Genomic DNA, 52,534 nt, shown 5'->3' on the forward strand with positions numbered 1-52,534 from the left:
CTTGCCGCCGTGAACAGCGCCGCCACGCCGGCCGGCATGGCCCCCGCGCGGATGCGGCGCAGGCCCTGAGCCACCAGGCGGCGGTTGTTGGCGTCCAGGCGCACCACGTCGGCCACGGTGCCCAGTGCGACGAGCGTGAGCAGCGGATCGAGCTTGGGCTGGCTGGTGGTGTCGAACACGCCCCGCTTGCGCAGCTCCGAGCGCAGTTCCATGAGCACGTAGAACATCACGCCCACGCCGGCCAGGGACTTGCTCTCGAAGCTGCAGCCGGGCTGGTTGGGGTTGACCATGGCGTCGGCCGCTGGCAGCTCGGGTCCGGGCAGATGGTGGTCGGTGACCAGCACCAGGAGGCCCAGGGCCTTGGCCTCGGCCACGCCCTCGACGCTGGCGATGCCGTTGTCCACGGTGATCAGCACGTCGGCGCCGCGCTCCTTCACGCGGCGCGCAATCGGTGGCGTCAGGCCGTAGCCGTCGGTCACGCGGTCGGGCACCAGGTAGTCCACATGCTTTGCGCCCAGCAGGCGCAGGCCGCGCACGGCCACGGCGCAGGCGGTGGCGCCATCGCAGTCGTAGTCGGCCACCACGCACAGGCGCAGGTCCCGGGCCATGGCATCGGCCAGCAGGCGGGCGGCGTCCCCGATGCCCTTGAGCCCGGCGGGCGGCAGCAGGCGGGCCAGCCCGTCGTCGAGTTCGTCCTTGTCGCGCACGCCGCGCGCAGCGTACAGGCGCGCGAGCAGTGGGTGCACGCCGGCCTGCTCCAGCGCCCAGGCGGCACGTGGGGGAATGTCTCTGGCCGTGATTTTCATAATTGGGATGCCACCTGGGCAAAGCGGGTGGGCTGGAAGTAGGCCTTCATGCGCTGCACCAGGCCGCGTGGGGCGCTGTGGAACGCCAGGGCGGCACGCTCGCCGCACAGGGTGAGGCGCACGGCGCCGCCCTGCTCGGCCTGGCGCAGCAATGCGGCCACGGGGCCTGCGTCCAGCGCCGTCCAGGCAGCCGCCCAGGCGCGCCAGTCCTCGCGCAGCGCCGCGTCGCGCAAGGCCAGCGGCATCGAGGGCGCCGGCCCGGTGGCCGTGGCGGGCAGGGCGCCTGCGCCATGCACCCAGAAGGAGTTGACCGTGGGCAGGCCGCGCTCGGCCCGCGCGTCGTTGAAGGCATGGGTATAGAGCAGCATCTGCATCTCGCTGTGCAGGCGGTGCAGGGTGCGGGCCCGGGCGGCATCGGGCATCCAGGCGCGCACGTCGCGCAGCAGCACGCGGTCGAGCGACGCCGTGGCCAGGTCGGCGAACAAAGGGCCTTGGGCGAGCCAGCGCGTGGGCTGGTCGTAGTGCAGGTGGATGCCGTCCTCGGCGAACCAGGGCGAGACGATGGCCAGCAGGGCGCGCGAGGACGCTTCATCGAGGCCCAGGGCCTCGGGGTCGCGCAGGGTCACGTGGTCGGTGGTCACCTGCCACTGGCAGGGGGCCACGAAGGCCCAGGCCTGGCCGTCCGCGGGCTGGCCCTGCTGCTGGCGGTACCAGGCGGCCCAGGGCGTGCGCCCGTCGTCCGGGGGCAGGCCCAGGGCCTGGGCCAGGGCGCGCTCGTGGGGTGCGGAGAAGCTGGTTTCCTCTGCGGTGCTGGAGCCAGCGGGATCGGCTGCGAGCCGCGCCAGCAGGCGATCGAGGTGCGGCAGGGGCAGGCTGGCCAGCGTTTGCCGGCACCCCTCGGAGGCGCTGGCAGCGTAGGGGATGAGCAAATGGGGGATGTCCGACATCCCTCTATTGTCCGGGATGCCACAATCGCCTGCGCCGAGTCCGGTCCTCCTTCCGGGCCCAGCCCCTTTTTCAACATGCAACTTCCCTACGAACTGGCCCTGGGCCTGCGCTACACCCGCTCGGGCCGGGCCACGCGGCGCAACGGCTTCATTTCCTTCATCTCCGGTGCGTCCATGCTCGGCATCGCCCTGGGCGTGGCGGCGTTGATCGTGGTGCTCAGCGTCATGAACGGCTTCCAGAAGGAAGTGCGCGAGCGCATGCTGGGCGTGGTGGCCCACATCGAGGTCTTCGCCCCCCAGGGCGCGGCCATGCCGGATGCAGCCCGCACCATCGCCGAGGTGCGCCAGAACCCGGCCGTCACCGGCGCCGCCCCCTATGTGGCCGCCCAGGCCCTGATCGCCCATGGCGACGACATGAAGGGGGCCCTGGTGCGCGGCATCGATCCGGCCCTGGAAGGCTCGGTGACCTCGCTGGCGGCATCGAACGCCGAGGTGCTGGCCACCCTGGTGCCCGGGCAGTTCCGCGTGGTGCTGGGCAGTGAGCTGGCCAAATCGCTCGGGGTGAAGGCGGGCGACGCCGCGACCCTGGTGGTGCCTGCCGGCCAGGGCGGCAGCCAGAGCGGCCCGCGCTACCAGCCGCTCACCGTGGCCGGCACGGTGGATTCGGGGCATTTCCAGTACGACTCCACCCTGGTCTGGATGCACCAGGCCGACGCCATGGCCACCTTCGGCCTGCGCGGGCCCACGGGCATCGGCCTCAAGCTGCAGGACCTGGAGCAGGCCAATGCCGTCGCCTACCAGCTGGCGCGCAGCGTGAGCGGCGACCTGCTGCTGCGCGACTGGACGCAGCAGAACCGCACCTGGTTTGAGGCCGTGCGCCTGCAAAAGCGCATGATGTTCATCATCCTGGCGCTGATCGTCGCCGTGGCGGCCTTCAACCTCGTCTCCACGCTGGTGATGACGGTCAACGACAAGCGCGCCGACATCGCCATCCTGCGCACGCTGGGCGCCAGCCCGAAAAGCATCATGGGCGTCTTCGTGGTGCAGGGCGCCATGGTGGGGGTGATCGGCACGCTGGCCGGCCTGGCCCTGGGCCTGTCCATCGCCTACAACATCGACGTCATCGTGCCGGCCATCGAGAAGGCGCTGGGCGCCACCTTCCTGCCCAAGGACATCTACCTCATCGACCGCATGCCCAGCGAGCCGCAGGGCGCCGACATCGTGCCCATCGCCCTCATCTCGCTGGCGCTGGCCTTCGTGGCCACCCTGTACCCGAGCTGGCGCGCCAGCCGCGTGAACCCCGCAGAAGCGCTGCGCTATGAATGACGGCGGCCTGACCTAGCTATGCAAATCCCCTACGAACTCGCCCTGGGCTGGCGCTACACCCGCGCAGGGCGTGCCACGCGTCGCGATGGCTTCATCTCGTTCATCTCGGGCGTGTCCATGCTGGGCATCGCCCTCGGTGTGGCGGCGCTGATCATTGTGCTCTCGGTGATGAACGGCTTCCAGCGCGAGGTGCGCGACCGCATGCTCAGCGTGGTCTCGCACATCGAGATCCTGGCGCCCCAGGGCGCGCCGCTGCCGGACGTGGCCACCACCCTGGCCGAGGTCAGGCGCAACCCGAACGTGACGGGCGCCGCGCCCTTCGTCGCCGCCCAGGCGCTGCTCTCGCGCGGTCAGGACATGCGCGGCGCGCTGGTGCGCGGCATCGACCCGGCGCTCGAAAGCTCGGTGACGGACCTGGCCGCGGGCAACGAGAAGACGCTCAAGCTCCTGGTGCCCGGCGAGTTCCGCGTGGTGCTGGGTGGCGAACTGGCCCGGGCCATGGGCGTGCGTGCGGGCGATACCGTGACGCTGATCGCGCCCGCAGGCCAGGTCACCCCGGCCGGCGTGGTGCCGCGCCTCAAGCAGATGACGGTGGCCGGCACCTTCGACTCGGGCCATTACGAATACGACGCGGCCCTGGTGTTGCTGCACCACGAGGACGCCCAGCGCATCTTCCGCCTCGAATCCCCCACGGGCATCCGCCTCAAGCTCAAGGACGTGCACCAGGCGCGCGCCGTGGCGGCCGAGCTGGCCGGCAGCGTGAGCGGCGGCCTGGTGGTGCGCGACTGGACGCAGCAGAACCGCACCTGGTTCGCCGCCGTGCAGCTCGAAAAACGCATGATGTTCATCATCCTCACCCTGATCGTGGCGGTGGCGGCCTTCAACCTCGTCTCCACCCTGGTGATGACGGTGACCGACAAGCGCGCCGACATCGCCATCCTGCGCACCCTGGGCGCCAGCCCGAAGAGCATCATGGGCGTCTTCGTGGTGCAGGGCGCCATGGTGGGCGTGATCGGCACGCTGGCCGGCCTGGCCCTGGGCCTGGTCATCGCCTTCCACATCGATGTGATCGTGCCGGCCATCGAGCACGCGCTCAACGCGAGCTTTCTGCCCAAGGACATCTACCTCATCAGCAAGATGCCGAGCGATCCGCAGAGCTCGGACATCGTCCCCATCGCCCTGATTTCCCTGGTGCTGGCCTTCGTGGCCACCCTGTACCCCAGCTGGCGCGCCAGCCGTGTGAACCCCGCCGAGGCGCTTCGCTATGAATAAGAACATCGCTCCATCCGCCACATCCCTGCCCGCCGCACCGCCCGCGCGGGGCGAGGTGGTGCTGCAGGCCCAGGGCCTGACCAAGCGCTTCACCGAAGGCCGGCTCGACGTGACCGTGCTGCACGGCGTGGACCTGCAGGTGCATGCGGGCGAGACCCTGGCCATCGTCGGTGCCTCGGGCTCGGGCAAGAGCACCCTGCTGCACCTGCTGGGTGGCCTGGATGCTCCCACGGCCGGCTCTGTGCGCCTCAAGGGCCACCAGCTGTCGTCGCTGTCGCCCGAGCAGCAGGGCCAGTTGCGCAACCAGCACCTGGGCTTCATCTACCAGTTCCACCACCTGCTGCCCGAATTCACCGCGCTGGACAACGTGGCCATGCCGCTGCGCATCCGCCGCCTGCCCCAGGAGCAGTGCCATGAGGAGGCTGCGCGCGTGCTCACCTCGGTGGGCCTCAAGGAGCGCCTGCACCACCGCCCCGCCGAGCTGTCGGGCGGCGAGCGCCAGCGCGTGGCCATTGCCCGCGCCCTGGTCACGCGCCCGGCCTGCGTGCTGGCCGACGAGCCCACGGGCAACCTGGACCGCAACACCGCCGACGGCGTCTTCGCGCTCATGCTGCAGCTGGCGCGCGAGCAGGGCACGGCCTTCGTGATGGTCACGCACGACGAATCGCTGGCCGCGCGCTGCGACCGGGTGGTGCACCTGGTGCTGGGCAAGCTCGGCTGAGGCAAGTGCCCGCCCGGTGGTGGCCGGCGGGGTGCGGGAACTGCTGGTGACCATCGCATCGCCCTGCGGTGCCATGGAAGGGTTCGCTTTGGCGCGATCCCGTCTTAAGATGCTCGCAGTTGGCTTCAGGAGATTCGCCCGATGACGGTTCCGGCATCCATACCCTCCGATGAAGTGCGCAGGCTGGAGGCTTTGCGCGCCCTCATGGTGCTGGACTCCCCTGCCGAGCCTTTGTTCGACTCCATCGCCCGCATGGCGGCCGATGTCTGCGGCGTGCCGATCGCGCTCATCAGCCTGGTCGATGCCGAGCGCCAGTGGTTCAAGGCGAGCGTCGGCCTGCCCGGTGTCAACGAGACGCCGCGCGACGTGGCCTTCTGCGCCCATGCCATCCTGTCGGATGAGCTCATGGAGGTGCACGACGCCACGCAGGACGCCCGCTTCGCGCGCAATCCCCTGGTCACCGAGGCGCCCGACATCCGCTTCTATGCCGGCGCGCCCCTGGTGGCCGGCGATGGCGGCGACCGCGTGGGCACGCTGTGCGTCATCGACCGTCAGGCGCGCGAGCTCACGCCGCAGCAGCGGGCCACGCTGCGATCGCTCTCGGCCATGGTGTCGCAGGCGCTGGACATGCGCCGCGACCTGATCGCGCGCGCCTTCTCGGTGCGCCAGGAGTACGAGAAAGCCCTGTCCGAAAGCGAGCTGCGCTACCGCACCATGGTCGAGGCGCAGACCGAGATGGTGTCGCTGGCCTGGCCGCATGGCGAGGTGTTCTACGTCAACCCGGCTTACGCCCGCCATTTCGGCCTCGCGCCACGCGACATGGTGGGCAAGGACCTGTTCTCGTATGTCGATCCGACCGACCGGGAGGCGGTGCGCTCGTGCATTGCCGAGGTCTTTCGCACCGAGGGCACGACCCAGGGCGAGAACCGCATGCTCAGCGCCGACGGGGTCGAGCGCTGGATGGCCTGGACCAACAGCTTCCTGCGCGACAGCGAGCACCGGCCCTACCTGCACTCGGTGGGGCGCGACATCACGGCCCAGAAGACGGCCGAACGGGCGCTGCTGGCCAGCCAGCAATTGCTGGAGCGCACGGGCCATGTGGCCCGCGTGGGCGGCTGGGAGCTCGACCTGCGCAGCCGCCGCGTCTCCTGGTCTGCCGAGACGCGGCGCATCCACGAGGTGCCCGCGGACTTCACGCCCAGTGTGGACAACGCCCTCGATTTCTACACGCCCGATGCGCAGCGCACCATGTCGACCGCCGTGCGCCAGGCCACGATGACGGGGGCTTCGTGGGACCTGGAGGTGCCCCTGGTGACGGCCACCGGGCGCCGCATCTGGGTGCGCTCGGTCGGTGAGGCCGAGTATGAAGGCAGCGCCGTGGTGCGCCTGTTCGGCGCGTTCCAGGACGTGACCGAGCGCCGGCGCATGGCGCAGCAGCTGGCCAACAGCGAGCGCTTCGTGCGCCTGGTCACCGACGGCCTGCCGATCCGCATCGGCTACGTGGACCGGGAGCTGCGCTTTCGCTTTGCCAACCAGGCGCAATGCCAGCGCTTTGGCCTGGACCGCGAGGAAGTCATCGGCCGCACGCGCGAAGAACTGCTCGGGGAACCCGCATCGCCCGAATCGGTGCAGCGGGTTCAGCGGGTGCTGTCGGGCACCGCACAGAGCTACGAGCGCGATGAAGTGCGCGAGGGTGTCGTGTACCGCATCGAGAGCCAGCTGGTGCCCGACATCTCCGACGATGGCCGGGTGCGGGGCTTCTTTTCCACGGGTGTGGACATCACCCAGCGCGCAGCGGCCGAGCGTGGCCTGCGCGTGCTCACGGCCATCCTCGAGCACACCTCCGATTTCGTGGTGCAGACCGACCTCAAGGGCCGGGTCACCTACATGAACCCCGCGGCGCGGCGGGCGCTGGGCTTTGCACCCGACGAGGATGTGGGCGCCCACATGTTCACGGAGTTCAACACCCCCGAGACCAATGCGCTGTACGTGCAGGCCATCCTCCCGGCCGTCCGGGCCCACGGCATGTGGGTCGGTGAGACCACGGTGTACGCGGCCCGGCAGCGCGTGGTGCCGGTGAGCCACATGGTCATCGCCCACCGCGATGGGGAGGGGCGCATCCAGCACTTCTCGGCCATCATGCGCGACATCTCCGAGGCGGCGCAGGCGCGCGCGGCCCTGCTCAAGCAGACGGCCACCCTGCGCTCCATCACCGAGGCGCTGCCCTCGCTGGTGGCGGTGGTCGGGCCGGACGAGCGCTACCAGTTCGTCAACAGCGCCTTCGAGCGCTGGCACCGCGTGCCGCGCGAGCAGATCCTGGGCCGCAGCATGGAGGAATTCCTGGGTGCGGCAGAGTACGCGCGCACCCGGCCCCTGGTGCAGAAGGTGCTCGGTGGCGAGACCCTGACCTTCGACCAGGACCATCCCCAGCGCGTGCCGGCCAGCCACGTCACCATTCACTTCATCCCGCTGTGGTCCGAGCCGGGCGCGGTCGATGGCTTCGTCTCCATGGCGCAGGACGTCACCAGCTACCACCAGGAGGCCGGCCGGCTGCTGGAACTGGCGCAGCACGACCCGCTCACCGGCCTGCTCAACCGGGCGGGCCTGCAGGCCTACGTGGGCCAGAAGGATCTGGCGGCGGAAGGCGCGCAACTGGCCTTGCTCTACATCGACCTGGACCACTTCAAGCCAGTGAACGACGAGCACGGCCATCCCGTCGGGGACCTGCTGCTGCAGGCCTTTGCCCAGCGCCTGCTGGCCCTGGTGCGGCCCAGCGACGCGGTGGCCCGGCTGGGCGGTGACGAGTTTGCCGTGGTGCTGGCCGGCGTGCGCGAGCCGGCCCATGCCGAGGCCGTGGCCGGCAAGATCCTGGAGGCGGCGCACGCGCCGTTCGAGATCGGTGACCTGCGCCTTTTGGTGGGCGCCAGTGCGGGATTGGCGCTGGGCACGGACGCCGCCAGGGGCTGGGCCGATCTCATGGCCCGCGCCGATGAAAAGCTCTACCTGGCCAAGCGGTCCGGCCGGGGCCAGTTCCAGGGCGGATGATGCCCTACATCACCCGCCCGTACCACCAGACCGACAGGCCGGCCGCGAGCAGCGCCAGTGCTGCCCCGACCAGCGCGAACAGCGCCGAGATCTCGGTTTCCTTCTTCTCCACCGTGAGGCGCGAGCTCAGCGTCTCGTAGACCTTCTTGAGGTCGGCCGCCGTGGCGGCGTGGAAGTATTCGGCCGCGGTGCGGGTGGCAACGGCCTTCAGGGTCTCCTCGTCCAGGCGCACGCGCATGGACCAGCCCTCGAAGCCGATGGTCTCGCCCTGCAGCGTGCCCACGCCCACGGTGTAGACGCGCACGCCGCGGTCGGCAGCCCACTTTGCGGCCTCGAGCGGGTCCACACCGGTGGTGCGCTGCCCGTCGGTCAGCATGATGATGGCGGCCGAGTTGTAGGAGCCCGGCGCCACCGGCGTGAAAGGCTTGGCGGGGTCCTGCTTGTTGAGCTCGTCCAGGGGGCGCGGCTTCATCGCCTGGCGCCCGCCCAGGGCCGAGATGTCGATGCCGGCATCGGGGAAGATGGTGGCCAGCGACAGCATGATGCCGTTGCCCGTGGCCGTGCCGCGCTGCAGCTGGAAGCTGTCGATGGCCTTGACCAGGTCCTCGCGGCTCTGCGTGGGCAGTTGCGCCAGCTGGGCGCTGCCGGCAAAGGCCACGATGCCCACGCGCACATGGCGCGGCAGCTCGGCGATGAAGGCCTTGGCCGCGTCCTGCGCGGCGGTGATGCGGTCGGGCTGCACGTCGGTGGCGCGCATGCTGCCCGAGACGTCCATGGCCAGCATGATGGTCTGGTCCTGCGAGGGCAGGGTGATCACCGCCAGCGGCCGGGCCGCTGCCAGCAGCAGGGCCACCAGCGCCAGCAGGAAAAGAAAGGGCGGGATGTGCCGGCGCAGGTGCTGGGCCGGGCCCATGGCCTCGCGCACCAGCGCCAGGCTGGAGTAGCTCAGCGCCGTTTTCTTGCGCCGGTGCAGCAGCCACCAGTACAGCAGTACCAGGAGCGGCACGACCAGCAGCAGCCAGAGCAGGGTGGGCCAGAGAAAGACCATGGTGGCGTGTCCTGTGGTTGTCAGGCGGCGGCCTGCGGGGCCGTCCATTGGAACGAGGGGTGCGTGGCCGGGCGCACGCGGTGCTGGCGCAGGTCCATGAAGCGCAGCAGCGCATCCACCAGATCATCGTCGGTGCGCAGTTCCAGCGTGTCGGCCCCGGCCTTGGCCAGGCCTTCGCGCAGCACGGCTTCGCGCTGGGCCGCCAGGCGCGCGAAGCGGTGGCGGAAACCGCTGTCGTGCGTGTCCACCTGTAGTTGCTCGCCGCTCTCGGCATCGCGCAGGGTCACCAGGCCCACGTCGGGCAGCTCCAGCTCCAGCGGGTCGAGCAGGCGCACGCTCACCACATCGTGCCGGCGGGCCAGCTGGGCCAGCGGTTTTTCCCAGCCGGGGGCGCTGATGAAGTCCGACACCACGAACACCGTGGAGCGCCGGCGCAAGGTGCCCAAGGCGCCTTGCAGCAGCAGGTGCAGCTCGGTGCTGCCCGATTGCAGCCTGGGGGCCGGCTGAAGCAACTGGTGCACCAGGTGCAGCACATGGGCGCGGCTGCTGCGCGGGGGCAGTACTGTGTCCACGGCCCGTGCGGGCGCGCCGCCGGCGCCGTAGAGCATGGCACCCACGCGGTTGCCGTGGCGCGTGAGCAGGCGCGAGAGCACGGCCACGAAGCCGGTCAGGATGTCGCGCTTGGCATTGCCCTGGGGCCCGAAGTTGACCGAGGGGCTCAGGTCCAGCAGGAACCAGGCCGACATCTCGCGGTCCTCGGTGTACACGCGCACATGTGGCAGGTTCAGCCGGGCCGTCACGTTCCAGTCGATGTGGCGCACGTCGTCGTGCGGCTGGTACTCGCGCAGGTCCGCCAGGTCCAGCCCGGCCCCGCGCATCAGCGTGCGGTAGTCGCCCTGCAGCAGCCCGTCGAGCCGGCGGATGACGCTCCACTCCAGCTGCCGCAGCAGGCGGTCGGCCTGGCCGGGCAGGGTGGGGAGCGTGCGCGGCGGCGCGGCTCCGGTGTCAGGCGGCTTTTTGCTCATGGTGCAATGGCTTGGCAGGGGCGGGCACCTTGGCCATGATGCGCGCGATCAGCGCGTCGGCATCCATGCCTTCGGCCAGGGCTTCGTAGGACAGGGACAGCCGGTGGCGCAGCACGTCGGCCGCCAGGTCGGTCATGTCCTCAGGCAGCACGTAGCTGCGACCGCGCAACATGGCCAGGGCCTGGGCGCCTTCGGCCAGGCAGATGGTGGCGCGCGGGCTGGCGCCGCAGGCAATGAAGGCGGCCAGGTCCTTGAGGTCGTGGCGCGCCGGTGCGCGCGTGGCGGCCACCAGCTTCACGGCGTACTGCAGCAGCGAGGGGTCGACGTAGACCTCGCGGCACTCGGCCTGCAGCGTGGCCAGCTGGGCCGTGGTGGCCACGGGCAGCACCTGCACGGGCTTGTCCAGCGCGCGCTGGGCGATCACGAATTCCTCTTCCTCGGTGGGGTAGTCGATCAGCACCTTCATCATGAAGCGGTCCACCTGGGCCTCGGGCAGGGCGTAGGTGCCCTCGGTCTCGATCGGGTTCTGCGTGGCCATCACCAGGAAGGGCGAGGGCACCTTGTGGGTCTCGCCGGCGATGGTGACTTGGCGCTCCTGCATCACCTCGAGCAGGGCACTCTGCACCTTGGCGGGCGCGCGGTTGATCTCGTCGGCCAGCAGCAGGTGGGTGAACACCGGGCCCAGCGAGGTGCTGAATTCGCCCGTCTTCTGGTTGTACATGCGCGTGCCGATCAGGTCGGCGGGCACCAGGTCGGGCGTGAACTGGATGCGCTTGAAGCTGCCCTGGATGGTGCTCGCCAGGGTCTTCACCGTGAGCGTCTTGGCCAGGCCCGGAACGCCCTCGACCAGCAGGTGGCCCTGGGCCAGCATGGCCACCATCACGCGTTCCAGGAAGCGGTCCTGCCCCACCACGACGCGCTTGACTTCGTAGAGCACCTGCTCCATCAGCGTGGCGGTGGCGGCATTCGAGGCAGAGGGCAGCGGGGTCGATTCCATGGGACTCCTTGCGATGGGTGAAAGTACGGCTCAGAAAGGCGACATGCCCACGGCCGAGGCCGCGTTCTCGATGGGCACGGCAAAGCCGATGCCGATGAAGGTGCGTGCCGGCGTGGGGTTGAGGATGGCGGTGACGATGCCCACCACCTCGCCGTCCATGGTGACCAGCGGGCCGCCCGAGTTGCCGGGGTTGGCCGCTGCGTCGAACTGGATCAGGTTGCCGAGCTCGCGCTTGCCCTCGGGCGAGGTGAACTGGCGCCCCAGGCCCGAAATCACGCCCGCCGAGGCCGAGGGCCCGATGCCGAAGGGAAATCCCACCACGGCAACCTGGTCACCCGGGCGCAGGTCGTTGGTGGAGCGCAGGGAGGCCGCCTCCAGGTCGTCGGGCACCTTGTGGGCCTGGAGCACGGCCAGGTCGTTCTCGGGCTGCACGCCGGTGATGGTGGCCGTGGTCTGCAGCCCGTCGTGGAAGGTCAGCTGGATGCGGTCGGACCCCTGCACCACGTGCAGGTTGGTGAGGATGACGCCCTTGTCGACGATCACCACGCCCGTGCCGACGCCGCGCTCGACCTCGTCCTTGCCGTTCTTGCTGCGCCCGAAGCCCACCACGCGCACCACCGAGGGGGCGATGGTCTCCACGGCGCGGGCCGCTGCCGAGGGCAGGGTGGTGGTTTCCAGCGTGCGCAGCACCGCCTTGTCGATGTCTTCCTGGGTGAGCTTGCGGGGCACGGTGCGCTGGCTCTGCCAGACGCTGGTGAGCAGCAGGGCGGCCAGCAGCAGCACGGCCGCCCACAGGGCGTAGAGGTTGCGGCGCGACAGGGTGACCGCCTGGGGCCTGCCAGCGGGCTGGCCGGGGGCGGGCGCCGCAGCAGAAGCCGCCGGCTCGGGCACAGCGCTGCTCGGGGCCGCGGCCCCGGAAGGGCGGCGGGCGGGGCGGGAGCTGCTGTAGACAGTGGGTCTGGGCATCCTGTCACCTTCCGGTACACCTGGGCGCGGTGCATGGTTTCACAGTAGCACGGATCGCGCCCTTGTGCATCCCCCGGGGTTTCATGGTGCATCATGTTTCCATGAGCTTCTGGATAGATACCCATTGCCACCTCGATGCCCCCGAGCTGGCGCCCGATGTGGATGCCGTGCGTGCACGGGCCCGTGCGGCGGGCGTGGCGCACTGCGTACTGCCGGCGGTGCAGCGCTCCAACTGGGACGATGTGCGCACGCTCGCGCACCAGCATGGGGACAGCTATGCCCTGGGAATCCACCCCCTGTGCACCGGCAGTGCCGCGGATGAAGACCTGGAATGGCTGGCGCAGGCGTTGGCGCAGCATCGGAACGACCCGCGCCTGGTCGCCGTGGGCGAGATCGGGCTGGATTACTTCGTGCCGGGGCTCGACCCGGACCGGCAGGAGCACTTCTACCGCGAGCAGCTCAAGCTGGCGCGGCGTTTCGAACTGCCCGTGATCCTGCACGTGCGCCGCTCGGCCGATCGGCTGCTCAAGGGCCTGCGCGAGGTGAAGGGCCTGTCGGGCATCGCCCACGCCTTCAATGGCAGCGCGCAGCAGGCCCAGGCCTTCTTGGACCTGGGGTTCAAGCTGGGGTTTGGCGGAGCGGTCACCTATGACCGGGCCCTGCAGCTGCGCCGCCTGGCCACCGAGTTGCCGCTCGGCTGCCTGGTGATGGAGACCGATTCCCCCGACATCCCGCCGCACTGGCTCTACACCACCGCTGCCGAGCGCGAGGCAGGCCGGCCCCAGGGGCGCAACACCCCGGGCGAGCTGCCGCGCATCGGCGAGGAGGTGGCCGAACTGCGCGGCATGCCGGTGCAGGCGCTGGCCGAGGCCTCCACCGCCAACGCGCTGGCGGCCCTGCCGCGCCTGGCGCCCCTGCTCCAAGGCCGGCCGCAAGCGTCACCGTCTTTTACCGATTCTTGACAGTCGGTTGGGGTTTTTAGCTATATATTTGATAGTGATCGGATGCCTGTGCATCCGGCCTTCCACGCCGCATGCCTTCCACCTCCACCACGTTGCCGCCCAACGATGCCGCCCCCCGCCTGGCCGGACTGCCCGCCGTGGTATCCGCCAGCACCGTCGTGCTGGTGCTGGGCAGCTTCCCCGGCGCGGCCTCGCTGCGTGCGCAGCAGTACTATGGGCACCCGCAGAACCACTTCTGGCGCATCCTGCAGGCCCTCTGGCCGCAGCACCCCCTGCCGGGGCCTGCTGGGCCTGCCAGCTATGCCGAGCGCTGCGAATGGCTGCTGGCGCGGGGCCTGGGTTTGTGGGACGTGTATGCCAGCTGCGAGCGCGAGGGCAGCCTGGACGCCGACATCCGCCATGCCGTGGTGAACGATTTTGCTGCGCTGCGCGATGTGGCGCCGCGCCTGGCCGCCATCGCCCACAATGGGGGCGAAAGCTACAAGCACGCAGCGCGCACCGCGGCCCTGGGCGTGCCGGTGCACAAACTGCCCTCCACCAGCCCGGCCAACGCCTCCTGGAGCTTTGAGCGCAAACTGAACGCGTGGGCCGAACTGATGGCCCGCTACCGACTGACCTGAATGACCCGCAAGAAGACCAGCACCGCCGAACTGCCCGAAGTCAGCGTCTCCGACGATGGCGAAGTGCGCCACCTGCACCTGGGCACGCCCTGGATCCAGGGCTCCATGCGCGTGGACGAACCGTTCGCGCTGGAGCTCGAATACGTGCAGCGCATGATGGCCTGGCTGCTCTTCGTCGAGCCCGCCTCGGTGAGCAAGCGCCACGCCATGCAGTTGGGCCTGGGGGCGGGCGCCATCACCAAGTTCTGCCACAAGAAGCTGCGCCTGTGCGCCACGGCCATCGAGCTCAACCCGCAGGTGGTGGCCGTGTGCCGCCAGTGGTTCAAGCTGCCGCCCGACGGCCCCAAGCTGCGCGTGGTGCTGGCCGATGCGGCCAGGGAGATCCAGAACCCCATGTGGCTGGGCACCGTCGATGCGCTCGCCGTGGACCTGTACGACCACGACGCGGCCGCGCCCGTGCTCGACAGCCCCGACTTCTACGCCGACTGCCGGGCCCTGCTGTCCGAGGATGGCAGCATGACCGTGAACCTGTTCGGCCGCTCCTCCAGCTACGAGAAGAGCCTCCAAAGCATGGCCAGCGCCTTTGGCGAGGACGCGCTGTGGGCCTTCAAGCCCACGCGCGAAGGCAATACCGTGGTGCTGGCCCAGCGCACGCCCACCCGCCCCAAGCGCGCCGAACTGGCCGCCCGGGCCGAGGCCATCCAGGCCCGCTGGGACCTGCCCACGGCGAAGTGGATGCGCGTTTTCAAGCCGGTGGCCTGAACATGCGGGTCCCCATTTATTCGTCCTGCCCCGTCCATCCCCTCTGAGAGGCCCGCAGACATGAGCACCACCCTCACCCCTCCCGTCCCCGCTGCCAAGGCGGCCATCAAACCGGTCAACCACATCGGGCCCGTGGACTGGCGCCGCATGGTCGAGTGGCTGAGCGCCGACGGCGTGATCTCCCTGGAGGAGGCGCAGCGCACCATTGCCCGCTGCTCTCAGGCCGAAAGCTCGCAGCCGGCCCTGGTCCGCCTGGCCGCGGTGGCCATGACGCGCGCCTCCGATGGCAAGCCACTGGACATCGAGCTGCTCACCGAGTACCTGGCGCAGCGCTCCGGCCTGCCGTACATGCGCATCGACCCGCTCAGGGTCGACGTGGGCCGCGTGGCCGACACCATGAGCGCCACCTATGCCGAGCGCCACAAGGTGCTGCCCGTGCAGGTGACGGCCAAGGAGGTGGTGGTGGCCACGGCCGAGCCCTTCGTCGACGACTGGGTGGCCGAGGTCGAGCGCCAGGCGCGCCGCACGGTGCGCCGCGTGGTGGCCAACCCGCAGGACATCCACCGTTTCACGGCCGAGTTCTTCGCCCTCGCCAAATCCGTGCGCGCGGCGCAGAAGGCCGGGGGCGCATCGGGCGGCAGCAGCTTCGAACAACTGGTCGAGCTCGGGCGCAGCAACAAGCAGCTCGACGCCAACGACCAGGGTGTGGTCAAGGTGGTGGACTGGCTCTGGCAATACGCCTTCGACCAGCGTGCGAGCGACATCCACCTGGAGCCGCGGCGCGAGCAGGGCGTGATCCGCTTTCGCATCGACGGCGTGCTGCACCCGGTCTACCAGATGCCCATGGGCGTGCACAACGCGATGATCTCGCGCATCAAGCTGCTCGGGCGCATCGACGTGGTGGAAAAGCGCCGCCCGCAGGACGGCCGCATCAAGACCCGCAACCAGCGCGGCGACGAGGTCGAAATGCGCCTGTCCACGCTGCCCACCGCATTCGGCGAGAAGATGGTGATGCGCATCTTCGATCCTGACAACACCGTCAAGGACCTCGATGCGCTGGGCTTTGCGCAGCACGACGCGACGCGCTGGGAGACACTGGTCAAGCGCCCGCACGGCATCATCCTGGTGACCGGGCCCACGGGCTCGGGCAAGACCACCACGCTGTATTCCACGCTCAAGCGTGTGGCCACCGAAGAGGTCAACGTGAGCACGGTGGAGGACCCGATCGAAATGATCGAGCCGAGCTTCAACCAGACGCAAGTGCAGCCGCAGCTCGACTTCAACTTCGCCGAGGGCCTGCGCGCGCTGATGCGCCAGGACCCGGACATCATCATGGTCGGCGAAATCCGCGACCTGGAGACGGCCGAGATGGCCATCCAGGCGGCGCTCACGGGCCACCTGGTGTTCTCCACGCTGCACACCAACGACGCGCCCTCGGCCATCACCCGCATGATGGAGCTCGGGGTGCCGTCCTACCTCATCAACGCCACGCTGCTGGGCGTGCTCGCGCAGCGCCTGGTGCGCACCTTTTGCAAGCAGTGCAAGCAAAAGGACGAGTCGGCCGACCGCGAGGCGCTCAGCGCCTTCATCAAGCCCTGGAAGCTCAGTGGCGCCTACCAGCCCTACAAGGCCGTGGGCTGCGTGGACTGCCGCATGACCGGTTTCCAGGGCCGCATGGGGCTCTATGAACTGCTCACCGTGAGCGAGGCACTCAAGGACAAGATCACCACCGCGCCATCGATGGAGGCGCTGCGCCGGCAGGCCATCGCCGACGGCATGCGGCCCCTGCGCCTGGCCGGTGCGCTGCGCGTGGCCGAGGGCGTCACCACCCTCGAAGAGGTGATGTCCGCAACGCCGCCCATGGACTGATTTGCATGCTGCGTACATAGGGAAAACGCGCAGTCCCGAGTGTTACCGGGTGTAGGTGGAATCCACATCCGGCGAGCCTCCTGTTGCCAGCACAATCGCACGGTTGTGAAATCCGCATAGGAGACAAATCGTGCAAATCAAAAGTCAGAAAGACTTTTTTTCCGGCCTCATGTTCATGGGTATCGGGGTCGCGTTTGCGTGGGGAGCCACCACGTACAACGTCGGCAACGGCGCCCGCATGGGCCCCGGCTACTTCCCCCTGCTGCTCGGCATCCTGCTGGCCATCATCGGTTCCGTGATCACCTTCAAGGCCACCACGGTCGAGACGGTGGACGGTGACAAGATCGGCAAGTGGGCCTGGAAGCCGCTGTTCTTCATCCTGGCTGCCAACTTCACCTTCGGCATCCTGCTGGGCGGCCTGCCCAGCCTGGGGATCCCGGCGATGGGCCTGATCGTCGGCATCTATGCGCTGACCTTCATCTCCAGCCTGGCCGGCAACGAGTTCAAGGCGCGCGACGTGTTCGTGCTCGCCACCGTGCTGGCCGTGGGCAGCTACGTGGCATTCGTCTGGGCGCTGAAGCTTCAGTTCCCGGTGTGGCCCAGTTTCATTTCCGGTTAAGCCAGGAGCATCCACACCATGGAATTGATCAACAACCTGTCGCTGGGCTTCGGCGTAGCGTTCACGTTCCAGAACCTCATCTATTGCTTCATCGGCTGCCTGTTGGGCACGCTGATCGGCGTGCTGCCTGGCATCGGCCCTGTGGCCACCATCGCCATGCTGCTGCCCGCCACTTATGCACTGCCTCCCGTGGCAGCGCTGATCATGCTGGCCGGTATCTACTACGGTGCGCAGTACGGTGGTTCCACCACCGCCATCCTGGTCAACCTGCCCGGTGAATCGTCCTCGGTGGTGACCGTGATCGATGGCTACCAGATGGCGCGCAAGGGTCGAGCGGGGCCGGCGCTGGCGGCGGCCGGGCTGGGTTCGTTCTTTGCCGGCTGCGTGGGTACGCTGATCCTGGCGGCCTTCGCGCCTCCGCTGACCGAAGTGGCCTTCAAGTTCGGTCCTGCCGAATACTTCTCGCTGATGGTGCTGGGCCTGATCGGTGCCGTGGTGCTGGCCTCGGGTTCGCTGCTCAAGGCCGTGGCCATGATCGTGCTGGGCCTGCTGATGGGCCTGGTGGGTACCGACGTGAACTCGGGCGTCGCCCGCTTCAGCTTCGACATCCCGGAACTGACCGACGGCATCGGCTTCGTGACCATCGCCATGGGCGTGTTCGGCTACGGTGAAATCATTGCCAACCTGGCGCGCCCCGATGACGACCGTGAGGTGTTCACCGCCAAGGTCGAGGGCCTGTTCCCCACCAAGGAAGACTTCAAGCGCATGATCCCCGCCGTGCTGCGTGGTACGTTCCTGGGTGCTGCCCTCGGTATCCTGCCTGGCGGTGGCGCCCTGCTGGCTGCCTTCGCCGCCTACACGATCGAGAAGAAGACCAAGCTCAAGCCCGGCGAAGTACCGTTCGGCCAAGGCAACATCCGCGGTGTGGCAGCTCCTGAGTCGGCCAACAATGCCGGTTCGCAGACTTCCTTCATCCCGCTGCTGACGCTGGGTATCCCTCCCAACGCCGTGATGGCGCTGATGGTCGGTGCCATGACCATCCACAACATCCAGCCTGGTCCCCAGGTGATGACCAGCAACCCCGAGCTGTTCTGGGGCCTGATCGCCTCGATGTGGATCGGCAATGCGATGCTGGTGATCCTGAACCTGCCGCTGATCGGCATCTGGATCAAGCTGCTCACGGTGCCCTACCGCTGGCTGTACCCTTCCATCGTGCTGTTCTGCGCGGTCGGTGTGTACTCGACCAATAACAACACCTTCGACATCTGGATGGTCGGCATCTTCGGCCTGGTGGGCTACATCTTCCACAAGCTGGGCACGGAACCCGCACCGCTGCTGCTGGGCTTCATCCTGGGCCCGATGATGGAAGAGAACCTGCGCCGTGCCCTGCTGCTGTCGCGCGGCGACTGGAGCGTGTTCGTCACGCGTCCGCTGTCGGCCGGCCTGCTGGCGGCTGCCGCCCTGCTGCTGGTGATCGTGCTGCTGCCTGCCGTGAAGAACAAGCGCGAAGAGGCCTTCGTCGAGGAGTGATGTCCCCGGCCTGCTTCGACAGCCAACGCAACGGCGCCTTCGGGCGCCGTTGTTTTTTGGCGAGTCCACCCCATGGGGTCCGGGGCACCCCGTGGACAATGGCGTGAACACCTTCCCAGAGCCCTGCATGCCTGCCCCTACCAGCCTCCAGCAGCACCCGCACCGGGCTCTGCTGCACAACGAGATCCATGCCCGCCCGCCCGAGGCCATGGCGGCGCCGCTGGCGATTGCCCACATCGTGATGCTGGCCGACGCTGCCGGGCGCGAAGCCAGCCGGGCCCATGTGGCCGCGCTGCTGCGCAACCACCATCTGGCCCTGCCCGATGCGCACACCACCCACCTGCGCATGGACCTGGGTGCGTTTCGCATGCGCTGGGAAATGCACACGGAGTTCGTCACCTGGACCTTCATGGTGCCGGCGCAGGTGGACGCCTTCGGCGACCGCGACCCCGTGGGCGCCACCGAGGCCGTGCCCCACGAATGGCTGGCGGCCCTGCCCGGCCACTGCCTGTGCAGCCTGAACCTGTGGGTGCTGCCCACGCACACCTTCGGCTCGGGCTCGCTGGTCAAGCATGTGCTGCACGAGGACACGCTGGTCGCCTCCACCGTGGCCGATGGCCATGGCGAGGTGTACACCGACTTTGCGATCCACGCGGACGGCTTCTCGCGCATGGTGCTGCTGGCCGGCGGCATGACGCCGCGCCGCCTGGGCCGGCTGGTGCAGCGCCTGCTGGAGATCGAGACCTACCGCATGGCCGCGCTGCTGGGCCTGCCCGCTGCACGCGAGGCCGCCAGCGTGCTGGCCTTTGCCGAGCGCGAGCTGGCCGAGCTGGCCGATGCCATCCGCACCGCCAACCGCGATGCCGAGCCCGCGCTGCTCGATCGCCTGACGCGGCTGGCCGGCCAGGTGGAGAGCCAGTACGCGGCCACGCATTCGCGGTTTTCGGCCAGCAGCGCCTACTTCGAGTTGCTGGACAAGCGCATCCAGGACGTGGCCGAGTCGCGCCTGGCGGGCATGCAGACCATCCGCGAGTTCATGGACCGGCGCCTGACCCCCGCCCGCAGCACCTGCGAGTGGGCCGCCCGCCGCCAGGACGCGCTGTCGCAGCGCGTCTCGCGCATGAGCAACCTGCTGCGCACGCGCGTGGAGATCGAGCAGCAGCAAAGCAGCCAGGCCCTGCTGGCCACCATGAACCACCGCCAGGACCTGCAGCTCAAGATGCAGTCCACCGTGGAAGGCCTGTCGGTGGCGGCCATCACCTACTACATCGTGGGCTTGGTGAGCTATCTGGCCAAGGGCGCGCAGAAGATCGGCTGGCCGCTGTCGGCCGAGACCACGGCGGCCCTGGCGATCCCGCTGGTGGCCGTGGGCGTGTGGTGGTCGCTGCGCCGGCTGCACCACACCATCTTTCGCAAGCACTGATCCCGGAGCCTGCCCGGCGGTGGGCCATCGCCGATGGCGCTGGCCCACGCACGCAGGGCCGATGGCGCGGTTATTGCTCCCGTGCCACACTGGCGGGCTGCTCGAAGGCGCCTGCAGACCGCAGGCGCCCGACCGTTGACGCGAGAGAAGCCTTTGTCGAACCCCCAGCCCCCCTCGGCCGCCAAGGCCGGCAGCCAACACCTTGCCTCGGGCTTCCTGCTGGCCCTGTTCGGCTCGATCGCCTTCAGCGGCAAGGCCATCATCGTCAAGCTGGCCTACCGCCACGGGGTGGATGCGGTCACGCTGATCATGTACCGCATGCTGTTCGCGCTGCCCATCTTCGCCGCGATGGGCTGGTGGGCCAGCCGCGGCAAGCCGCCGCTCTCGGGCAAGGACTGGCTGGGCATCGTCGGCCTGGGCATCACCGGCTACTACCTGGCCAGCTTCCTGGACTTCGCCGGGCTGGCCTACATCAGCGCCAGCCTGGAGCGCCTCATCCTGTACCTCAACCCCACGCTGGTGATGATGCTCGGCTGGCTGCTGTACCGCCGCGGCATCCGCTGGGGCCAGGCCCTGGGCATGCTCGTGAGCTATTGCGGCGTGGTGCTGGTCTTCGGCCACGAGGCCAACCTGCAGGGCAGCAACACGGCCCTGGGCGCGCTGCTGGTGTTCCTGAGTGCGGTGAGCTATGCCATCTACCTGGTCTACAGCGGCGAGATGGTCCAGCGCATCGGCGCGCAGCGGCTGGTGGGCCTGGCGACCACCGTGGCCTGCCTGTGCTGCCTGCTGCAGTTCGTGGTGCTGCGGCCGCTCTCCGCCGCCGTGGTCGCGCCCGAGGTGGTCTGGCTGTCGGTGCTCAATGCCACGCTGTGCACGGCGGTGCCGGTGCTCATGGTGATGATGGCCATCGAGCGCATCGGCGCCGGCATGGCCGCGCAGATCGGCATGGTGGGGCCGCTGTCCACCATCCTCATGGGCATCTGGATCCTCGGGGAGCCCTTCACGGTGTGGGTGGCCTGCGGCACGGCGCTGGTGGTCGCGGGCATCTTCGTCTTCACCCGTCCGGCCCGCAGGCCCGCGTCCTGAGCGCACGGTGCGGGCAGTTGCCCCGCGGCGGGCAGGGCTGCCCAAGTCCACTTATGATTTGGTGAACGGGGTGCGGTGTGCACTTCCCGATGAATCACGGAGTTGGACATGGATCTGGGTATTGCAGGCAAGTGGGCGTTGGTGTGTGGTGCGAGCAAGGGCCTGGGCTTTGGCTGCGCCCAGGCGCTGCTGAACGAGGGCGTGCACGTCGTCATCAATGCCCGCAATGCCGATGTGCTGGCCCAGGCCGCATCGCGCCTGCAGGCGCAGGGTGCGGCCGGCAAGGTGCAGGTGCTGGCCGTGGCAGCCGACATCACCACGCCCGAGGGCCGCGCCGCGGTGTTCTCGGCGGCCGGCGGCCCCGGGCAGGGCTTCGACATCGTGGTCACGAATGCCGGTGGACCGCCTCCCGGCGACTTCCGCAACTGGGACCGCGACGCCTGGATCAAGGCCGTGGATGCCAACATGCTCACTCCCATCGAGCTCATCAAGGCCACGGTGGACGGCATGGCCGGGCGCGGCTTTGGCCGCATCGTCAACATCACCTCCAGCGCCGTGAAGGCGCCCATCGACATCCTGGGCCTGTCCAACGGCGCGCGCAGCGGGCTCACGGGCTTTGTGGCCGGTGTCGCGCGCAGCAAGCTCGCGTCAGGCGGCGTGACCATCAACAACCTGCTGCCGGGCAAGTTCGACACCGACCGGCTCGCCACCACCATCGGCACCGCGGCGGCCAAGTCGGGCACCAGCGTGGAAGAGTTCCGCCGGGTGCAGCAGGCCCAGATCCCGGCGGGCCGCTACGGCACGGCCGAAGAGTTCGGCGCCATCTGTGCCTTCCTGTGCAGCGTGCAGGCCGGCTACATGACGGGCCAGAACGTGCTGGCCGACGGGGGGGCCTACCAGGGCACGTTCTGAGGGCCGTGCGGCACGGCTGCCTGGTGCGGTGCCAGGGCCTGGCGGCGCCTTGATGTCCGTCAAGGCATGTGGAAAGAGGGGCACCCCAGGTGTTGCAAGGGGTGCTTTTCCGCGTGTTTTCCCGGTATCCAGCCGGGGTTGCGAAGGCACAATGGGCTGATGGACCTGCCGGGGTCCGTTGTGTTTTGCGCACATTTTTCCCATACTTTGGGAATCTAGGACGAACAATAAGGCCGGAGATACCATCGCCATGAACCTGTCCCGTGTCCTGACGAGCCGATTCGCCACGCTGGCCCTGCTGGTTGCCGGAGTGTGGGCGTGCGGCAACGGTGCGGCCTGGGCCCAGGCCGCCGGGGCCGGGCCGGGCGCCAAGGCCCCAGCGCCGTACAAGCTGCGCATCGTCGGGGGGCTGGCCGGCATCAACCAGTACACACGCCAGGAGGAGCCTTTCTGGAGCAAGGAGCTGGCGCGCCTGAGCGGCGGCAAGTTCGATGCCGAGATCGTGCCCTTCGACCGTGCCGGCGTGCCCGGTGGCGAGATGCTGCGCCTGCTGCAGCTCGGGGTGGTGCCCTTCGGCACCACGCTCATGAGCTCCTTCTCGGCCCAGTACCCGGAGTACACGGCGCCCGACCTCGCGGGGCTCAACCCCGACATCGCCACCCTCAAGAGCACGGTGGCGGCGTTTCGCCCCTACCTGGAAAAGGCCCTGCGCGACCAGCACGGAGTCGAGGCCCTGGCCATCTACGTCTACCCGGCCCAGGTGGTCTTCTGCAAGAAGCCCTTGCGCAACCTGGCCGATCTGTCGGGCCGGCGCACCCGGGTCTCCTCGTCGAGCCAGGCCGATTTCGTCGGGGCGCTGGGCGGCATTCCCGTGCTCACGGGCTTTGCGCAGATCGTGACCAGCCTGTCGGCCGGCAACACCGAGTGCGCGATCACCGGCACGATGTCGGGCAACACCCTGGGCCTGCACACCATGACCTCCCACCTGCATGCGCTGCCGGTGAACTGGGGCCTGGCCGTGTTTGCCGCCAACCAGGCCGCTTGGGAGGCCCTGCCACCCGACCTGCGGGCACTGCTGCGCCGCGAGCTGCCCCGGCTGGAAGCCGGCATCTGGGAGGAGGCCGAGCGCGAGACCGCCGATGGCATGGCCTGCAACCGCGGGGCTGCCAACTGCTCCGGTGGGCGCAAGGGCAACATGGTCGTCGTGCCGGTCTCGGAGCAGGACGAGAAGAGCCGCCGCGAGATCCTGGCCTCCACGGTGCTGCCACGCTGGGTGCAGCGCTGCGGCCCGCGCTGCGCCGATATCTGGAACCGAACCATCGGGCCCGTGCGTGGCCTGGCCGCGGCGCCTGGCAAATGAACCCATCCTCGCCTGCCCGCATCAAGATCTACGTCTCGGGGGCGGTTGCCTTCTTCCTCGCGTCGGTGGCACTGGTGGCGGCCACGCTGGTCTGGAATGCGCGCCAGGTGGCGCTGGCCGACAGCGCCACGCAGGCCACGCGTTTCGTGGCCGGTGCCGAGGCGGCGCTCAACCGCTCGCTGCTGTCGGTGGACGTGCTGCTGGCCAGCATGGACGAACTGCTGGGCCTGTCGACCGCCATGGTGGAGTGGATCGACTCCGACGGCGCCAGCCAGCGCCTGCGCAGCTCGGCCCGCCAGAACCTCATGGTGCGCTACGTGGCGCTGGTGGATGCCCAGGGCAAGGTGGTCGCGTCCTCCGACGCGGCAGGCAGCCGGCTGGCGCTGGACCTGCCGGCGGGTTTCCTCGACGAGGTGCTGAACCAGTCGGTCTCGACCCTCATGGTCAGCCAGCCGGTGGTGAGCTTTGCCAGTGCCGAGAAGGTGTTGTACTTTGCGCGCCACCTCAAGATGGCCGACAGCTCGCGCGTGGTGGCGCTGGCCGAACTGCCCGTGGCCTCGCTCAGCTCGGTGCTGGTGCAGGGCGTGGACATCAGCGGCCTGCAGGTCACGCTGGAGCGCGCGGGCGGGCAGATGCTGCTGAGCGTGCCGGGCCGCGAGGACGTCGTCACCCACACCCTGTCCCCCCCGCTCGATACCCTGGACGAAAGCGGCCCGCACTGGCGCGCCCCGGCGCGCCTGAGCGGCGAGGTCGCGCTGGTGGTGTACCGCCCCATCCTGTACCAGGACCTGCGCATCTCGGCCAGCATCCCGCAGCGCGATGCCCTGGCCTCCTGGCGCACCGAGCGCAATGCCGTGGGCCTCACCGCGCTGGCCTTCCTGGCCATGATCCTGGCGGCCGGGGTGTTCGCGCTGCGCTACATCGACCGCATGATGCAGGCCCGCCTGGCCATTGCCCAGAGCAAGGCCACGCTGGACCAGGCGCTCGAATCCATGGTCAGCGGCTTCGTGCTGCTCGATGGCCTGCAGCGCGTGGTGCAATGGAACCGGCGCTTCGAAGAGATCTTTCCCTGGCTCCAGCCCATCCTGGCGCCCCAGGTGCCGTTTCGCAGGGTGCTCGAGGAAAAGGCCCGGCACCACCTGCCGCACGCCTCCGATTCGGAGCGTGCCCTGTGGATCGAGCACCGCCTGGCGCTGCAACTGCAGCCCCAGGGGCCGCACGAGCAGTCCCTGCCCGATGGCCGCGTGATCCAGATCACCGAGCGGGTGACACCGGAATCGGGGCTGGTGATCACCTACCACGACGTGACCGAGCTGCGCCAGGCCAGTGCCGAGATCGAGAGCCTGGCCTTCTTCGACCCGCTGACCAACCTGCCCAACCGGCGCCTGCTCATGGACCGCATGCAGCAGGCCACGGCCGCCAGCGTGCGCAGCGGCCAGCACGGTGCGCTGCTGTTCCTGGACCTGGACCACTTCAAGACCCTGAACGACACCCTGGGCCACGAGGTCGGCGACATGCTGCTGCGCCAGGTGGCGCAGCGCCTGAAGACCTGCGTGCGGCGCGAGGACACGGTGGCCCGCCTGGGCGGCGACGAGTTCGTGGTGATGCTCAGCGACCTCTCGGAGCACAGCAGCGAGGCCGCAGCCTATGCCCGCCGCGTGGGCCAGAAGATCCTGCGCAAGCTCAACCAGCCCTACACGCTCGGGACCCACACCTACCACAGCACCCCGAGCATCGGCGCCACCTTGATGGGCGGTGCCATGCAGCCCTCGGTGGACCTGCTCAAGCAGGCCGACATCGCGATGTACCAGGTCAAGTCCCAGGGCCGCAATGCGCTGTGCTTCTTCGATCCGCAGATGCAGATCGCGATCAGCCAGCGTGCGCAGCTCGAGAGCGACCTGCAGGCGGCCCTGACCGGCCGCCAGTTCGTGCTGCACTACCAGCCCCAGTTCCACCTGGACGGCCGCATCGTAGGGGCCGAGGCGCTGATCCGCTGGCGCCACCCCGAACGCGGGCTGATCACGCCGGGCCACTTCATCGGCGTGGCCGAGGAGAGCGAGCTCATCGTGCCCATGGGCCACTGGGTGCTGCGCACGGCCTGCGAGCAGCTGGCGGCCTGGCAGGGCGACCCGCGCTACCGACATGTGCAGCTGTCGGTCAACGTCAGTGCGCGGCAGTTCCGCCAGCGCGATTTCGTGGCCCGGGTGGTCGAGGTGCTGCGCGAGACCGGGGCCCGGCCGCACCTGCTCAAGCTCGAGCTCACCGAGTCCCTGGTGCTCGACAACGTGGACGACACCATCGCCAAGATGGGCCTGCTCAAGACCAAGGGCGTGCGCTTCTCGGTGGACGATTTCGGCACCGGCTACTCCTCGCTGGCCTACCTCACGCGGCTGCCACTGGACCAGCTCAAGATCGACCAGTCCTTCGTGCGCAACCTGGGCGTCAAGCACACCGACGACGTGATCGTGCAGACCATCATCGGCATGGCGCGCAACCTGGAGCTCGACGTGATCGCCGAAGGCGTGGAGACCCAGGCGCAGAAGGACTTCCTGGCCCTGCACGGCTGCCAGTTCTTCCAGGGCTACCTGATGGGCCGCCCCGTGCCCGTGGCCGACCTGGAAAGCCTGCTCGGTGCCAGCAGCGCGGCACTGGCCTGAAGCGCGGGCCGTCAGCGCCGCGAGGACACCACGATCCCGCCGACGATGAGGGCGAACGCCACGCCGTGGAACAGCTGCGGCGTATCGCCCAGGAAGGCCGCCGACAGCATCGCGGCGAACAGCGGCGTGAGGTTCACGAAGAAGCTCGCCAGCGCCGGCCCGGCACGCTGCACCCCCACGCCCCAGAAGCGGTAGGCCAGCACGGCCGGCCCCACCGCGATGAAGGCCAGCGCGGCAACCAAGGGCCCGCCCCATTCGATGTGCGTGCGCCCGCTGGCCCACTCCAGCCCGGCAAAACTGCCCGACCAGGCCAGGCCGAACACCATCTGCGCCATCAGGAAGGCCGCCCAGTCGCCGCGGATGGTGGCCGGCTCGCGCGTGCCCGAGAGCATCCAGCTGTAGAACGCCCAGGAGATGGTGGCCAGCACCATGAACAGGTCGCCCGGCACCAGGCGCAGGGCCAACAGCTGGCTCCATTCGCCGCGCGAGAGCACCAGCAGCACGCCGCACATCGACAGGAAGGCACCTGCCACCTGGCGGCGCGTGACCGGTGCCTTGAAGAACATGGCCCCCACGGCCAGCATCCAGACCGGCATGCTCGATCCCACCAGCGTGGCGTTGATCGGGGTGGAGGTCTGCAGCGCCATGTACTGCAGCGCGTTGTACAGGCCCACGCCCAGGAGGCCCAGCAGCGCATAGCGGCGCCAGTGGGGCCACAGGGGGCTGTCCCTGCGCAGTACATGGTGCGCCAGCGGCAGCAGGATGCCGAAGGCCAACACCCAGCGGATGAAGTTCAGGGTGAGGGGCGGGATCAGGTCGTGCACCAGCCGGCCCACCACGGCATTGCCGGCCCACAGCATCGGCGGCACCACCAGCATCGCCGCCGTGCCGGGCGAGAGTCTTTGCGTCATGGCGCTAATGTATCGACCCGCGTTGGGCAAGCCTTGCAGATTCATGGCAGGATGGCCGCCGTTCCCAGCCACCAGGAGACCGATCCCATGAGCCTCGCCGTCCAGATCCGCCAGCATGGCGGCCCCGAAGAACTCCACCTCGTCGACGTCACCGTGGGCGAGCCCGGCCCGGGTGAGATCCGCATCCGCCACCATGCCATCGGGCTGAACTTCATCGACGTGTACCACCGCACGGGCCTGTACCCCCTGAACATGCCGGCCACCATCGGCATGGAGGCCGCCGGCGTGGTCGAGGCCGTGGGCGAGGGCGTCACGCACCTGAAGGTGGGCGACCGCGCCGCCTACGCCAGCCAGCCGCCCGGCAGCTACTGCGAGCTGCGCGTGCTGCCGGCCAAGTGCGTCTGCAAGCTGCCCGATGCCATCAGCTTCGAGACCGGCGCGGCCATGATGCTCAAGGGCCTCACCGCGCAATACCTGCTCAAGAAGACGCTGCCCGTGCAGGGCCTCGTGGCCGGCGACCATGTGCTGTTCCACGCCGCTGCCGGCGGCGTGGGCCTGATCGCCAGCCAGTGGGCCAAGGCCCTGGGCCTGCAGCTCATCGGCACCGCCGGCACCGATGCGAAGTGCCAGCTGGCGCTGGCCAATGGCGCGGCCCATGCCATCAACTACAACACCGAGGACTTCGCGGCGCGCGTCAAGGAAATCACCGGCGGCCAGGGCGTGAAGGTGGTGTACGACTCGGTGGGCAAGGACACCTGGGACAAGTCGCTCGAATGCCTGCGCCCCTTCGGCCTCATGGCCAGCTTCGGCAATGCCTCGGGTCCCGTGCCGCCGTTCGCACCGGGCTCGCTCGGTGCCAAGGGCTCGCTGTACGTCACGCGCCAAACCCTGTTCACCCACATCGCCACGCGCGAGAGCACGCAGGCCATGGCCGACGACCTGTTCGCCGTGGTGGCCAGCGGCCAGGTGAAGATCCACATCGACCAGCGCTACCCGCTGGCCGAGGTGCAGCAGGCGCACCGCGACCTCGAAGGCCGCAAAACCACCGGCTGTACCATCCTCACGCTGTGAGCATGCCCGCGCAGACCATTGCCGGGTGGCTGGCGGCGGCACGGGTCGCTGCCCGGCAACCGCCGGCGCAGGCCCGGTTGCCGCTGCAGGTGGCCGGACAGGTGGTGGGCTCGGTGGCCGAAGGCGTGCTGGACATGGTGGCGCCCGCGCTGGAGGGCGGCCACCGCCTGCACAGGGCGGCAGGTGGCTGGCACCTGGATGGCCCGGCCACCGCCGGCCTCAATGCCATCGCCGCCGTGCTGCGCACCCGGGGCCAGTGCGGCCCGTGGCGCAATGAGCAATTGGCCGTGCCCAACGCCCAGGGCGAGGTGATCGCCACCGTGGAGCGTGGTGCCGTGCGCGTGCTGGGCATCGCCACGCGGGCCGTGCACCTGGTGGGCCTGGCGCCCGACGGGCGCATGTGGGTGCAGCTGCGCTCGCGCACCAAGCCCAACAACCCGGGCATGTGGGACACCCTGATGGGCGGCATGGTCGCGGCCGTGGACACGCTCGACCAGGCCCTGGCGCGCGAGACCTGGGAAGAAGCGGGCCTCGCCACGGCGGATCTGGCCGATGTCGCGCAGGGCGGCCATGTGCTGTTCTCGCGTCCCAGCCGCGAGGGCGGCGGCATCGGCTACATGGTCGAGCGCATCGACTGGTTCCGCGCCACGGTGCCCGCGGGCATGGAGCCCGCCAACCAGGACGGCGAGGTCGAGCGCTTCGAGCTGCTCGGCCTGGATGAAGTGCAGCAGCGGGTGGCCCGCAGCGAGTTCACGCAGGAGGCCGGGCTGGTGATTGGCGCCTACCTGGATTCCACCACCGCTGGCGCGTAGCGGCGCGCCTTACTCTGTCGTCACGGCGGCGCGCAGCCGGCTCGGCGCCAGCGCGCCCGCCGATTCCAGGATCGGGTAGGCCACCGAGCACAGCAGCGAGTTGATGCGCTTGAGCTCGCTGATCAGGTCGATGTGCAGCGAGCTGGTCTCGATGCTCTGCACCGTGTTGTCCGACAGGCGCACCAGGTGGGTGGCCGAGTAGGCGCGCTCCAGGTCGCGAAAGCGCGCCTTTTCCTCGAGCAGCTTCTGCGCGTCGCGCACGTTGCCGTTGAGGAACACGCTCATCGCCAGGCGCAGGTTGTCCAGCAGGCGGGCGTGCAGCTCGTTGATCTCTTCCATGCCGGCCTCGGAGAAGTGGCGGCCCTTCTTGATCTTCTTGTCCTCGATGTCGATCAGCACGCGCTCGATGATGTCGCCGATCTGCTCCATGTTGATGGTGAAGCTGATGATGTCGGCCCAGCGCCGGCCTTCGCGCTCGTCCAGGGCCTCGCGCGAGATCTTGGTCAGGTAGTACTTGATGGCCGAGTACAGGCCGTCCACCTCGTCGTCGAGCTTGCGCAGATCCTGCGCCAGCTTGAGGTCGTCGGTGCGGATCACGGTGTGCAGGCCGATCATCATGGATTCGACCACGTCGGCCTGGTGCAGGGCCTCGCGTGCCGCGCAGGAGATGGCCAGCGACGGGGTCGCCAGGGCCGAGGGGTCCAGGTGCCGCGGGCGCGTGCCGGCCGACGAGGCCTGCGCATCGGGCTGCGGCAGCAGCCGCTGCACGGCACGCGCCACGGTGCCCGTGAGGCCGATGCAGATGATGCCCACCACCAGGTTGAAGGCCAGGTGGAACAGCACCACCAGCGTGGCCGTGTCGGGGACATGCGGGCGCACGTGCTGCAGCCACAGGCCGGTGAGCGGCGTCATGATGGCCACGCCGATGATCTTGAAGAACAGGTTGCCCAGGGGCACCTGGCGCGTCTGCACATTGGCCTTCATGGTGGTCAGCACGGCCAGCAGGCCGCTGCCCAGGTTGGCGCCGATCACCAGGCCCAGCGCCACGTCCACCGGGATGCCGCCCGAGCCGGCCAGGGTGGCGGTCAGCAGCACCGTGGCCAGGCTCGAATAGGCCACCACGGCCAGCACTGCGCCGGTGAAGATCTCCAGCAGCAGGTCGCTGGTGAGCGCGCCCAGCAAGGTGCGCACCGTGGGTGACTGCGTCAGCACGGTGGTGGATTCGGTGATCAGCCGCAGCGCCAGCAGCATCAGGCCCAGGCCGATCAGCACGCGGCCCACGCGGCCGGCGGCCGTGTCCTTGCGGGTGATGAACAGCACCACCCCGACGAAGATGAACAGTGGCGACAGCCACGAGAGGTCCATGGAGAACACCACGGCCATCACGCTGGTGCCCACATCGGCCCCGAGCATCACGGCCAGGGCCGCGGGCAGTGTCACCAGGCCCTGGCCGACGAAGGAGGACACGATGAGCGCGGTGGCCGTGCTCGACTGCACCAGCGCCGTGACCCCGATGCCCGACAGCACGGCGGTGATGCGGGTGCTGACGCTGTGCGCGATCAGCTGGCGCAGGTTGGCGCCGAACACGCGCAGGATGCCGGTGCGCACCAGGTGCGTGCCCCAGATCAGCAGCGCGACGGCGGCCAGGAGATTCAGGAGATGCTTCATGAGTAAACGCTAACTTTTCTTATTTTTGACCTGCACTGTGAAGCACGTGCCATGCCCGCTGAGGCTGCCTTGGGGGCAGCCGGGGCCCGCCAGCGGTGGCGCCGCGGGGCAGGCTGGTGCTGCCCGGAACGGACGCGGGAAGGGTTTGCGAAGCCCGCAAACCATGGGAGCGCCCGTTTTAGTCACAAAACTGTCACATTACGGACGCTCTAGCATACTCCTGAATCCATAGCACAGGAACCATGTCCATGACACCGCAAGGTGTGTTGCGCCTGCCGGGCCGGCAAAAAGGCGGGCGGCACCCCGCACCGCGACCGCTTCAATCGATCAGTTGCCCACCGTCGTGGAAGGGGTGGGGCCCCTCGTACACCCCGCTGGCCACGGCATGGCTCACCAGGCGGCCCCCCCCGGGAAGGGCATGCAGGCCGAAGCCGGGCGGCTCCAGCGCCCAGGCCGAGGCCGCATCGGGCGCCAGGTCCAGGCAGACCTGGTGGGCCGGGGACGGGACGGTCATGGCGATCGAACCGCCAAAGCGCACCTGGATGCTGCGGTGCAGGTGGCCGCAGACGATGCGCTCCACGTTCGGGTGGCGTGCCACCAGCGCTTCGAGTTCCGCCGCGCCGCTGAGCAGACCGATGGCGTCCATGTGGCCGATCAGGGTCTGGAACGGTGGGTGGTGCATGGCGATCACCACGGGGCGGTGGCGGTGGGCGTCGAGCGCACCGGCCAGCCAGGCCAGGCGTTCGCGGCACAGACTGCCCTCGCTGGCCCCAGGCACCACGGTGTCCAGCGCGATCAAGGTCAGGCCGCCCACGGGCACGCAGTACTGCACGAAGCCATCGGTACCCAGGTAGCCGTGCTCCGCAAAGCTCTGGCGCAGCTGGGCGCGCTCGTCGTGGTTGCCCGGCAGCAGGTAGGTGGGCAAGGGCCCGAGCGGCGCCAGCAGCGCGCGCAGGTGCGCGTACTCGGCCGCGCGGCCGAAGTCGGTCAGGTCGCCGGTGATCACCAGCGCGTCGGGCCGCTGCGGCAGGCGCAGCATGGTCTGCACTGCCTGCGCGAGGTAGGGCGCGGTGTTGATGCGGCCATAGGCCAGGCGGCCGGGTTCGCGGATGTGCAGGTCGGACAGTTGCAGTAGCAGGGTGGTCATGGAAGTGCGTGGCAGTGGTCAGGAAGCCCCGTGGCTGGGCATGAGGTGCTCGGGCCGGATGCGGATGGCCACCTGCTGGCCCTGGCGGGCCGGGTGGTCGCGGGGCACGTCGGCCTGCAATGGGGCCTGGCCCGCCAGGGCCAGGGTGAGCTGCACACGCTCGCCCAGGAAGCTGCGGCGCGCCACGTCGGCGCGGGCCCAGCCATCGCCTTCTGCGGGGCCTGGCTGCACCTCGATGTCCTCGGGCCGCACCAGCAGCACGGTGTCGGCGGCGCAGGCCGGGGGGCAGGGCAGGTCGGTGCCGCCCAGGGGCAGCACCTGGCGCTGGCGTGCCGCCTCGTCGCGCCGCAGCCGGTTCACCCTGCCCAGGAAGGCCGCCACGAAGGGGTGGGCCGGCGTGCGGTACAGCGTCTCGCCATCGCCGACCTGCACGATGCGGCCGGCCTGCATCACCGCCAGGCGGTCGGCAATGGCCAGCGCTTCCTGCTGGTCATGCGTGACGTGGATGGCCGTGATGTGCAGGCGGCGCAGCAGCTCGGCCAGCTCGTCGCGCAGCGACTCCTTGAGCTTGGCGTCCAGCGCGGTCAGGGGCTCGTCGAGCAGCAGCACGCGCGGCCGCACGGCCACCGCGCGCGCCAGGGCCACGCGCTGGCGCTGGCCACCCGACAGCTCGGCGGGGCGCTTGCCCTCCAGCCCGTTCAGGCGCACCAGGTCCACCAGCTCGCCGACCACGCGGCGCTGCTCGGCCGCATCGGTGCCGCGGATGCGCAGGCCGTAGCCGATGTTGGCGGCCACCGTCATCTGCGGGAACAGTGCGTAGTGCTGGAACACCATGCCGATGCCGCGCTGCTCGATGGGCAACTGCGTCACGTCCGTGCCGCCAAAGGCGATGCGGCTGCCCGCGTCGGGCGACTCCAGCCCGGCGATCAGGCGCAGCAGCGTGGTCTTGCCACAGCCCGAGGGGCCCAGCAGGGCCAGCACCTCGCCGGGCTCCACCGTGAGGTCGGTGGGCTGCAGGCCGCGCGTGCCGTCGGCATAGGTCTTGGCGCAGTGGACCACGTCCACGCGCGTGCGTTCAAGTTCCATGGTGTTTCTCGATGAGGCTGCCGAGGGCCTGCAGGCCCCACAGCACGGGCAGGATGACGATCAGGAAGACCAGCGTGTAGGCCGAGCCGATCTCGATGCGCATGGAGGCATAGCTGTCGGCCAGGCCCACGGGCAGGGTGCGCGTGAGCGGGGTGTGCAGCATCCAGGTGAGGTTGAATTCGCCCACCGAGAGCGTGAACACCATCAGGCTGCCCGCCACGATGGCCGGCAGCACGGCGGGCACCAGCACCCCGAGGGAGCGCTGCGTGAAGCTGGCGCCCAGCGAGCGCGCAGCTTCTTCGAGCGAGCGCAGTTCGTCCTTCTGGAAGGCCGCGCCCACGGTGCGCACCATGAAGGGCAGGGTGAACACCATGTGCCCGACGAGGATGAAGGCGAAGCTCTGGCGAAAGCCCGAGAGCGTGCCGTAGGCCAGGATCAGCGCCAGCGCGCTGGCCAGCCCCGGCACGGCCACGGGCAGGGTCAGCAGCTCCTCCAGCAGCCGTGCCCAGCGCGAGCGGCTGCGCGCCAGCGCATAGGCGCAGGGCACGCCGACGAGCAGGTTGCCCGCCACGCACAGCAGCGCCAGCAGCAGCGAGGCGCCCACGGTGCCGCCATAGTTCTCCCAGACCTCGCCGAGCCAGCGCAGCGTGAGGCCGCTTTGGAGGCCCGCGCTGTAGTTGTTCACCAGCCCGGCCAGGACCGACAGCGCAATCGGCGCCAGCATGAACAGGGCCACCAGCGCGGTGAGCGCCACCAGGGACCAGGGGGCTTGTCGTGCGTTTCTCATCATGGATGCTTCAGAAGGCCGAGGTGCCGGATGCGCGGCGCGCCGCCCAGAGCACCAGCCAGGTGATCAGCCCCAGCGTGATCGACAGGCTGGCCGCCAGCGCGAAGTTGGCGTAGTTGGTGAACTCGTTGTAGATGGTGATGGGCAGCACCTCGAACTTGCTGGCCAGGGTGAAGGCCGTGCCGAAGGCCCCCATGGCGGTGGCGAAGACGATGGCGCCGCAGCCCAGCGTGGTGGCGGCCAGCTCGGGCAGCCACACGTCGCGCGCCACGCGCCAGCGCGAGGCACCGAGCGAGCGCGCGGCCTCCTCCAGCGCGGCGTCCATGGCGCTTGCCGCCGCGGTGTAGGTGGCGATCGCGCGTGGCAGCGAGAAATACAGGTAGGCCAGGAACAGGCCCGTGAGCCCGTAGGCAAAGGTGGTGCGGCCCGCGCCCAGCGCGTCCGACAGGTCGGCCACCAGCCCCTGGCGTCCGCCCAGCAGGATCATGAAGAAGCCCACGATGACGCCCGGGAAGGACAGCGGCAGCGTGAGCAGCGACAGCAGCAGTTGCCGCCCGCGAAAGCGCTGGCGCGCCAGCGTGATGCCCACCAGCGCACCGAGCACCAGCGTGGCCAGCGTGACGGGGAGCGACAGGCCCAGCGTCTGCAGCAGGCTCTGCAGGTAGCGGGCGTTGGTGAGTACCGCGAAGTAGGTGGCCCAGCCCTTGCCGGCCGGCAAGGCCAGCAGCAGGGCCACGGGCAGCAGCCAGAAGGCCGCGAAGAAGGCCACGGCCGGCGCGGCGCAGGCGAGCAGCAGCGTGCGCGAGGGAGCGAAGCCGTGGCGCATGGCGCTTACTTCACTTCAGCGAGGTAGCGATCGGAGAAGGCCTTCTGCACGGCAGCCATGCGGCCATAGTCCACCGTCTTGGCACGCGCATAGTCGCTGGCGGGCAGGAAGCGCACCTGCACTTCCTTGGGCATGGCGCTGGCGCGCACGGGGCGCAGGTAGGCATTGGCCCACAGGGCCTGGCCTTCGTCGGAGAGCACGAAGTCCAGCACCTTTTTGCCATCGGCGGCATGGGGGGCGCCGGCCACCAGGCCCATCACGTAGGGCACCACCAGCGTGCCTTCGGCGGGGATCACGAACTGCACGTTGGCCTTGTCCTTGTACTTGGCGCGGTAGGCGTTGAAGTCGTAGTCCAAAAGGATCGCGATCTCGCCCGAGAGCACGCGCGCATACGAGGTCTGCTTGGGCACGATGGGCTCGTTCTTCTGCAGGGCCTTGAAGTAGTCGATGCCAGGGGCGAAGTTCTCCAGCGTGCCGCCGCGCGCCTGGTTGGCGGCCACGGCGCCCACATAGCCCACGAAGGCCGAGGCCGGGTCCAGGTAGCCGATCAGGCCCTTGTAGTCGGGCTTGAGCAGGTCGGCCCACGATTGCGGCACGGGCTTGCCCTTGAGCGCATCCACGTTGACCATGAAGCCGAGGGTGCCCGAATGGATGCTGAACCAGTGGCCAGCCGGGTCCTTGAGGCCATCGGGGATGTCCTTCCATGCGGCCGGCTGGTAGGGCGCGATCAGGCCGTCCTTGTGCGCCTGGATCGCAAAGGTCACGCCCAGGTAGGTCACGTCGGCCACGGGGCTGGCCTTCTCGGCCGCGAGCTGCGCGAGCGACTGGCCCGAGTTCTTGTTGTCCGGTGGCACGGTGATGCCGGTCTTGGCCTTGATGGCCTTGATCTGGCTGCCCCAGTCGGCCCATTCGGGCGGGCAGTTGTAGCAGATGGCCGTCTGGGCCATGGCTGCGCCGCTGGCGGCCAGGCCCAGGGCGAGCGCGGCGGCGCGCATGAAATGGGTGAGCGGAAGGGTCATCGGGAACTCCTGTGGAGAGAGGTGGCGGGGGAGGTGGACGAAGGACGGATCAGGCAGGGGCGCAGGACTCACCGGTGCGAAAGTGGTGTGCCAGGGTTAGCCCGGCGTCGGGTGCCAGCGGCGTGCCGCTGGCCATGGCCTGCACCAGCAGCTGCACGCTGCAGCGGCCGATATCGGCGTTGGGCTGGGCCACGGTGCTCAGCATGGGGGTCAGGTCTTCGCCCAGGGCGATGCCGTCGAAACCCGCCACGCTCAGGTCGCGCGGCACGGCCAGGCCGGCCAGGTGGGCGGCGCGGATGCTGCGGATGGCCAGCAGGTCGTTGGAGCAGACCAGGGCTGTGGGGCGACCAGGGCCTTGCAGCAGGGCCGTGACATCCTGCACCGCGGTTTCGATGAAGGGCACCTCGCGCACCGGCCCTGCGGGCAGGCCGGCGGCGGCCATGCCGAGGTGAAAGCCCCGGCTGCGCTGCTGCGCCCGGTCCGATGCGGCGAGCTGGCCGCTGACCATGGTGATGCGCCGGTGCCCGAGCGATGCCAGGTGCGCCACCAGTTCGGCCACGGCCTGCTCGCCATCCACCGAGACGCAGGGGTGGTCCGGGTGCCGGTTGTAGGCCAGCACGTAGGGCAGGCCGGCTTCGGCCAGGCGCTGCAGTGCGCTCGACGTGGCCGGGTTGGAGACCACGAGGACCATGCCGTCCACGTTGCCGGCCAGGAGCAGGTGCACGGCCCGGTCTTCCTGGGCGAGCTGGTACTCGGTGGCAAACGGCAGGATGGCGTAACCGGCGGCGACGGCCGCTTGCGCAAGGCCCTGCAGGCATTCGGCGAACACCGGGTTGAGCAGGGTGGGCAGCACCACGCCGATCACGCGGCTGCGCTGGGTGCGCAAGGTGCGCGCACTGGCGTTGGGCAGGTAGCCCAGGGCCTGGGCCACCTGCTGCACATGCTCGCGCGTGGCCGGCGTCACCTTGTCGGGCAGGTTGAAGACCCGCGACACGGTGGCGACCGACACCCCCGCCTGGCGGGCAACGTCCTGGATGCTCATGGAACCTCGTTGCAATGTAAACGTTTACATTGGAGCGAAGCCGTGTGACGCGCGTGTGACCGAGTGCCAGGGCCGGGCCATGCAAAACGGCCCTCGAGAGGGCCGTTCAGGAATGCGGGAGCAGGGGGGCGGCTACTTCGCTTTCTTCATCCGCAGCAGCTCGTCGAGCACCAGGCACACCGCGCCTACGGTGATGGCCGAGTCCGCCAGATTGAAGGCCGGGAAGTGCCAGCCGCGTGCGTAGAAGTCCAGGAAGTCGACCACGTAGCCGTGCATCAGCCGGTCCACCACGTTGCCCACGGCACCGCCCAGGATGCTCGACAGCGCAAAGCAGAACAGCTTCTGTTCCGGATGCGCACGCAGCTGCCACACGATGAACAGGGTGGCGGCCACGCCGATGCCGGTGAAGGCCCAGCGCTGCCAGCCCCCGGCATCGGCCAGGAAGGAGAAGGCCGCGCCCGTGTTGTGCGCGCGCACGATGTTGAAGAAGCTGGTGATGGGGGTCGCGTCGCCCAGGCGGTAGGCATCCAGGATCAGCGACTTGGTGATCTGGTCGGCGACCAGGATCACCAGCGCCCAGGCCAGCCAGGGCCACATGCGGCCCAGGGCCGAGGTGGGGGTGCTGCTTGCTGCTGCCATCACGCGTGCACCCGGCTTTCGCCGGCGCCATACAGGTTGCTCGTGCAGCGGCCGCAGATCGTCGGGTGGGCGGCATCCTGGCCCACGTCGGCGCGGTAGTGCCAGCAGCGGTCGCACTTGGCGTCGGCGCTGGGCTTGACGCTGATCTGCAGGGCACCGCCGGCCACCAGCTCGACGGCCGAGGTGATGAACACGAAGCGCAGGTCCTCGCCCAGGCTGGCCAGCAGGGAGTGGTCCTCGGGCGCTGCGGTGAGTACCACGCTGGCCTGCAGCGACGAGCCCACCTGGCCGTCGGCCCGCAGCACCTCGATCTGCTTGTTCACCCCATCGCGGATCTCGCGCAGGCGCGCCCACTTGGCCAGCAGGCCTTCGTCGGCACCAGCGATGGAGCCGTAGGTCTCCACGAAGATGGAGTCGGAGGCGCCGAACACTTTCCACGCCTCTTCGGCCGTGAACGACAGGAACGGCGCCATCCAGCGCAGCATGGCGTGCGTGATCTGGTAGAGCGCGGTCTGCGCGCTGCGGCGTGCCAGGCTCTTGGGCGCCGTGGTGTACAGGCGGTCCTTGAGCACATCAAGGTAGAAGCCGCCCAGGTCTTCCGAGCAGTACAGCTGCAGCTTGGCAACCACGGGGTGGAATTCGTAGACCTTGTAGTGCGCGAGCACCGTGGCCTGGAACTCGGCCGCACGCGTCAGCGCATAGCGGTCGATCTCCAGCATCTGGTCGAAAGGCACGGTGTCGGTGGCAGGGTCGAAATCGCTCACGTTGGCCAGCAGGAAGCGCAGCGTGTTGCGGATGCGGCGGTAGGCGTCGACCACGCGCGCGAGGATCTTCTCGTCGCCCGCGATGTCGCCTGAGTAGTCGCTGGCGGCCACCCACAGGCGGATGATCTCGGCGCCCAGCTTCTTGTTGATCTCCTGCGGGTCGATGCCGTTGCCCAGCGACTTGCTCATCTTGCGGCCCTGGCTGTCCACGGTGAAGCCGTGGGTCAGCAGGCCGCGGTAGGGCGCGCGGCCTTCCAGCGCGCTGGCCAGCAGCAGCGAGCTGTGGAACCAGCCGCGGTGCTGGTCATGGCCTTCCAGGTACAGGTCGGCCTCGGGGCCGGTGTCGTGGTGCACGTTGGGGTGCGTGCCGCGCAGCACGTGGAAGAAGGTGGAGCCGGAGTCGAACCACACCTCCAGGATGTCCGTGCTCTTGGTGTAGCAGGCTGCGTCCTCGGCGCCCAGGATCTCCTCGGGCGTCACGCGGCTCCAGGCCTCGATGCCGCCCTTCTCGACGATGTCGGCCGCCTGGTCCATGATCTCCATGGTGCGCGGGTGCAGCTCGCCCGAATCCTTGTGCAGGAAGAAGGGGATGGGCACGCCCCAGCTGCGCTGGCGCGAGATGCACCAGTCGGGCCGCCCGGAGATCATGTCGTGCAGGCGGGTCTTGCCGTTCTCGGGGTAGAAGCTGGTGTGCTCGATGGCGTCCAGCGCGATCTGGCGCAGCGTCTTGGCGGGCTTCTCGCCGGCCTTGGTGAACACGCCTTCGCCCTCGTCCATGCGGATGAACCACTGCGCGGCTGCGCGGTAGATCACCGGCGTCTTGTGGCGCCAGCAGTGCGGGTAGCTGTGGGTGATGTCCTTGGTGGCCATGAGGCGGCCGGCGTTGCGCAGCGCCTCGATGATCACGGGCACGGCCTTCCAGATGTGCTGGCCGCCGAACAGCGGGAAATCGGCCGCATAGGTGCCGTTGCCCTGCACGGGGTTCAGGATGTCCTCGAGCGCGAGGCCATGGGCGCGGCAGGAGTTGAAGTCCTCCAGCCCGTAGGCGGGCGAGGAGTGCACGATACCGGTGCCATCATCGGCCGTGGCGTAGTCGGCCAGGTAGACGGGCGAGAGGCGGCGGTAGCCGGCATCGACGTCGTACAGCGGGTGCTCGAATTCCAGCCCGCCCAGGTTCTTGCCGGCCGTGGTGGCCAGCACCTGGCCGGTGAGGCCATAGCGCTCCAGGCACGAGGCCACGAGCGGCTCGGCCACGAGCAGCAGGCGCTCGCCGGCATCCACCAGCGCATAGCTGATCTCGGGATTCAGGTTCAGCGCCTGGTTGGCGGGGATGGTCCAGGCGGTCGTGGTCCAGATCACCACGAAGGCATCCTTGGCCAGCGCCGGCAGGCCGAAGGCGGTGGCCAGCTTGGCGGGCTCGTGCGCCTTGAAGGCCACGTCCAGCGTGGTGCTCTTCTTGTCGGCGTATTCGATCTCGAACTCGGCCAGCGAGCTGCCGCAGTCGAAGCACCAGTACACGGGCTTGAGGCCGCGGTACACGAAGCCGCGCTCCATCACGCGCTTGAACGCACGGATCTCGCCCGCCTCGTTGGCGAAGTTCATGGTCTTGTAGGGGTTGTCCCATTCGCCGAGCACGCCCAGGCGCTGGAAGTCGCCCATCTGCTGCGCGATCTGTTCCGTGGCGTAGGCGCGGCTCTTGGCCTGCATGTCGTCGCGGCTCAGGTTGCGGCCGTGCTTCTTCTCGATGGCGTTCTCGATCGGCAGGCCATGGCAGTCCCAGCCGGGCACGTACAGCGCGTCGAAGCCCTCGAGCTGGCGCGCCTTGGTGATCATGTCCTTGAGGATCTTGTTGACCGCGTGGCCCATGTGGATCTGGCCGTTGGCATAGGGCGGGCCGTCGTGCAGGATGAACTTGGGCGCGCCGCAGCGCGCGTCGCGCAGGCGCTTGTACAGGCCCTTGTCCTCCCACTCCTTGACCCAGCCCGGCTCGCGCTTGGGCAGGTCGCCGCGCATGGGGAAGGGGGTGTCGGGCAGGTTCAGGGTGCTGCGGTAATCCGGGGCGGTGGATTCGGTGGTACTGGCGTTGTCGGACATGGGGGAGCCTTAAAACGGGGCATTCCGGGGCAGGCCCGGAGCAAAAGCGGGAAGAAAGAAGGGGTGTGGGGAGGTATCCGGCCTGCAGGGCAGGCGCTGCGCAGGCAGCCCCCTCAAATTCGGTCGCGCGTGGTCTGGCGCCGGGTCTCGGTGTGGTTGGTGGGTGCGTGGGCCGACGCGAAATAGGCGCGCGCATCCGCACAGTCCTTGGCAATGCCCGTCGTCAGGGCATCCAGACCGTCGTACTTGAGCTCGTCGTGCAGTTTGTGCAGCAGTTCCACCCGCACGATTTTACCGTACGCCCCTTCGGCCCCCAGATCGGCGGGCCATTGCAGGCAATGCGTCTCCAGCAGCACGCGCCCGCCGTTCACGTCGTCGGGGTCCAGCGAGGGGCGAACGCCCAGGTTGGCCACGCCCGGCAGCGGGGTCTCGCCCAGGCCGTGCACGAGCACGGCGAAGATGCCGCTGGCGGCGGGTTTCCAGTGGGCAAAGCGCAGGTTCAGCGTGCGAAAACCGTCGCCCGCACCCTCGGCCGTGGCACCCAGTTCGCGCCCGAGCTTGCGGCCATGCACCACGTGGCCCGAGATGGAGTACGGCCGGCCCAGCAACCGGGCGGCGGCCTCCATGTCGCCCTGGCCCAGCGCCTGGCGCACGGCCGAACTCGACACGCGCAGCCCGTGCACCTCGTAGCTGTTCATGCGTGCCACGTCGAAGCCCCGGGTCTGGCCCGTGGCGTCCAGCAGCGCGTAGTCGCCCGCGCGCTGGGCGCCGAAGCGGAAGTCGTCGCCCACCAGCACATAGCGCGCGCCCAGACCCCGGACCAGCACCTCGTCGATGAAGGCCTGGGGCGACTGGGCGGCCAGCCGCGCGTCGAAGGGCAGGACCACCGTCTGCTGCACCCCGCAGCGTGCCAGTTCGGTGAGCTTGTCGCGCAGGGTGCCTATGCGCGCGGGTGCCAGCTCGGGCTTGTGCAGGGCCCCGGCAAAGTAGTCGCGCGGGTGGGGCTCGAAGGTCAGCACGCAGCTCTCCACCCCGCGATGGGCGGCCTCGCTGTTGAGTAGGGCCAGCATGGCCTGGTGGCCGCGGTGCACGCCATCGAAGTTGCCGATGGTCAGCGCGCAGGCGGGGGCGATGCCGGGGTGGTGGAATCCGCGGAAGATCTTCATTGATTTGTTATCTTTTTGATAGCAGCTTGGGCCGATGGGTAAAGCACCAGACGCCAATCTGTCACGAAAACAGAGTATATTGTGTACCACGGACTTCACAGCGCAGTGGGGTCCGCGAGACATCCGCGTTCCGATTCCTTGTGTTCATTCTTGTTCCAGGAGGCGTGTTTTGAAGGTCTTGAAGCTGTCAGCCCAGGGGCTGCCCCAGTCGTGGATATCGCTGGAGCAGGCCGTCACCCATTACGCAGCCGGCGAAGTGCGCTGGGAGTCCGGCGGCGAGGTCGCGCTTTTTCGCGGCGGCTACAACGCCGTCACGGGCGAGCAGTCGGTGATCGCCGTCAACAGCATCATCGGCACCAAGGGCGTACCCAGCATCAACCCCTTCGACCTCAAGCCGGGCCTGACCAACAGCAAGCTCTTCATCCGCGACCGCAACGTGTGCGCCTACTGCGGCGGGCATTTCCACGAAGACAACCTCACGCGCGAACACATCGTGCCCTTCGCGCGCAACGGACAGGACCACTGGATGAATGTGGTCACGGCCTGCCGCCCCTGCAACCACCGCAAGGGGCCGCGCACCCCGGAGCAGGCGCACATGCCGCTGCTCTACGCGCCCTACGTGCCCAGCCTGTGGGAAGACTTCATCCTGCGCAACAGAAGAATTCTTGCAGACCAGATGGAATTCCTGATGGCACACGTCCCCAAGTCCTCTCGTCTGTTGGCTTAGTTGGCGGAGCGGCCAATACGACCCCGCTGGCGTCGTTGCTCCGTCTTGCCGTACTTTCAGTACTGTCTGCGACGGAGCGCCTAGCCATCGAGGCCGTCTTGGCCACTCTTGGGGTAAATGCAAACCCCAGGTGCTTTTCTTAGTAGGTGAACTCCAGGAACACCAAGTGACCGCTGGCTGCGGGCCAGGTCTGTCCCACCACCCGCTCGCCATTGAACTGCGCGGCCACGCTGCGCTGGGCCGCCCCTTCGGGCTTGATCTTGGCCGAGGCCGCGCCGGCGCCGGCCGGCACGCCCACGGGGGGCACACCGTCGAACAGCATCTGGTCGCGCTCAGGGTCCAGGTAGCCGCGGGGGCGCGTCATGCTGACCACGCTGGCGGCGGTCTTGTCGGCATCGGCGATACGCTCGGCGCGCAGGTGCACGATGGTGCTGCTGCGCGGAAAGCCGCTGCGGTAGATGTGGGTGGTGGCGTAGCCGGGTGCGGTGATGGCGAACTCGAGCGGTGCGCCGGTGGGCACCACCAGGGGGCCCCACTGGCCATCGGCCGCCACGGTGGTGCGCAGCAGGGCGTTGCCGCTGCGGGCACCCGTGGCCGGGTCGGTGGCATAGACCTCCAGCTGGGCGCCGGGCAGGGGCAGGTTGTTGCTGAAATTGCCGGTCTTGGCATCGAGCGGGTCCACGCCCAGGCCGGTGACCTTGCCCGACAGGGCCACACGCGCCTCATTGGCAATGACGGCTGCCGCAGGTGCCTTGCCGGTAATGAACTGGTAGGCGGCTGCAAACGCGGCCTGCGAGTACGAGGTCTCGCGGTGGTCGATGCGCGGGAGCACCACGTTGGTCGCGCCCTTGAGCTCGGGGCCGGCCGCCGTGACATTCGTGGCCGTGCCCTTCTGGCCGATCCACAGGCCGTCGGGCTGGGCGAACTTGTCGTTGCCGTCCGAGCGCACGGTCAACCAGCGCACGGGGCCGGTGACCTCATCGCCTGCGGCGTTCTTGGGCGCGTTCAGGCCCTTGAGGAAGGGGCCGGTGCCCGCGAACTCGTTGCCTTCGCGAAAGCCCGGGATCGCCCAGACGCCATGGTTGGGCGTGCCGCCCAGAATGGCATGGCTCACGGTCTGGTCGCCGCCGCCGTTCTGGATGTAGTTGCGGATCGCATTGCCGCCACGCGAGTTGCCGATCAGCACCACCTTGCTGGCGCCCGTGGCCTGGCGCACCTTGTCCACCTCGGCCTTGAGGTAGGCCATGTGCTCGGCCGCCGAGGTGCGGCCGGGCTGGGCTTTGCCGTCGTCGTCACGGTTGAGCGGGTAGGGCACGTCGATGGCGTGCAGGCGCTCGCGCGGCCAGCCGTTGGACTCGAAGCGCCACGCCGTGGTCTGCCACAACGCCGCCGTGTCGCCGTTGCCATGCACGAAAACGATGGGCGGCAAGGCTTCTTGTGACGAGCCGGAGGTGGCGCAGCCCGTGAGGGCCAGCGCGGCAGTGGCTGCGGCGATCAGTGCCAAGCGGCGTTGCAGGGAAATCATCGTCGTCATCGTCATCGTGTTCTTCTCCAGAAATGAAAAATGCCCGTGGACCGGGTGATCCACGAGCATGTCATGCGGGTGTTACGTGCCTGCGTCAGGCAAACACGCCAGCCGTGTCCTGCATGCGGGCCGACACCTCGCCCAGGTGGTGCAGCGTGTCGCCAAAGGCCATTTCCAGCTGCGTGAGTTTCTTGAAGTAGTGGCTGCCGATGTACTCGTCGGTCACGCCGATGCCGCCGTGCAGCTGCACCGATTGCTGGCCCACGAAGCGCATGGACTGGCCCAGCTGCACCTTGGCGCGGGCCATGGCCGCGCGGCGCTCGGCGGCGGGGGCACCCAGCTTGAGGCTGGCGTAATAGCTCATCGAGCGGGCCAGCTCGAGCTGCATCTTCATGTCGGCCACGCGGTGGCGCAGGGCCTGGAAGCTCGAGATCAGCACGCCGAACTGCTTGCGCTGGTTCATGTACTCCACCGTGGCGGCCACGGTCTTGTCCATCACGCCCACGGCTTCGGCGCAGGTGGCGGCAATGCCGGTGTCCACGGCCAGTTCCAGCGCGGCCAGGCCGTCGGTGGTGACCAGGGTGGCGGGGGCATTGGCCAGTTGCACTTCGGCGGCGCGGCTGCCGTCCTGCGTGACGTAGCCCTTCGTGGCCACGCCGCTGGCCGAGCGCTCCACCAGGAACAGCGCGATCTTGCCGTCCAGCTGGGCCGGTACGAGGAAGGCGTCGGCCTGGTCGCCCGCGGCGACGATGCTCTTGGTACCGGTCACGCTGTGGCCACCGGCGGCTGCCGTGGCCTTGGCATCGCACACATCCAGGCGGTAGCGCGCCTTGCGCTCCTGCTGGGCCAGCACCACCAGGGCTTCGCCGCTGGCCACGCGGGGCAGCCAGGCGCCCTGCACCTCGGCCGGTGCATACTGCGACAGCACGGCACTGGCGATGAAGGCCTGTGCCAGGGGCTCGAGCACCATGCCGCGTCCCAGTTCCTCGGCCACCACCATCGCATCGATGGCGGTCTGGCCCAGGCCGCCGTTGTCCTCAGGCACGGTCAGTGCCGTCAAGCCGAGCTCGGCCAGTTCATTCCAGGCGTCGCGCGAGAAGCCACCGGCCTCCACCGCCGCACGGCGGCGCTCGAAGCTGTAGCCCTTGTCCACCCACTTGCGCACGGCGTCGCGCAGCTGTTCCTGGTCGTCGGAAAAATCGAAATCCATGCTCTTGTCTCCTTAGCCCAGAACCGTCTGCGCAACGATGTTGCGCTGCACTTCGTTCGAGCCGCCGTAAATGGTGGTCTTGCGCAGGTTGAAGTAGGTCGATGCCAGGGGCGCATTGGCCACCTCGCCGCCAGGGAAATCGCCTTGCCAGCCGGCTTCCATGGCTTCCTCGATGAAGGGCAGTGCGAAGGGGCCGGCCGCCAGCATCATCAGCTCGGCATAGCGCTGCTGGATCTCGCTGCCGCGGATCTTGAGCAGGCCGGCGATGTCGAGCGAGTTCTTGCCCGACTTTTCGGCCGACAGCACGCGCAGCACCAGCATTTCGAGGGCCACGATGTCCACTTCGAGCAGGGCCACCTGGTCGCGAAAGCGCGTGTCATCCCACAGGCCTTCGGCCTTGGCGATGCGCTTCAGACGCTCCAGCTCGCGCTTGCTGCGGTTCACGTCGGCAATGTTGGTGCGTTCGTGGCTCAAGAGGTGCTTGGCGTAGGTCCAGCCCTTGTTCTCTTCGCCGATCAGGTTCTCGGCCGGCACTTCGACGTTGTCGAAGAACACCTCGTTGACCTCGCACTCGCCGTCCAGCAGCTTGATCGGGCGCACGGTCACGCCGGGCGACTTCATGTCCAGCAGCAGGAAGGAGATGCCGGTCTGCGGCTTGCCCTCGGTGCTGGTGCGCACCAGGTTGAACATCCAGTCGCCGTACTGGCCCAGCGTGGTCCAGGTCTTCTGGCCGTTGACGATGTACTTGTCGCCCACGCGCTCGGCGCGGGTCTTGACCGAGGCCAGGTCCGAGCCCGAGCCCGGTTCGCTGTAGCCCTGGCTCCACCAGACTTCGCCGCTGGCGATGCCGGGCAGAAAGCGCTTTTGCTGCTCGGCATTGCCGAAGGCCATGATCACCGGGGCCACCATCACGGGGCCGAAGGGGATGATGCGCGGTGCGCCGGCGAGGGCGCACTCTTCTTCGAACAAATGCTTTTGCACGGCGGTCCAGCCGGGGCCGCCGAATTCCTTGGGCCAGCCAAAGCCGAGCCAGCCCTTCTTGCCCAGTATCTTGGCCCAGCCCTGCAGGTCGTCTCGGGTCAGGCGCAAGGCGTTGTGCACCTTGTGGGAAATGGCGGGGGGCAGATTGCTGCGGACCCATGCGCGAACTTCGTCGCGGAAGGCCTGTTCTTCGGGGGTGAATGCGAGATCCATGCGGCTTGTCTCCTGAGAAGTCCTGTTTGTAGCACGGTCGTTCGTTTTATTCCTGTCCGGGTGGCGACATCGCCTGCGCCGCCGGGGCGATGCCCAGCTCGGCGCACAGCCGCTCGACCGTGGCGCGCAGGCCCGCTACCTCGGTCTCCAGCGCCTGGACACGGGCCTGCAGCGCGGTCGTTGCGCCGCCGCCAGGGGTGGGCGCGCCGGCACTGCTGCTGGTGTCCACTGCCCCGCACAGCAAGTGCGCCCAGCGCTGCTCGCGCGCCCCGGGGGCCCGCGGCAGCAGCACCACCAGCGGGCCGCCCTTTTCGGCGCTGCGCTCCTGCAGTTCGTCCAGGAAGGCCTCGACCGATGAAATGTCGGCAAACCGGTACCAGCGCTCGGCGTTGATGCGCAGCTCGCCCGCCGTCTGGGGCCCGCGCAGCATGAGCAGGCCCAGCAGCACGGCCGATTGTTCGGGCACGCCCACGCCGCGCTGGAAATTGTGCTCCCAGCGCGTGGTGCGGTTGCCGCTGGTCTCGAACGCCAGGGTGAGCTGGCGCAGGGAGTCGAGCGCCTCCTGCGCCTCGGCGTCGCTCAGGTTCATCACCGGCTCGCGGCTGGTCTTCTGGTTGCAGCCCGTGAGCAGGCCGTTGAGCGACATCGGGTAGCTGTCGGGCACGGTGCGGGCCTTTTCCATCAGCGTGGCCAGCACGCGGGCCTCGTTCGCGGTCAGGGGGCGGTTTGCGGGTTCGAAGGGCATGGCAGGGATAATCCGGGGTTGAGCGTCGTCGTGCAATTTATGAAGAACATCGTGATTTTGATCTCCGGCAGCGGTTCCAACATGGCTGCCATCGTGCGCACCGCGCAACAGGAAGACTGGGCCCGGCGCCACGGCGCCCGCGTGGCCGCCGTGCTGAGCAACAAGGCCGACGCCGCGGGGCTGGCGTTTGCACGCGGCGAAGGCATTGCCACCGAGGCGCTCGACCACAAGGCCTTCGAGAGCCGGGAGGCGTTCGATGCCGCGCTGGCGCAGGCCATCGACCGGTACCAACCCGCGCTGGTGGTGCTGGCCGGCTTCATGCGCATTCTCACCCCGGGCTTCGTGGCACGCTATGCCGGCCGGCTGATCAACATCCACCCCTCGCTGCTGCCGGCGTTCACGGGGCTGAACACCCACCAGCGGGCCATCGACGCCGGCTGCAAGGTCGCCGGGGTCACCGTGCACCAGGTCACCGATGAGCTGGACGTGGGCCCGATCCTGGACCAGGCGGTGGTTCCCGTGCTGCCGGGTGACACGGCCGATGTGCTGGCGGCCCGGGTGCAGGCGCAGGAGCATGTGATCTACCCGCGTGCCGTGCGGGCGTTCGTGGCAGCTCTGGCCTGATCGCGTTCAGAGGGTGCGCACCACCTGGGCCTCGCTGCTTTCCAGCAGGTCCTGGGCCAAAGCCGTCTGGTGCGAGTCGCTCGGGTGCGCCACCACCACCCATTGGCGCTTGCGCAGGGCGGACCGCACCCGGACGATGACCCAGATGCGGTCGGGCCGCAGCGCGGCCAGTGCGCCCAGCATGAGGCCGAAGGTGCTGCCGAAACCCACGATGGCCATGAAGGCCAGCAGGGGGTTGCTGAGCACCGCGGGTTCGTTGGTGGCCACCAGGTAGGTAAATGCCAGCAGGCCCAGCACCGCACCGGTGAGCCCGGCGATGGCGTGCGCGCGGACCAGGGTGGTGAACAGGCCACGGGGCTGTGGCTCCAGGGCTTTGCTGAGCAGGTCCTGGGCGCGCAGGTCGGCATGCTCGGGGCCCAGCAGGCGGATTTGCTCCCGCTGCATGCCGGGCAGCCGCAGCAGTCGGCGAACGGCGATGTCCGCCTCCGTTTCGCGGGCAAACAGCCCGACGACCTTGGTCAGCGATTTTTCGCCGAACATTCCTTGCAGAAGATAGTCCATGGTGTGCTCCGGGTCGTGTGCACACGGCGATGCGGCGCATGCAATGCCCCTGTCCGGGGCTGGCGGTAGGGTCCCGCGGTCAGCCGGTGGCGGCATGGGGCAAGTGGGTCATGGCTTTGAAGATAGCCCGGAGCGGGTGCCCGGGCTGTAGGACTTTGCGGCGTGGCGGCGCAAGTGCAGGCCCTGCAAGCCGCCCCCCCCGTGCCTGCCGTCAGGCCAGTGCGCTCAGCGTGCTGCCCGAGGGCGACCAGGCGCCAGCGGCGGTCTCGTACTGGCTGCGCGCCAGCTGGGCCAGCTTCACCAGGTCCGTCTTTTGCCCGCCCTCCGGCGACTGGCTGCTGGCGCTGGCGTTGCTGAACTGGCGGGTCAGCTGGTCGACGAAGGCCTGGGCCTCCTCGCTGCCGATGCTGTTGTCGCCATCGGTGTCGATGGCCTTGAACAGCGCCGCGACCGCATCCGTCTGGGCCGCACCCGCCGCCTGCTCGGCGGCAGAGACCACGCCATCCTCGTTGGTATCGAGCGGGTCGTAGGTCGTGCTGTTGCTGGCGGAGGCCCCGGCAGGCCCCCCGGGGCCGCCCGGCGGTGGCGGCGGCATGCCGCCCACGGCGCCCGCGCCGGCCCCGCCCGAAGGCCGCCCCGCGTCGAATTCGGCCTCCGAGAGGCTGCCGTCGCCATCCGCATCGAGCTGGCTGAACAGCTCGTCGCTGCTGACACCGGTCTTGCTGGCCGTGCCGCCGGACATCTTTTCGAGCAAGGCCTGCAGCTCGGTCTGGCCCACGCCGCCGTCGCCATCGGTGTCCACCTTGCCGAACAGGTCGTCTCCCGCCTGGCCCGTGGCCCCCGTGCCGCCGGTGTCGCTGCGCGACTGGGCAAAGGCCATGGTCGAGGGGGGCGGGGGCATGGCGCTCTGCAGCGTCTTGCCCAGTTCGTCGGCGTTGAGGCTGCCGTCGCCGTCGCTGTCGTACTGCTTGACCAGGTCGGCAGCACTGGCCTGGCTGCTGACACCGGTCTTCTTGGCGACATCGTCCAGCAGTCCCTGCAGTTCGGTGTCGCTCACGCCGCCGCTGCCGTCGGCGTCTATCTTGGCCAGCAGCCGCTCCGGCGAGGGCGCCGGGCGTTGCGCCCGCTGCACGCTTGCACTGGACCAGGCACTGCTGACGCTGCTTGTGATGCTCGTCATCGTCGTTCCTTCCAAGGGTTGCGGGCCGCGGCCCGTGCTCCCCGGGGTGGCGAACAACGCCGGCCATGGCCCAGGTCCATTCTTCAAAGGCCAGGTCAAGGCGGTTTGTACGGTTTGTGTCCATGGGGACACAATGGAGGGCATGATCGGCCGAACTGGCAGGCCAATGCCTGCCAGTTCGGCGGTTTGGCCCCGGTGGTCGGTGCAGGTCGCCGGTTCAGGGGTGGGCCGGGGGCCGGGAAAGGTCCTCGTCGGCGCATTTTTCGAAGCGCGGGCGCATGCGGCCATCGATCAGCACTGCTTCGGAGAACATGGCCGCCGGGCGCACCCACAGGCCGCGCTGGCCGTACAGCGCGCGGTACAGCGTCATGGGCTCAAGGGTCTCGCTGTGGCGCACGGTGTCGATCACCTCGTAGAGCATGCCCTTGTAGTGGCGGTACAGACCGGGCGGAGTGGGGGTGAATTGGGGCAGGTCGTCGTCGGTCATTTAGGATGGCAGGTGGTCAAAAAACAAGGTTGAGGGGGAAATCCAGTGGATCAGGCAGATTTTGTGCACCTGGTGCGCATGAGCGAGCATGACAGCGCAGACAACAGCCGCCGGTACCGGCTTGGCGTGGCTGCGTTCGCCGCGCTGGGCTATGCCTGGGTGCTCGGTTGCCTGGCCGTGGGCGCCGGTCTGATCGCCTGGGCCCTGCCGCAGCTGCTCAATGGCCGGTTTCGGCTGGTGCTGGTGTTCGTTCTGCTGGGTGCGGCTAGCCTGCTGTGGGTGAGTATCCGCGCCCTCTGGGTGCGCGTGGACGAGCCCAAGGGCATGGAGATCACAGCGCTGGAGGCGCCCGAGCTGTTCGAGGCCCTGGAGCGCATGCGCCGCAAGATCAAGGGCCCGCCCATCCACCATGTGTACCTGAACGACGAATTCAACGCCAGTATCCAGCAGTTGCCGCGCTATGGGCTGCTGGGCGGCGCCGTGAACTACCTGACCATCGGCCTGCCGCTGCTGCTGGCGCTGGACCGGCCGCGCTTTATGGCCGTGCTGGCGCACGAATACGGCCACCTGCGCGGCGACCATGGCCGGTTTGCGGCCTGGATCTACCGCACCCGGCTGTCCTGGATGCGCCTGAACAGCAGCCTGGAGGACGACGAAGGCGCCGTGGCTGTGGCCACCCAGGCCTTCATGCGCTGGTATTTTCCCCGCTTCGTGGCCAAGACCTTCGCGCTGGCGCGCCAGGACGAATACGAGGCCGACCGCATCGCCGGCAAGCTGCTCGGGCGCGACGTTGCCGCCGCCGCGCTGATCGAGATCGAGGTGCGCGGCGAGTGGCTGCACGACAATTTCTGGGGCGGTCACTGGAGCGAGGCTGCCGGCAATCCCTTGCCCGTGGGGCCCTACCGGGCCATGCGCAAGCGCCTGTCCGAAGTGCCGGAGGCCGCGTTTGCCAACGATGCGCTGCGCCAGGCGCTCAAGCGCATCAGCAATGTGGACGACACGCACCCGGGCCTGCGCGATCGCCTGGAAGCGCTGGACGCCGTGCCCACCCTGCCGGCCGAGTGGTCGCGCGGAGGGGCCCTGGCCCTGCTGGGCTCCGAGGCCAAGCGCTGGGTGGCGCATTTCGACAAGCAATGGTGCCGCGACAACGCGGGCGAGTGGAAGCGCCACCACGGCTGGCTGGGCAGGGTGCGCGACCGTGCCCAGGTCCTGCAGGCCGGCATGCCCCAGGCCAGTGCCGCGGAACTGGTGGAGCTGGCGCGCCTGCAACGCCACCTGGACCCGCGGGCCGATGTGCGCGGCGTTTACGAGACCGCGCTGGCGCGCAGCACCGACTACCCGGGTGCGCTGCGCGGGCTGGTGCAGTGCCTGGCGCCCGAGGACCGCGAGGGCAAGATGGCCCTGCTGCACCGCCTGTGGGAGGCCGGCAGCGGCGACCGCTACTGGACCGCGCGCACCGCGCTGGCCGAGCTGGAAACCCCGCGCCTGGGCCACGACCACGATGCCGCCGCCTTCAAGCAGTGGCGCAAACGGCTCGAGCGCGCCCAGGAGTCCGAGGAGCGTGCCTGGGAGGAACTCTCGGGCGCCTCTTTCTTCAGCCAGACCACGCGCCACGACCTGAGCCCCTTCGAGCTCGAGGAATTGCAGGCCGAGCTGGTGCGCTATTCCGATGTGGAGCGTTGCTGGCTGGTGCGCAAGAACCTGCGCGAGCACCCCCAGCGCCGCGCCTACCTGGTCTTCGTGGACCTGCCCGACCTGGACGATGGCAGCCGCTACCAGCTGTGCCGCGCCATGGAGCGCCAGCTCAGCCTGCCCGGCCCTGCCCTGGTGCTGTGGGCCGGCGAATCGCCCACGCTGAAAGAGATCCAGCGTTCTGCTTTCGATCCGGTATTCACCCGTTGAAAGGGCCGGCGAAAGCCGAAATCAAGGGTTTACAGGCCAGAGTGGGACAATAGAGGGGATATGCATCCCAAAGTTCTTCTCGACGCCTGTGCCGAACTCGTCAGGCTGACCCTCACTTTCGAACACCCCGCCGATGCGGTGGTGTCGCGCTTTTTCCGTGACAACCGGGGCCTGGGGCCGCGCGAGCGTGCCACGCTGGCCGAAACGGTCTACACCGTGCTGCGCAAGAAGCTGCTGTTCGACCACATGGCGCCCTCGGGCTCCGGCCCCCGGGAGCGCCGCCTGGCCATCCTGGGTTTCTACGGCCCGCGCGATTTCCTTCTGGGCGCCCTGACCGATCAGGAAAGGAAGTGGCTCGAACAGTGTGATGGCGTGACCGCCGACGACCTCATGGAGCGCCACCGCCACAACCTGCCCGAGTGGCTGGTGCAGCCGCTCAAGGACCAGCTGGGCGCGGGCTTCTGGCCGCTGGTGGAAAGCCTGTCGAACGCCGCGCCGCTGGACTTGCGCGTGAATGCCCTGCAGGACAAGCGCGCCGATGTGCAAAAGGAACTCGCCAAGGCGGGCATCAAGGCCGTGCCCACGCCGTACTCCCCCTGGGGCCTGCGCATCGACGGCAAGCCGGCGCTGGCCAAGCTCGACGTGTTCACGCGCGGCGCCGTGGAAGTGCAGGACGAAGGCTCGCAGCTGCTGGCCCTGCTGCTGGACGCCAAGCGCGGTGAGATGGTGGTCGACTTCTGCGCCGGCGCGGGCGGCAAGACCCTGGCCATCGGTGCCACCATGCGCAACACCGGGCGCCTGTACGCCTTCGACGTGTCGGGCCACCGGCTCGACGCCCTGAAGCCGCGCCTGGCGCGCAGCGGGCTGTCCAATGTGCACCCGGCCGCCATTGCGCACGAGCGCGACGACCGCATCAAGCGCCTGGCCGGCAAGATCGACCGGGTGCTGGTCGATGCGCCCTGCTCGGGCCTCGGTACCCTGCGCCGCAATCCCGACCTCAAGTGGCGCCAGTCGCCCCAGTCGGTCGAGGAACTGGTCGCCAAGCAGACCGCCATCCTGGCCAGCGCAGCGCGCCTGCTCAAGTCGGGTGGCCGGCTGGTGTATGCCACCTGCAGCATCCTGCCGCAGGAAAACGAGGCGATTGCGGACGCCTTCACGGCCGCCCACCCCGATTTCGTGCCGCTGGATGCAGGCGACGCGCTCAGCCAGCTCAAGGTGGAAGGTGCCGAAAAATTGTGCAGCGGCGGTGCCTCGGGCACTGGTTATCTGCGCCTGTGGCCCCATGTCCACCAGACCGACGGGTTCTTTGCTGCGGGCTGGACAAGGAAGTAAGCACCCCCTGAGTCGCTTCGCGCCTTCCCCCTCTCTCATATTGCTTCGCAATCTGGGGGGGG

At 68.9% G+C, this 52,534-nt stretch carries 45 protein-coding genes; 21 read left to right on the forward strand and 24 right to left on the reverse strand.

Annotation, left to right across the window (positions count from 1 at the left end):
* A partial coding sequence (locus PMI14_RS08610) for a DHH family phosphoesterase (RefSeq protein ID WP_007852811.1) occupies positions 1-806 on the reverse strand: 806 nt, incomplete at its 3' end.
* Positions 803-1,753 (reverse strand): hypothetical protein, encoded by a 951-nt coding sequence (locus PMI14_RS08615; protein WP_007852813.1) that lies wholly within the window; start codon positions 1,751-1,753, stop codon positions 803-805. The genes PMI14_RS08610 and PMI14_RS08615, both read right to left, overlap by 4 nt.
* A 75-nt stretch (positions 1,754-1,828) precedes the next feature.
* Here PMI14_RS08615 and PMI14_RS08620 point away from each other — a divergent pair, with 75 nt between their 5' ends.
* The 4 genes from PMI14_RS08620 (at position 1,829) to PMI14_RS33450 (ending at position 8,117) form a co-directional block, all read left to right on the forward strand.
* Positions 1,829-3,079, forward strand: a complete 1,251-nt coding sequence (locus PMI14_RS08620) for a lipoprotein-releasing ABC transporter permease subunit (RefSeq protein ID WP_007852817.1) — start codon at positions 1,829-1,831, stop codon at positions 3,077-3,079.
* A gap of 18 nt (positions 3,080-3,097) precedes the next feature.
* Positions 3,098-4,351 carry a lipoprotein-releasing ABC transporter permease subunit gene (locus tag PMI14_RS08625; protein WP_007852819.1) on the forward strand — a complete coding sequence of 418 codons (1,254 nt, stop codon included), beginning with the start codon at positions 3,098-3,100 and terminating at the stop codon, positions 4,349-4,351.
* A complete protein-coding gene (gene lolD, locus PMI14_RS08630) occupies positions 4,344-5,072 on the forward strand; it encodes a lipoprotein-releasing ABC transporter ATP-binding protein LolD (RefSeq protein WP_007852820.1) in 729 nt (242 codons plus the stop codon). The genes PMI14_RS08625 and lolD overlap by 8 nt, the downstream gene beginning before the upstream one ends.
* 141 nt (positions 5,073-5,213) lie before the next feature.
* The gene (locus PMI14_RS33450) at positions 5,214-8,117 is read left to right on the forward strand and encodes a PAS domain S-box protein (protein ID WP_007852821.1); all 2,904 of its coding nucleotides are present in this window, start codon (positions 5,214-5,216) and stop codon (positions 8,115-8,117) included.
* Positions 8,118-8,121: 4 nt separating this feature from the next.
* On the opposite strand, the gene PMI14_RS08640 is transcribed toward PMI14_RS33450, so the two are convergent.
* Genes PMI14_RS08640 through PMI14_RS08655 form a run of 4 tightly spaced genes read right to left on the reverse strand, consistent with a single transcriptional unit; the run spans position 8,122 to position 12,153 of the window.
* Positions 8,122-9,165, reverse strand: a complete 1,044-nt coding sequence (locus PMI14_RS08640; RefSeq protein ID WP_007852822.1) for a VWA domain-containing protein — start codon at positions 9,163-9,165, stop codon at positions 8,122-8,124.
* Positions 9,166-9,185: 20 nt separating this feature from the next.
* A complete protein-coding gene (locus PMI14_RS08645; protein WP_007852824.1) occupies positions 9,186-10,190 on the reverse strand; it encodes a DUF58 domain-containing protein in 1,005 nt (334 codons plus the stop codon).
* Positions 10,171-11,187: a MoxR family ATPase gene (locus PMI14_RS08650; RefSeq protein WP_007852826.1), complete on the reverse strand. Its 1,017-nt coding sequence runs from the start codon at positions 11,185-11,187 to the stop codon at positions 10,171-10,173. Before PMI14_RS08650 ends, PMI14_RS08645 begins: the two co-directional genes overlap by 20 nt.
* A gap of 30 nt (positions 11,188-11,217) precedes the next feature.
* Positions 11,218-12,153: a S1C family serine protease gene (locus PMI14_RS08655; protein ID WP_007852828.1), complete on the reverse strand. Its 936-nt coding sequence runs from the start codon at positions 12,151-12,153 to the stop codon at positions 11,218-11,220.
* Between the two features lie 101 nt (positions 12,154-12,254).
* On the opposite strand from PMI14_RS08655, the gene PMI14_RS08660 reads away from it, so the two are divergent.
* The 11 genes from PMI14_RS08660 (at position 12,255) to PMI14_RS08710 (ending at position 25,953) form a co-directional block, all read left to right on the forward strand.
* On the forward strand, positions 12,255-13,115 hold the full coding sequence (locus PMI14_RS08660) for a TatD family hydrolase (RefSeq protein ID WP_007852830.1): 861 nt from the start codon (positions 12,255-12,257) through the stop codon (positions 13,113-13,115).
* Between the two features lie 71 nt (positions 13,116-13,186).
* A complete protein-coding gene (locus PMI14_RS08665; RefSeq protein WP_007852832.1) occupies positions 13,187-13,735 on the forward strand; it encodes a DNA-deoxyinosine glycosylase in 549 nt (182 codons plus the stop codon).
* Entirely contained in the window at positions 13,736-14,497 is a 762-nt protein-coding gene (locus PMI14_RS08670) for a hypothetical protein (RefSeq protein WP_007852834.1), read from the forward strand. It begins immediately after the preceding gene.
* 60 nt (positions 14,498-14,557) lie between these two features.
* The gene (locus PMI14_RS08675; RefSeq protein ID WP_007852835.1) at positions 14,558-16,366 is read left to right on the forward strand and encodes a GspE/PulE family protein; all 1,809 of its coding nucleotides are present in this window, start codon (positions 14,558-14,560) and stop codon (positions 16,364-16,366) included.
* A gap of 130 nt (positions 16,367-16,496) precedes the next feature.
* A complete protein-coding gene (locus tag PMI14_RS08680) occupies positions 16,497-16,985 on the forward strand; it encodes a tripartite tricarboxylate transporter TctB family protein (RefSeq protein ID WP_007852837.1) in 489 nt (162 codons plus the stop codon).
* Between the two features lie 18 nt (positions 16,986-17,003).
* Positions 17,004-18,515 carry a tripartite tricarboxylate transporter permease gene (locus PMI14_RS08685; protein WP_007852839.1) on the forward strand — a complete coding sequence of 504 codons (1,512 nt, stop codon included), beginning with the start codon at positions 17,004-17,006 and terminating at the stop codon, positions 18,513-18,515.
* A gap of 127 nt (positions 18,516-18,642) precedes the next feature.
* Entirely contained in the window at positions 18,643-19,938 is a 1,296-nt protein-coding gene (locus PMI14_RS08690) for a DUF3422 family protein (RefSeq protein WP_007852842.1), read from the forward strand.
* 153 nt (positions 19,939-20,091) lie between these two features.
* Positions 20,092-21,024 (forward strand): DMT family transporter, encoded by a 933-nt coding sequence (locus tag PMI14_RS08695; RefSeq protein WP_007852844.1) that lies wholly within the window; start codon positions 20,092-20,094, stop codon positions 21,022-21,024.
* A gap of 108 nt (positions 21,025-21,132) precedes the next feature.
* Positions 21,133-21,936, forward strand: a complete 804-nt coding sequence (locus tag PMI14_RS08700; RefSeq protein ID WP_007852846.1) for an SDR family oxidoreductase — start codon at positions 21,133-21,135, stop codon at positions 21,934-21,936.
* Positions 21,937-22,186: 250 nt separating this feature from the next.
* Entirely contained in the window at positions 22,187-23,296 is a 1,110-nt protein-coding gene (locus tag PMI14_RS08705; RefSeq protein ID WP_007852849.1) for a TRAP transporter substrate-binding protein, read from the forward strand.
* Positions 23,293-25,953 (forward strand): EAL domain-containing protein, encoded by a 2,661-nt coding sequence (locus tag PMI14_RS08710; RefSeq protein ID WP_007852854.1) that lies wholly within the window; start codon positions 23,293-23,295, stop codon positions 25,951-25,953. Before PMI14_RS08705 ends, PMI14_RS08710 begins: the two co-directional genes overlap by 4 nt.
* Positions 25,954-25,964: 11 nt before the next feature.
* On the opposite strand, the gene PMI14_RS08715 is transcribed toward PMI14_RS08710, so the two are convergent.
* Positions 25,965-26,864: a DMT family transporter gene (locus PMI14_RS08715; RefSeq protein ID WP_035202930.1), complete on the reverse strand. Its 900-nt coding sequence runs from the start codon at positions 26,862-26,864 to the stop codon at positions 25,965-25,967.
* An 87-nt stretch (positions 26,865-26,951) separates the two neighbouring features.
* Between PMI14_RS08715 and PMI14_RS08720 the strand changes: the two genes are divergently transcribed.
* Together PMI14_RS08720 and PMI14_RS08725 are read left to right on the forward strand one after the other, a co-directional pair.
* Positions 26,952-27,935 (forward strand): quinone oxidoreductase, encoded by a 984-nt coding sequence (locus PMI14_RS08720; protein WP_007852858.1) that lies wholly within the window; start codon positions 26,952-26,954, stop codon positions 27,933-27,935.
* A gap of 2 nt (positions 27,936-27,937) precedes the next feature.
* A complete protein-coding gene (locus tag PMI14_RS08725; protein ID WP_007852860.1) occupies positions 27,938-28,747 on the forward strand; it encodes an NUDIX domain-containing protein in 810 nt (269 codons plus the stop codon).
* 9 nt (positions 28,748-28,756) lie between these two features.
* On the opposite strand, the gene PMI14_RS08730 is transcribed toward PMI14_RS08725, so the two are convergent.
* The 10 genes from PMI14_RS08730 to PMI14_RS08775 all read right to left on the reverse strand — a co-directional run bounded on the left by PMI14_RS08730 (position 28,757) and on the right by PMI14_RS08775 (position 40,985).
* On the reverse strand, positions 28,757-30,415 hold the full coding sequence (locus PMI14_RS08730) for a Na/Pi cotransporter family protein (RefSeq protein WP_007852862.1): 1,659 nt from the start codon (positions 30,413-30,415) through the stop codon (positions 28,757-28,759).
* A gap of 319 nt (positions 30,416-30,734) precedes the next feature.
* Positions 30,735-31,562 carry a phosphodiesterase gene (locus PMI14_RS08735; RefSeq protein WP_007852864.1) on the reverse strand — a complete coding sequence of 276 codons (828 nt, stop codon included), beginning with the start codon at positions 31,560-31,562 and terminating at the stop codon, positions 30,735-30,737.
* A gap of 18 nt (positions 31,563-31,580) precedes the next feature.
* Positions 31,581-32,648 carry an ABC transporter ATP-binding protein gene (locus tag PMI14_RS08740; RefSeq protein ID WP_007852867.1) on the reverse strand — a complete coding sequence of 356 codons (1,068 nt, stop codon included), beginning with the start codon at positions 32,646-32,648 and terminating at the stop codon, positions 31,581-31,583.
* Entirely contained in the window at positions 32,638-33,438 is an 801-nt protein-coding gene (locus PMI14_RS08745; RefSeq protein WP_007852869.1) for an ABC transporter permease, read from the reverse strand. Before PMI14_RS08745 ends, PMI14_RS08740 begins: the two co-directional genes overlap by 11 nt.
* A gap of 7 nt (positions 33,439-33,445) precedes the next feature.
* Entirely contained in the window at positions 33,446-34,261 is an 816-nt protein-coding gene (locus PMI14_RS08750; protein ID WP_007852872.1) for an ABC transporter permease, read from the reverse strand.
* A gap of 5 nt (positions 34,262-34,266) precedes the next feature.
* A complete protein-coding gene (locus PMI14_RS08755) occupies positions 34,267-35,280 on the reverse strand; it encodes an ABC transporter substrate-binding protein (protein ID WP_007852873.1) in 1,014 nt (337 codons plus the stop codon).
* Between the two features lie 49 nt (positions 35,281-35,329).
* Positions 35,330-36,322, reverse strand: a complete 993-nt coding sequence (locus tag PMI14_RS08760; protein ID WP_007852876.1) for a LacI family DNA-binding transcriptional regulator — start codon at positions 36,320-36,322, stop codon at positions 35,330-35,332.
* Between the two features lie 132 nt (positions 36,323-36,454).
* Positions 36,455-36,961 (reverse strand): signal peptidase II, encoded by a 507-nt coding sequence (lspA, locus tag PMI14_RS08765; RefSeq protein ID WP_007852878.1) that lies wholly within the window; start codon positions 36,959-36,961, stop codon positions 36,455-36,457.
* The gene (gene ileS / locus PMI14_RS08770; RefSeq protein WP_007852880.1) at positions 36,961-39,819 is read right to left on the reverse strand and encodes an isoleucine--tRNA ligase; all 2,859 of its coding nucleotides are present in this window, start codon (positions 39,817-39,819) and stop codon (positions 36,961-36,963) included. Before ileS ends, lspA begins: the two co-directional genes overlap by 1 nt.
* Before the next feature lie 113 nt (positions 39,820-39,932).
* The gene (locus tag PMI14_RS08775; RefSeq protein WP_007852883.1) at positions 39,933-40,985 is read right to left on the reverse strand and encodes a bifunctional riboflavin kinase/FAD synthetase; all 1,053 of its coding nucleotides are present in this window, start codon (positions 40,983-40,985) and stop codon (positions 39,933-39,935) included.
* Positions 40,986-41,154: 169 nt separating this feature from the next.
* Here PMI14_RS08775 and PMI14_RS08780 point away from each other — a divergent pair, with 169 nt between their 5' ends.
* On the forward strand, positions 41,155-41,712 hold the full coding sequence (locus PMI14_RS08780) for an HNH endonuclease (RefSeq protein ID WP_007852885.1): 558 nt from the start codon (positions 41,155-41,157) through the stop codon (positions 41,710-41,712).
* 139 nt (positions 41,713-41,851) lie between these two features.
* Here PMI14_RS08780 and PMI14_RS08785 read toward each other — a convergent pair whose 3' ends face one another.
* The 4 genes from PMI14_RS08785 to PMI14_RS08800 form a co-directional block, all read right to left on the reverse strand.
* A complete protein-coding gene (locus tag PMI14_RS08785; RefSeq protein ID WP_007852892.1) occupies positions 41,852-43,252 on the reverse strand; it encodes an alpha/beta fold hydrolase in 1,401 nt (466 codons plus the stop codon).
* Between the two features lie 79 nt (positions 43,253-43,331).
* Positions 43,332-44,447 (reverse strand): acyl-CoA dehydrogenase family protein, encoded by a 1,116-nt coding sequence (locus tag PMI14_RS08790; protein ID WP_007852896.1) that lies wholly within the window; start codon positions 44,445-44,447, stop codon positions 43,332-43,334.
* A gap of 12 nt (positions 44,448-44,459) precedes the next feature.
* Positions 44,460-45,641: an acyl-CoA dehydrogenase family protein gene (locus PMI14_RS08795; RefSeq protein WP_007852898.1), complete on the reverse strand. Its 1,182-nt coding sequence runs from the start codon at positions 45,639-45,641 to the stop codon at positions 44,460-44,462.
* 46 nt (positions 45,642-45,687) lie between these two features.
* Complete coding sequence (locus PMI14_RS08800; RefSeq protein WP_007852900.1) at positions 45,688-46,386, reverse strand: YceH family protein; 699 nt, start codon at positions 46,384-46,386, stop codon at positions 45,688-45,690.
* A 39-nt stretch (positions 46,387-46,425) separates the two neighbouring features.
* Between PMI14_RS08800 and purN the strand changes: the two genes are divergently transcribed.
* A complete protein-coding gene (gene purN / locus PMI14_RS08805; protein WP_007852901.1) occupies positions 46,426-47,010 on the forward strand; it encodes a phosphoribosylglycinamide formyltransferase in 585 nt (194 codons plus the stop codon).
* 6 nt (positions 47,011-47,016) lie between these two features.
* On the opposite strand, the gene PMI14_RS08810 is transcribed toward purN, so the two are convergent.
* The 3 genes from PMI14_RS08810 to PMI14_RS08820 all read right to left on the reverse strand — a co-directional run bounded on the left by PMI14_RS08810 (position 47,017) and on the right by PMI14_RS08820 (position 49,238).
* Positions 47,017-47,571, reverse strand: a complete 555-nt coding sequence (locus PMI14_RS08810) for a hypothetical protein (protein WP_007852902.1) — start codon at positions 47,569-47,571, stop codon at positions 47,017-47,019.
* 211 nt (positions 47,572-47,782) lie between these two features.
* Positions 47,783-48,751, reverse strand: coding sequence for a XopAW family type III secretion system calcium-binding effector (xopAW, locus tag PMI14_RS08815; protein WP_007852904.1), 969 nt, complete (start codon positions 48,749-48,751; stop codon positions 47,783-47,785).
* Positions 48,752-48,968: 217 nt separating this feature from the next.
* Positions 48,969-49,238: a DUF1653 domain-containing protein gene (locus tag PMI14_RS08820; protein WP_007852906.1), complete on the reverse strand. Its 270-nt coding sequence runs from the start codon at positions 49,236-49,238 to the stop codon at positions 48,969-48,971.
* A gap of 45 nt (positions 49,239-49,283) precedes the next feature.
* Between PMI14_RS08820 and PMI14_RS08825 the strand changes: the two genes are divergently transcribed.
* Complete coding sequence (locus tag PMI14_RS08825; protein ID WP_007852911.1) at positions 49,284-51,140, forward strand: M48 family metallopeptidase; 1,857 nt, start codon at positions 49,284-49,286, stop codon at positions 51,138-51,140.
* A 60-nt stretch (positions 51,141-51,200) separates the two neighbouring features.
* Positions 51,201-52,472, forward strand: coding sequence for an RsmB/NOP family class I SAM-dependent RNA methyltransferase (locus PMI14_RS08830; protein ID WP_007852917.1), 1,272 nt, complete (start codon positions 51,201-51,203; stop codon positions 52,470-52,472).
* Positions 52,473-52,534: the final 62 nt, after the last annotated feature.

The organism is Acidovorax sp. CF316, assembly GCF_000276605.1.
GTDB lineage: Bacteria > Pseudomonadota > Gammaproteobacteria > Burkholderiales > Burkholderiaceae_C > Acidovorax.

Coding starts and splice junctions, on each gene's coding strand:
- PMI14_RS08730 (WP_007852862.1), bottom strand. CDS start 30,415: ATGAAGCATCTCCTGAATCTCCTGGCCGCCGTCGCGCTGCTGATCTGG.
- PMI14_RS08615 (WP_007852813.1), bottom strand. CDS start 1,753: ATGTCGGACATCCCCCATTTGCTCATCCCCTACGCTGCCAGCGCCTCC.
- PMI14_RS08670 (WP_007852834.1), top strand. CDS start 13,736: ATGACCCGCAAGAAGACCAGCACCGCCGAACTGCCCGAAGTCAGCGTC.
- PMI14_RS08750 (WP_007852872.1), bottom strand. CDS start 34,261: ATGCGCCACGGCTTCGCTCCCTCGCGCACGCTGCTGCTCGCCTGCGCC.
- PMI14_RS08690 (WP_007852842.1), top strand. CDS start 18,643: ATGCCTGCCCCTACCAGCCTCCAGCAGCACCCGCACCGGGCTCTGCTG.
- purN (WP_007852901.1), top strand. CDS start 46,426: ATGAAGAACATCGTGATTTTGATCTCCGGCAGCGGTTCCAACATGGCT.
- PMI14_RS08735 (WP_007852864.1), bottom strand. CDS start 31,562: ATGACCACCCTGCTACTGCAACTGTCCGACCTGCACATCCGCGAACCC.
- PMI14_RS08725 (WP_007852860.1), top strand. CDS start 27,938: ATGCCCGCGCAGACCATTGCCGGGTGGCTGGCGGCGGCACGGGTCGCT.
- PMI14_RS08675 (WP_007852835.1), top strand. CDS start 14,558: ATGAGCACCACCCTCACCCCTCCCGTCCCCGCTGCCAAGGCGGCCATC.
- PMI14_RS08705 (WP_007852849.1), top strand. CDS start 22,187: ATGAACCTGTCCCGTGTCCTGACGAGCCGATTCGCCACGCTGGCCCTG.
- PMI14_RS08745 (WP_007852869.1), bottom strand. CDS start 33,438: ATGATGAGAAACGCACGACAAGCCCCCTGGTCCCTGGTGGCGCTCACC.
- PMI14_RS08660 (WP_007852830.1), top strand. CDS start 12,255: ATGAGCTTCTGGATAGATACCCATTGCCACCTCGATGCCCCCGAGCTG.
- PMI14_RS33450 (WP_007852821.1), top strand. CDS start 5,214: ATGACGGTTCCGGCATCCATACCCTCCGATGAAGTGCGCAGGCTGGAG.
- PMI14_RS08640 (WP_007852822.1), bottom strand. CDS start 9,165: ATGGTCTTTCTCTGGCCCACCCTGCTCTGGCTGCTGCTGGTCGTGCCG.
- PMI14_RS08625 (WP_007852819.1), top strand. CDS start 3,098: ATGCAAATCCCCTACGAACTCGCCCTGGGCTGGCGCTACACCCGCGCA.
- PMI14_RS08665 (WP_007852832.1), top strand. CDS start 13,187: ATGCCTTCCACCTCCACCACGTTGCCGCCCAACGATGCCGCCCCCCGC.
- PMI14_RS08755 (WP_007852873.1), bottom strand. CDS start 35,280: ATGACCCTTCCGCTCACCCATTTCATGCGCGCCGCCGCGCTCGCCCTG.
- PMI14_RS08820 (WP_007852906.1), bottom strand. CDS start 49,238: ATGACCGACGACGACCTGCCCCAATTCACCCCCACTCCGCCCGGTCTG.
- PMI14_RS08790 (WP_007852896.1), bottom strand. CDS start 44,447: ATGGATTTCGATTTTTCCGACGACCAGGAACAGCTGCGCGACGCCGTG.
- xopAW (WP_007852904.1), bottom strand. CDS start 48,751: ATGACGAGCATCACAAGCAGCGTCAGCAGTGCCTGGTCCAGTGCAAGC.
- lolD (WP_007852820.1), top strand. CDS start 4,344: ATGAATAAGAACATCGCTCCATCCGCCACATCCCTGCCCGCCGCACCG.
- PMI14_RS08645 (WP_007852824.1), bottom strand. CDS start 10,190: ATGAGCAAAAAGCCGCCTGACACCGGAGCCGCGCCGCCGCGCACGCTC.
- ileS (WP_007852880.1), bottom strand. CDS start 39,819: ATGTCCGACAACGCCAGTACCACCGAATCCACCGCCCCGGATTACCGC.
- PMI14_RS08810 (WP_007852902.1), bottom strand. CDS start 47,571: ATGGACTATCTTCTGCAAGGAATGTTCGGCGAAAAATCGCTGACCAAG.
- PMI14_RS08800 (WP_007852900.1), bottom strand. CDS start 46,386: ATGCCCTTCGAACCCGCAAACCGCCCCCTGACCGCGAACGAGGCCCGC.
- PMI14_RS08795 (WP_007852898.1), bottom strand. CDS start 45,641: ATGGATCTCGCATTCACCCCCGAAGAACAGGCCTTCCGCGACGAAGTT.
- PMI14_RS08620 (WP_007852817.1), top strand. CDS start 1,829: ATGCAACTTCCCTACGAACTGGCCCTGGGCCTGCGCTACACCCGCTCG.
- PMI14_RS08720 (WP_007852858.1), top strand. CDS start 26,952: ATGAGCCTCGCCGTCCAGATCCGCCAGCATGGCGGCCCCGAAGAACTC.
- PMI14_RS08740 (WP_007852867.1), bottom strand. CDS start 32,648: ATGGAACTTGAACGCACGCGCGTGGACGTGGTCCACTGCGCCAAGACC.
- PMI14_RS08685 (WP_007852839.1), top strand. CDS start 17,004: ATGGAATTGATCAACAACCTGTCGCTGGGCTTCGGCGTAGCGTTCACG.
- PMI14_RS08715 (WP_035202930.1), bottom strand. CDS start 26,864: ATGACGCAAAGACTCTCGCCCGGCACGGCGGCGATGCTGGTGGTGCCG.
- PMI14_RS08775 (WP_007852883.1), bottom strand. CDS start 40,985: ATGAAGATCTTCCGCGGATTCCACCACCCCGGCATCGCCCCCGCCTGC.
- PMI14_RS08760 (WP_007852876.1), bottom strand. CDS start 36,322: ATGAGCATCCAGGACGTTGCCCGCCAGGCGGGGGTGTCGGTCGCCACC.
- PMI14_RS08650 (WP_007852826.1), bottom strand. CDS start 11,187: ATGGAATCGACCCCGCTGCCCTCTGCCTCGAATGCCGCCACCGCCACG.
- PMI14_RS08700 (WP_007852846.1), top strand. CDS start 21,133: ATGGATCTGGGTATTGCAGGCAAGTGGGCGTTGGTGTGTGGTGCGAGC.
- PMI14_RS08655 (WP_007852828.1), bottom strand. CDS start 12,153: ATGCCCAGACCCACTGTCTACAGCAGCTCCCGCCCCGCCCGCCGCCCT.
- lspA (WP_007852878.1), bottom strand. CDS start 36,961: ATGGCAGCAGCAAGCAGCACCCCCACCTCGGCCCTGGGCCGCATGTGG.
- PMI14_RS08830 (WP_007852917.1), top strand. CDS start 51,201: ATGCATCCCAAAGTTCTTCTCGACGCCTGTGCCGAACTCGTCAGGCTG.
- PMI14_RS08710 (WP_007852854.1), top strand. CDS start 23,293: ATGAACCCATCCTCGCCTGCCCGCATCAAGATCTACGTCTCGGGGGCG.
- PMI14_RS08785 (WP_007852892.1), bottom strand. CDS start 43,252: ATGACGATGACGACGATGATTTCCCTGCAACGCCGCTTGGCACTGATC.